We start from the raw sequence: 40,544 nt of genomic DNA, 5'->3' as shown, positions 1-40,544 counted from the left end.
ACCCGTTTATTGCGTTTCGCTACGGTCATCGTCGCTCCTGTTACTGGCAGTCTCCTGCCAAATGACCGTTTACACAAAACTATTTACACCCTCGCGCCGCAGGATAGGGGCCACATAGAAGTACGGGCCGCAATCGTCTCCGGTGATCTCGGTGCAACCATCGAACATCGTTCGCTCGTTGCACCGAACCTCAGTTGCTTACTCTTCTGACGGTTTGTCGGTCGGTGCCTCTGTAAAAGTCATGTATTGCTTTATGTCAGGCTGACCTAGTGCGATCAGACTGAGCACGCCAGCACCAAACCGACGCGCAAATTCATCGTCGAGTCTGAACTCGAATTCGTCCAGCAAAACGGGCATTTCAATTGCCCCTTTCAAAGCAGGGGCCATCCTCGCTTTCTCGACCGACTGCAGGATCAACTGCTGACGATCCTGGTCATAGGTTACTACCACGGAACATGGCGGAAATTGAATCATCAGTGCCCCCTGCAATCTTGATAGTCAGCAAATGCGTTCTGCTTGCAAAGCGCGAGGCCAGCCAACCCACCCATATATTTGGCAAGCGCGTTGCATTTGAACATATCGCGCTCATACTTCGCATGACACTCCGCCTCGAGCCACTCTTTATCACCGCTACCTGCACATTTAACCATTCCACCGTCACGGCCGCCAGCTCCGAACAGCGCGCTATAGAGCGTTGATCTCTTCGCAGAGCTGGTCAAATCCGGCACCAGAGCGGGATAAGGAATCTGCGCCTGATCGCTCAGCATCAGCTCTGTTGTCTCACCCCAATCCGGCAACGCCTCGCTCAATTCGTCGCCAAACAGCTTCCCCGGCAGTTTCGCTTTCCACGCCATATAGCATTCAACGCAGAGCCTTGGCACGCCATCGGGATGGGTTACCGAAGCAAGATTCCCCTTGCCGTCGTACGCGTACCGCGTCGCATTGCCCAACGGATCCACCGTGGCAACAATGCGATCGTTATCGTCATACTGAAAATCGATCTTTAGCTTGTCCGGCCCTATGTTATCGACCGCGAACTAGTTCACCAGCACCATCCGGCCTTTGTAATCAAACCCGAACTTGCGCAACGCCCCTGTACGGGTCGTCTCGGAGTAGATCAGGCCGATGTTGGCCGAGTAACGTTTTATAACTCGCCTTGCACACAAAAATGCGGACAGGTTCGGTCGTCCCGCTGCAATCACATTGAGCACCACAACTCCAAGCTGTCGCGCCAATTCATCGTCAAACTTGAATTCGTCACCGTCTAAAAAAGACGGTACTTCCATAACTCCACTCACTAGAGGAGCCAGCTTGGCTGAATCTACAGCCTGCATGATCAACTGCTTAGTATCTTCGGTGTAGGTCAGAACCAAGGAATACAGTGAGGGATGCGTGCAACGGGGGCAACGTCAGTCCGCACTCATCCTGCAAAATCGTATTTCAGACGCTTGCTCCGCTTCTTCGACCGTCCAAGATTCGCGCACCGTCCGCCCCTTGCCTCTGCCGCCGCCTGGATTCTGGCGAGAGGCAGGCGCCTACGCTTATAGACACAGATCACCGTGATACCTTCGCGGTTCCATGGTCGCATTTCCACTCAGCTTTTAAATATCGATCCCTGCTCAAAAATCACAGGGCGTGATTTTTCCTACGCCTCGTCGCTGTAAGCAACCAGGCTCCACGTCACATCGGTATGGTGCTGGCGCATCCCAAGCAACGCGTCGAGTCCCGGTATGGCACGCGGCTGGGTTATGGTGAGGCGCGGCATGATTTCTCCCTTGCCGATACGCTGTGTCGCGTCCGGACTGAAACCCGCCCATTGTTTCGCGCGCCAGACGCCATCCTGCGGGCAGAACTCGTTGGTGCGAGCCGTGGCGCCAAGCGGCAAACGGTTGTCCTTTTTAGCCGGCGTGAGAGGCAGGCCCGTCGCAGGGTCGAGGTTTTTCTCACGGGCCAGCTTTGTAACCAGCGACTCGGCAGGCTTCTGCGGTGGCTGGGCGGCGTCCTGCTCCTTCTGCCACTGGAACGTACCATCCCACTCCGGTAGCTTCGCGGGAGGCAGCGGCACGATCCGGTCGATGTCCGGGACCTTCGGATTCAGGCCATCGTGGTCGCTGAGAAACTTCCAGATCAGTCCGTACCGGCGTGAGCGTTCAGAATCTTTGGACTGTCCGACGTAATAGATTTCATCCGATGGATTCGTATCGAATCCATTTTGCAGAAATGACGACGATTGCGCATCACCAGCCTGCACCCCCTTCTGGAACGCCTCGACAGCTTCCTCATAAAGTTTGGCGTCCATCAGGTCAATGCCCAAATAGCTGCCAGCCTTGCCATATCCCTGATCGACGGCACATTCCATCATCTGCCGTGAAATGTCCGGCGCGCGATCCTTTGGGGAAAGCAGGTCACCGACATAATATTGCCCTTCGGCGCTACCAAGGTCAGCGGCCTTGCGGAAATAGATCCGCGCCTTCTTCTCGTCCTGCTTCACGCCGTAACCGAGTTCGAGGTAGTGACCCATGTCGTAGTAGCCGCCCGGGATGCCCTCAGCAATCAACTGTTCGGCCAGATCAACCGTTTCTGTGGCCGCGTGGGGCGACGATGCCTGCCCGGTGGAGACCAGCAGTTGGAGGTTGTGGTTAGCCTTGTAATGACCATATGCCGCGGCAATCCGATAATAGCGGGCGGCCGCATCGTAGTCTTTCGGGCCGGGTTTCTTTTCGAGGAACAGGGCATATTTGAACAGCGTATCAGCCTGCGGATCGAGCGGCGGCAGGTGGTCCGCCTCATGGACGCAGGTAAAGGCCAGCTTCGCGCGCACGGCGCTCCATTCGGCTTGCGTGGGCATCGGATTATCCTTGTTCGAACAGGCGCTGAGCGCAAGCGCCAGGCAGATTGCAATTGATGTGCTTCGTCTTTCCATCGTTCAGTCCAGCCGCAAACGGCTCGCGCCCGTCCACATGAATCCAATGAGTGATGCGATGGGAGCTAGTGCGATCTTTTGATTGCCGGCATTTCGAGCAATTGTCTGTTCCCAATACTTGCTCGCGATTTGAGGGTCATCCTGCACCCCCTGCCCGTTTGTATGGATATTCCACAGGTGCCTTCGCAGCGACTGCGTCACGTCCATGCGCTCGTGACAGATGTTCAGTTCGCTGTCCACTTCCATGCTGCGCCGGTCGACGTTGGCCGAACCGGGTGTCCTACGCCTCGTCGCTGTAGGCAACCAGGCTCCACGTCACATCGGTATGGTGCTGGCGCATCCCAAGCAACGCGTCGAGTCCCGGTATGGCACGCGGCTGGGTTATGGTGAGGCGCGGCATGATTTCTCCTTTGCCGATACGCTGTGTCGCGTCCGGACTGAAACCCGCCCATTGTTTCGCGCGCCAGACGCCATCCTGCGGGCAGAACTCGTTGGTGCGAGCCGTGGCGCCAAGCGGCAAACGGTTGTCCTTTTTAGCCGGCGTGAGAGGCAGGCCCGTCGCATGGTCGAGGTTTTTCTCACGGGCCAGCTTTGTAACCAGCGCGTCGGCAGGCTTCTGCGGTGGTTGGGCGGCGTCCTGTTCCTTCTGCCACTGGAACGTACCATCCCACTCCGGTAGCTTCGCGGGAGGCAGAGGCACGATCCGGTCGATGTCCGGTACCTTCGGATTGAGACCGTCGTGACGGTCCAAGAACTTCCAGATCAACTCATAACGGCGCGAGCGTTCCGCGTCCTTGGACTCCCCAATGTAAGAAGCGATATTCGACGGATTGCTGGTATCGAAGCCATCTTGCAGAGCAAATGCGGATTGGACATCGCCCGCCTGTGCCCCCTTCTGGAACACTTTGATTGCTTCTGCATAGAGTTTGCTGTCCATCAGGTCGATACCCAGATAGCTGCCAGCCTTGCCATATCCCTGATCGACTGCACATTCCATCATCTGCCGCGAAATGTCCGGCGCGCGATCCTTTGGGGAAAGCAGGTCGCCGACATAATATTGCCCTTCGGGGCTACCGAGGTCAGCGGCCTTGCGGAAATAAATCCGTGCCTTCTTCTCGTCCTGCTTCACGCCGTAACCGAGTTCCAGGTAGTGACCCATATCGTAGTAGCCGCCCGGGATACCTGCAGCAATCAACTGTTCGGCCAGGTCAATCGTTTCCGCGGCCGCGTGGGGCGACGATGCCTGTCCGGTGGACACTAGCAGTTGCAGGTTGTGGTTGGCCTTGTAATGACCATGCGCGGCGGCAATCCGGTAATAGCGGGCGGCCGCATCGTAGTCTTTCGGGCCAGGTTTCTTTTCGAGGAACAGGGCATATTTGAACAGCGCGTCGGCCTGCGGATCGAGAGGCGGAAGGTGGTCCGCCTCGTGGGCACAGGTAAAGGCCAGTTTCGCGCGCACGGCGCTCCATTCGGCTTGGGTGGGCATCGGATTATCCTTGTTCGAACAGGCGCTGAGCGCAAGCGCCAGGCAGATCGCAATTGATGTGCTTCGTCTTTCCATCGTTCAGTCCAGCCGCAAACGGCTCGCGCCCGTCCACATGAAACCGACAAGTGACGCAAGCGGTGCATCACCGTTTTTCTCTCGCCTTGCATTCTGACTAATGATGTACTCCCAACCCTGAGCAGCCGTTTCAATTGAGTCCGATGTCGCACGGTGAAGCCCCTTCGTATGAACGGTCCACAGGTGCCTTCGCAGCGGTTGCGTCACATCCATCCGTTCGTGGCAGATATTCAGTTCGCTATCCACCTCCATGCTGCGCCGGTTGATGTTGGCCGAACCATGCGTGAGAAACACGTCGTCAACGATCATGATCTTGCTGTGAACGTAAACTGGCGTCCACGCACTACCAGGCGGCGAGTCGGGCGCAACCAGCGAACAGACGTGAACCTTGAGACCCGGAATCGGCTGCGGCAGAACCTCCTTACCTGCGTTGAGGTTGTCGTCATACTCGTGTTGCAGCCTCGCCTGCCTGGCCTGCGCTGCGTCAACGGCGCGTTGTGCGTCGGCCCGTTCCCGCGGGCTGCTCGCGTTTCGCATCTGCGTGTTCGCCGCCGTAACCTCTTTCCGGACATCCTGCAATGCGGAGCCGAGCGCGTCACTGCGCTCCTCCCGTGCGATGACCGGAATGGTGTCCGCGCGGCCAAGACTATTGAGCATGTCATAGGTCGTTCCAGGCCCCTGCCCGATACCGTCCCTGTTCGCGTTGGTCACAACAAAAAGATGAACCGGCTTTGCCGGATCACGTCCGGCACAGATCTGCGCCTGTACCACGCTCTTGATCTTTTCCGCAAGAGCCGGCCAGCGGAAGTACTGGTTCTCGATGTAGATGAATTTCGTTGCGTTATTGACCGCCTGAAGGTAAAGCGCCCTGATGTTACGCACGCCCTCCTGCGACTGCGTGCGGCTGATCTGCGCCATGACGCGTGTACCGATCCTGTCGCGCGGTTCTAACTGCGCTGCAAATCCACTACGCTTTGCGAGCAGGTCTTCCTTCGCATCACGTTGCCACGCCCAGCAGAAATTGTCGTTCAGATGTTCGAGAATCGGCCCCGCGACGATGGCCGACATGTCCTGCCGTGGCGTATCACCATTGCGCCCCAGGCCCGGCGTTTTCTTCGCGTAGCTGTGACGGTCATCGTCCCAATAGGCATCCAGCGTGTTATGTCCCATCACGAAGCCCACAGCAACTTCCGGCGCTTCATAGTCGATCAGCACCATTTTCTGGTGATGGGAGGGTTCCGCACCGTATGCACCAATAGTCCCGGATGTTGGGCCATCGCCGCTTCCCCGCATGAGTTTTTCCCGATACATGATCTCCTCGCGGTCATGCAGCGAGAAGTCACGCGTCACCAGTTCGATGCCGATATCCCTGAAGGACTGCGAACCGAACATCTGGTACGGGTCCTGTCTGAGTGCGGTATACATCTGCGATCCGGCAGGCGCTGCACCCGAAGGTTTGCCGCCTGCCGGCAACCGGGCATTGTGATACCAGTTCCGGTCGTAGGCGATCTGATATGCATCCTCGTTCTGTGTCATGAACCGCGCACCCTCGATCCACCCCGGTACCTCCTGTTCGCCGATCTGCGCGATCCAGGCGGAATCGAGCCAGCACAGGATGCGAACCTTGACACCCGCTTTGGCCTTCCTGATGAGCAGATCGCCAATACGCAGCGATTTGCCACCGTCCCGTTTGAAATACATCGACGGCTGGAAGCCCCAGCAGATGTAATCAATGGTATGTGTCGCCTTGTCAATGGCGTCATAGAGTGCTCCGAACGCCTCGTGGCCGTTCACAAGCGGCGTGTAGTTGGCAGGCTTTGGACGATATTCCGTCTTCTGCACGAACCACGGCAGGGTTATCACCGCGCTCCGCGTGCACGACAGCGCGATGGGTACGGTAATCGGTGGTTGCTGGGTCATGGTCAGGCGTCCGTATCAAGCAGTTCGTCATAGTCGGTGCGGTGTTGCGCGCGATCAACCGCGCCAGCATTCGTACCGCTTTGCCCCTCGTAGAAGTGAAAACCCCCATTGGCGAGCGCACCGTTAGTCAGCCTGCGCAAGCTGCGACGGATGGGTCAGAACAATGCGCACCTCGGTAGGTGCGCCCATCTTTTCGGTCGCTTCGAACGAGACGACCGAGAGCGCCGCCGCGCTGTCCGTGCCGGCCACATCGAGGAAATATGCCTGCCGTCCTGTGAGCAGGTTTGCAACCCGATCGAATTCCGCCATACGCAAGTCCCTGTTTTCTGATTGTTGGTCCGCGCTGTGCGAGGCGCCGCACCCGGCGATCGGACACCTCCGGAAAGTGCCGATGCGAGTTTCAAAAGGTTTTGAAATTCGAACGCGTTGCTGTTCAACAAAAACAGAGCGTCGGAAAGGCACCCTTCCGGAGAAATGTGTGGTGAATGACGAACCACGCCCGACATAGTAGAGTGGTTTTTCATCCCAAAAAACCACTCTGCAATCCGGTTATCGAGTCACTTTCCCCTTCTGCAATGATAGGGACTACGAAAAATCACACTCTATGATTTTTCTGAAGCGGTAACGATAACGGAAGTGGACGCTGATGCCTTTCACCCCGGCATGCACCCGGCCAGACAGGCCGCTGCCGCCGTTCACGACGCGGCCATGGTCGGCGGCGGTGAGCTTCAGGAGCGGACCGTCACGACGATACGGAGAACCGAAGGCCGTTTGCCAACAACTACGTCGTTGAATTCAAACGGAATAGATGTTTGTGGACCTTGTGCGTCGCGGGGTAAACTTATCCACAGACTTCGTTCATAAGCTTGTGGATAATCTAAGAGCAAGCGAGCCAAGCCATTGATGTAGCGGGTTAACCGCGCGCTGCTTCGGGCGCGCCGCCAGCGCTAGCAGCGGCCTTCGCAGCGAGCCACCAACGATCGCGGCCCCACGCGCCGATAGTCGGCTGCACATTTTCTGCGACCGGGCGACGTGATGAATGATTCTGCGCGTTGCGCGCTATCGTCCGTTCTGGCACGGCGGCGGATGCTGTCTCCGGAGTGCTGCCTGAAACGGCAGCGGCGGCACGTACTCCAGACCAAGTTGCACGAACTGCGCGGTGACTTCATCGGTTAGCTTGGCAGCCAGTGTCAACGCAAGTCGATCCCCGCCGTCACACCGCGCGCTTGCCTTCTAGCAAAACCCGCCGCGCCTAGAACGAGTGAACCGTACATACCGACGTGACGTACCGCGCCCCAAGCACCAGATGCCGCATGTGATGTATGACGTCGGTGACGCCGCCTCCGCCTGGTACGCGACTGAATAGGCGCCTCTTACTTCCCCGTCACCACCAGCCTAAGCTTCGAGGCCCCAGCCGTCGTCGCGGTAATCTGCGTGCGCTTGCCGCGCGCTCCCAAATAGAAATGCTGTCGCGCCGGCGAGTTCTGATCGTGGGTCGCATCGGGCAAGCAAGAAGCAATATCCGCAGCCACCGACTGAAGCGCGTCTGCACTCGAACCCGCGTCATGATGCGGCGTCCACAGACACTGATAGCTGTCGTGACTCGCGTTGCATTGCGCATCGTCGCCGTAGGGTTGCGCGACGCCGTTCACCTCTGCCTGGCTAAGTCCGGTAAACCCATCCGGCGCAGCGGCGACGATGCGTTTCAACGCCGCGCAGGGAGAGGGAGCATCGTCGGCCAACGCGACCGCGGGCAACACCACAGCAAGCGCTGCTGCGCCCAACGTAAGGCGCAAAATGGGGCGGTTGAAGTGATTCATTAGCGTGATTCCTTATAGAGGATCTTTCAGGTTGTGTGCTGCCATCTGCGCACACACTTCCGCCTCTCTGCGCCAGCACGTTTCATGCCGCCCGCCACTCGCCGGACGAGCATCGTCAATCCCCGGTCCCCTCCAGATCCTCCGCCGGCGCCGCGCTTCGCGTACGCAGCCTCTTACGGATCTCCGAATCGAGAATCAGCCTTCCGCGCAACTTACCCTTCATCCGTTTGACGTAGCGCGGCGCCTCGGTCATGTGAATCACCATCAGTTCGCGCACCTTCTCGACATCGCGAGCGCGCGCCGCTTTCGTGATGGCCTTGTGAATCTTCACGTTAGCCTCACCGAAGCGTTCATGTTCGGACTGCGGAGTATCGTTACGAAACTCGATCAGTTGCCGGATCATTTCGTTGATCAACTCGCAGCTAAATCGCAAGAACGGATTCGGATTCGCCGCCGCAAGGATGTCGTGGAAATTCACGTCCTCCTGACGCTGCTTCAGGATATCGCTCACACCATGCGCCGCAGCCGGTTTATCGCAGCATGCGATGCTCGCATCGAGCGCGGCGAAATCCTGCTCGGTCAGATGCGGCACCGCACCCGCTGCGAGTTCCGGTTCGAGCAACTGCCGCACCGTATAGATATCGTCGATGGTGACGTCCTTGAAGAACAGATAGTTCTGCAGCAACTGCAGCGTGCGATCCAGCGGCACTTCCACCACCATGCCGCCGCCGTTCGGCCCGGTCGTCACCTTGATGAGTCCCTGCACCTCCAGCGATTTGAGTGCCTCGCGAATCGTGCTCTTGCTCACCGAAAACAGCGCCTGCAATTCGACCTCGCGCGGCAGACGGTCGCCCGGTTTCAGGTCTTTCTCGGTGATGAGCCGCTTGATCTCTTCGGCGACCAGATCGGGGCGCTTCTGCTGCTTGATTTCAATCGCGACGCCACCCTTGGCTCGATCCATGACCATCTTCGATGCTCCTCATGTGCGCCTGTCGGCGCCTGCCCACCCCTGCTACGGGCAAACCCGTAGTCGCCGCCGGCGGGTAGCCGGCCCGCTGCGGGACGGGAATTTTGCCTTATTGACACCCGAATTTATTGTACCTAGCATCGGGTTCATTCTATTTATCATGATAAATAGATCCAGTCAGCGCGGTCAAAAAAGACCGCGCGGCGGCCAGCCCGGTTTCGCAGTCGGTTGCATGCGTGTCTCTTTCCACCAAGGAGCGTCATTTTGAATCGCCGAAATATGTTGAAGCTGGCCGCTCTGTCGGCCGTCCCCGGAACGCTCGGCTCGCTGGTTACGCGTAGCGCGTTTGCCCAGGGCGCGCCGCTCCAGTTCGCCTGCCCCGTGCCGATGTCCGGCGCCTTTGCCGCCAATGGCAAATACGCGGATCTCGGCATGAAGCTCGCTATCGAACAGTACGGCAAGGTGCTCGGCGAACCGCTCTCGTACACAGTGCTCGACACGGAAGGCAAACCGGCCACCGCTGTGCGCCGCGTGCAAGAAATCGCTCAACAAAAGAACGTTCGCTATTTCGCGGGCGGTATTCTGTCCTCCGAAGCATTGGCCATGGCCAGCGAAGTCGAGAAGGACGGCGGCGTATTCATCACCACCGCCGGCGCCGATGAAATCACCGGTAAGGACTGCAATAGCGCGACCTTCCGCTGGTCGGTGCCGACCTTCGGCGCGATCGATCAGACCGTGCGCCCGCTCATCCAGATGCTGCCCAAGGCCAAGCGCTGGTATACCATCACACCGCAATACGTGTTCGGCGACGGTTTGCTGTCCGCGGCGAAAGCGGTGTTTCAGGAGAAGGGTATCGAGCACGTGGGCAACAGCTACCACTCGCTCACCGAGAAGGAATTCAGCGGCTATTTGACCAACGCCGTCGCCGCTAAACCCGACGTGCTGCTCATCCTCAACTTCGGCTCGCAATCGTCGGATACGCTGCGTCAGGCCATCAGCTTCGGCATGAAGAACAACTGCACGATCCTGATTGCATGGGCCTCCGGGCTCGAGCAGTTCCAGGCGCTCGGCGCCGACCTGTGCGACGGCGTCTACTTCGGCGCGCAGTACTGGCACGGCATCGACTCGCCGCTTAATCATGATCTCGTCGCACGCTCGAATGCGGCGTTCAAGGAGAATCCGAACTACAGCCTGGCGGGTTCGTACATCTGCACGAAGATCCTGCTCGACGGCATCGTCAAGGCGGGCTCGGCCGATCCGAAGAAGGTGGTCGCCGCGCTCGAGGGCATGAAGTACGCAGGCTTGACAGGTCCGGAGGAAGTACGCAAAGGCGACCATCAGGTCATCAAGAATTACTATTTGCTCAAGGGCAAGGCAAAGAACAAGATGAAGAACGCGGACGACTTCGCCGATATCGTCAGTTCCGGCCAGTCGTTCCTGCCGCTCGACAAAACCGGTTGCAAGCTGGCCTGATAGTCCTCGCGTCGGGCGGCCGCGCCCACCGCAACCTTCAGCGACGGACGTCATGAACGTTTATCTTCTGCAGATCGTCAACGGCATCGGCGTGGGAATGTTGTATTTCCTGCTGGCGGTGGGCTTGTCGATCGTCTTCGGCTTGCTGCGCTTCGTCAACTTTGCGCATGGGGCGTTCTATCTGCTCGGCGCGTACTTCTGCTATCAGGCGCTGCAGTGGTCGATGAGTTTCTGGACCGCGCTCGTTGTCGTGCCGATCGTTGTCGGCGCACTGGCGTGGGTGGTGGAGAAGCTGGTCCTGCGACACGTCTATGAACAGCAGCACGAGTTCCATATTCTGGTGACCGTGGGTCTCGCGCTGGTGTTGCAGGAGTGCGTGATCCTGATCTGGGGGCCGCTCGGCAATAACGTGCCCGTACCGGATTCACTGAACGGTGTGGTGATCTGGGGCAGCTTCGTGTATCCGAAGTACCGGCTGTTCGTGATCGGGTTTACTGCCGTGCTGGCTGGCCTGCTGTGGTGGCTGCTCGAAGGTACGCGCCTCGGCAGCGCGGTGCGGGCGGGTAGTGAATCGACGGAGATGGTCTCGCTGCTTGGCATCAACGTGTTGCGGGTGTTTAGCCTCGTGTTTGCGCTCGGTGCCGCTACGGCTGCGCTAGCGGGCGTGCTCGCCGCGCCGATTCGCGGTGTCGATCCGTTCATGGGCATCGAGGCATTGAGCGTCGCATTCGTGGTGGTGGTCGTGGGCGGCCTGGGCAATTTTCTGGGTGCGCTGGTGGGCGGTCTGCTGGTCGGCATCGTGCAGAGCGTGATGAGCACGTTGTGGCCCGAAGGCGCAAGCCTCATGATCTACGTTGCAATGGCTGCCGTGCTGCTGTTGCGCCCGAACGGACTGCTCGGGAGAGCGACATGATCGACACGTCGAAGACGCTCACTACTGAGGATGCGTCGGCAGCCGGCTCCAGGCGCACATTCAGACAGGCGTTGCATCACTATCGCTTCATTCTGCTGGCGCTACTTGTGGTCTGCGTGCTGCCGCTGACCTTGCGTTCAGGCTCGCTCGCTACCGAGGTGCTGGTGTACGCGCTCGCCGCTCTCGGCTGCAACCTGTTGCTGGGTTTTACCGGCTTGCTTTCGTTTGGACAGGGAATCTTCTTCGGGCTGGGCAGCTATACCGCGGGCATCATACTGACGAAGTTCGATGGCACGCCTGTCACGCTCGCATTGCTCGCGTCGATCATCGTCGGCGCAGCAGCATCTGCTCTGGTCGGCTGGTTCTCGATTCGTCAGCGCGGCACCTACTTCGTCATGCTAACGCTCGCGTTTGGGCAGATGTTCTACTTTCTGGCCTACACAACGCCCAATCTGACCGGCGGAGACGACGGCCTGCTGAGTATCCCCCGCCCTGCACTCTCCCTGTTCGGCAAGACGCTCGTCCCGCTCACGACACCGTGGCAGTACTACGGTTTCGTTGCGGTGCTGTTCCTCCTCGCGTTCTGGCTGCTCATGCGTGTGTCGCATTCGGTCTTCGGACGCACCCTGCTGGCGATCCGTGACAACGAAGCGCGCGCCGCCGCGGTCGGTTACGACGTCAAGCGCTTCAAACTGATGGCGTTTATGATCTCCGGTGCGGTTACGGGTCTTGCCGGCGCGTTGCATGCGCTGATGACCGGCATCGCACCGTTGTCGAATATCGACTACCACACGAGCGAGATGATCCTCGTGATGACGGTAATCGGGGGCACCGGCAATCTGTTTGCGTCGGTGCTCGGTGCGGCCTTTTATGTGCTGTTCGCCGACTGGCTCTCTACGTTGTGGCCGCGCTGGTTGCTGCTGCTCGGCCTGCTGTTGATCGCCGTGAGTCTGTTCATGCAACGCGGACTGTGGGGTCTCGGCGAACGTATCTGGCAAGCTGTGCGGCGCGATACACCCGCTGCGGACGCAGGCGAGGAGCACGCATGAGCGAAGCCATCCTGCAGGCTAGCGGCATCGTGAAGCGCTATGGAAAATTTACCGCGCTCTCCGAAGTCGATCTGCGCATTCTGCCGCGCACGGTGCATTCGGTGATTGGACCCAACGGTGCGGGCAAGACGACACTGTTTCACGTTCTCACCGGCACCTTGCCGATTACCGCCGGCAAGATTATGTTCGACGGCCACGATGTGACGCATGAACCCGACCACAAACGCGTGCGCCGCGGCGTCGCTCGCTCGTTTCAGGTGACGAGTCTGTTCGCCAATCTGAGTGTGCGCGAGAACCTACGCCTCGCAGCGCAAGGTGTCGAAGCCAGACACGCGTTGAATGCATGGAAGCCGCCATGCGGCCCGCTGGCGCATACTGATGTAGTCGACAGCGTGCTGGAACGGCTTGCCTTGCAGCGTTTTGCGGACACCGCTGCGGGTGCCCTGTCGCACGGTCAGCAGCGGCGTCTCGAAGTCGGCATGGCGCTCGCCGCGCGACCCAAGGCGATCTTTCTCGACGAGCCGACCTCGGGTATGGGTATCGACGATCTCGCCGATATGAAGCAACTGATCCGCAGCCTGCGCGACGAATACACAGTCGTGCTGATCGAACACAACATGGGCATCGTGATGGACATCTCCGACACCATCACCGTGATGCAACAGGGCCGCGTTCTGGTAGAAGGCCGCCCCGACGAAATTCGCGGCGACGAACGCGTCAGGAGTGCGTACCTTGGCAACATGATCACCGGAGGTCGCGCATGATCCTCGACGTCCAGCAGATTCATGGCTTCTACGGCAAAAGTCACATCCTGCAAGGGGTTACGCTATGTGTCGGCGAAGGTGAGACCGTTACGCTGCTGGGCCGCAATGGCGCCGGCAAGTCGACGACGCTCAAGAGTATCGCCGGCGTCGTGACGCCGGCGCGTGGCGCGGTGACCTTCAAAGGCGAACCGATCCACAAGCTCGCACCGCATAGGATCGCTTCGCGCGGCGTGTGCTTTGTGCCCGAGCATCGCGGTATCTTCCGGCTGCTTTCGGTTGAAGAAAATCTGCGGCTCGGTGCCCGCAAAGACTCGCCGTGGCAGCTTGACGATATCTACCGTATTTTTCCGCGCCTCAAAGAACGGCGCGCGAATGGCGGCGCTCAATTGTCCGGCGGTGAGCAGCAGATGCTCGCCATCGGTCGCGCGTTGCTGAACCATCCTCGTCTGTTGATGCTCGACGAGCCGGTGGAGGGACTCGCGCCGGTGATCGTCGAAGAAATCGTTGCGCAGTTAAAGCTGATCAAGCAAGCGGGTGTCGCGATCCTGCTGGTGGAACAGAACCTCGAGGTATGTTCGCAACTCGCTGACCGGCATTACATCATCGAGCAGGGTGTGATCGTGTACGAAGGCGACAATGCCGCGTTTATCGCCGACGAGTCGGTCAAGGACCGCTATCTCGGCGTGGGCGTCGTTTAACTGCAGCGTCATTTATCGCAAGAAATCGCAAAGGCAAGCGCATGAAACTCCTCATTGCCAGGATGAATCACGAAACCAATACGTTCTCTCCCGTCGCGACACCGCTCGAAGCATTCGGGCGCAGCGGCCCGAGTTGGGGAGAAGATGCATTGCGCGAAAACAAAGGCATGCAGACCGCGATGTCTGCGTTTATCGATGCAGCCGAGCGTGAGCACGCACAGTACGTGACACCGGTTTCGGCTTCGGCCAACCCAAGTGGCCCGGTTGCGGCGGCTGCCTACGATGCGATCTGCAATGCGATCGTCGAGGCCGCGCAAGGGTGCGACGCTGTGTTGCTGGATCTGCACGGCGCGATGGTCGCGGAGAACTCGGCCGATGGCGAAGGCGATCTGCTCGCCCGCGTACGCGCGGCATTGCCGGATGCGCCCATCGGCGTAGCGCTCGATCTGCACGGCAACGTCACGCAAAAGATGATCGACAACGCTGACGTCATCGTCAGCTTCAAGACTTATCCGCATGTCGACATGTATGAGACCGGCGCGCACGCGGCGCGTTTGCTGTTCGATCTGATTCATCAGCGGGCGCGGCCGGTGATCGCGTGGCGCCAGCCGCCGCTGCTTACGCATACGCTGCGCAGCGCGACGGCCGAAGGCGCGATGAAGCGTGCGGTCGATGCCGCGCGCGCAGCCGAGGCGGGCGGGATGCTGGCGGTATCGGTGCTGTCGGGTTTTTCGCTGGCGGATATCGCAGCGCCCTGTATTAGTGTCGTGGTGGTGGGCGATGGCGATCACGCCGCCGCGGATCGGGCCGCACAACGCATCGCACAACAGATCTGGGATGACAGGGAGGACTTCTTTTATCGCAGCGCTCCGCTCGCAGACTCGGTCGCTGAAGCGGCCGCTCTCGCCAAAGGTGCGGACAAGCCCGTGCTCTTGCTCGATCACGGCGATAACTGCATGTCGGGCGGCACCTGCGACACGATGGATCTGCTCGCAGAGGTGCTCAAACAGGGACTCGACGGTGTCGTGAGCGGACCGCTTTGCGATCCGGAAGCGGTGGCGGCGCTGCATAAGGCCGGAGTGGGAGCCACAGTAACGCTACCAGTAGGCAACAAACTCGCCAGCAAAGCTGTTAAGCCGCAGGCTCCCGTTACGTTGACCGGCGTGGTACGTGCACTCACCGATGGCGAGTACACCATTAGCGGTCCTACTTACACCGGACAGCGCGCTTACATGGGACGTGCCGCCGTACTCGACATCGGCGCTGCAACGCTCGTCCTGACCGAGCGCACGCATGAGCCCTGGGATCTGGGCGTGTTCGAAAGCGTCGGTATCGATCCACGGCGCGCGCGTTTTCTGCTGCTCAAATCGCGGATGTATTGCCGGCCGGTATTCGTACCGATAGCAGCAGCACTCGTGGAATGCGACAGCCGCGGCGTAACGAGTTCGGACTACGGCCTGTTCGATTTCGAGCGCGTGAAGCGGCCGGTCTATCCCCTGGATGCAGATGCAAGGTGGCAAAGCATTGCTTCGTGAGCGCCGGCTAAAGCAATCATCCGAGACTCGACAACCGCGCCTTCAAAAACTCGATAAACAACCTCACCCGCGCCGGCAATAATCGCGTCTCCGTGATGGCATGCACCTGCACAGGTGAAAGACGCCACTCGGGAAGCACGCGTATGAGCCGCCCCAGCGCCAGGTCGTCGCGCGCGAGTTCGTGGTCCATCGCCGCAATTCCAACACCCTGAATCGCCAGTTCGCGGCTCAGACCGACACTGTTCATCGCGAAGCGGGTTGCAGTGACGACTTCAACCTTTTCGTCACCGCGATAAAACGTTCTCGACATCTCACCCTGTCTCGGCACCCCCTGCGTCACGCATAACACGTGATAGCGAAGATCATCGGGGTGACCAAGCGGCGGCGCGGTTTTCAGATAGCCTGGCGCAGCGTACAGATAGCGCGGCAGCAACGCGATCTGCCGCGCTACCAGCATCGACGGAGCGGTGGGCGGCGGTCCGATGCGAATCGCGAGATCGAACGGCTCCGTCTGCAGATCGATCCGGCGCGGTGTCAAATCGAATTCGAAAGCGATCAGCGGGTACGCCTTGGCGAAATCGGCAAGGATCGGCGCCAGATGGCCGGTGGCCAGATCCGCGGGCATCGAGACCCGCAGTGTGCCGGTCGGGCGTTCAGCCATGTCCAGCAGCGATTCATGCGCAATGCGCGCTTCCTCGACGATGCTCTGACAGCGCCTGAAATAGACCTCGCCCGCCTCGGTCAATTCCACTTTCCGGGTGGACCGGTGCAGCAGGCGCAAACCAATCGTCTTCTCCAGTTCCGCAATATGCCGCGAGACCGTCGAATTCGGCATATCCAGCGCCTCCGCCGCGCGACGAAAACTCCGGGTCCGCGCCACTTCGACAAACAGGCGCATGTAGCTCAACAATTCCATGCCGATTGCTCCACTGGTGGATCACTGTATTCAATTTTATGCCTTTATCTCTCCCATGGATCAGTTCATTCTGTCCTTACTCCTTCACCAACACCAAGGAAACGACATGAACTCCCTCTACCACAGCATCCGTATCGGCCGCCACACCCTGCGCAACCGCTTCGTCATGGCGCCGATGACCCGCTCACGTGCCGACGATGTGTCCGGCGTGCCCTCCCCGCTCGCCGAGCAGTACTACGCCCAGCGCGCCAATGCCGGCCTGATCGTGACGGAAGGCACCTTTCCGTCGCCGATGGGCAAGGGTTATGTGCGTACACCGGGCATCCACTCGGCCGCGCAGATCGACGCGTGGAAACGCATTACCGCAGCAGTGCACGCGAAAGGCGGCCTGATCTTCCTGCAATTGATGCACACCGGACGCATCTCGCATCCGAGCCTGCTGCCGGACCACGCGACGCCCGTCGCGCCTTCGGCGATTGCGGCGGAAGGCAAGGTCTTCACCGCCACCGGCCCGCAGGATTTCGTCGTGCCGCGCGCGCTGGAAACTGAAGAAATCCCCGGTATCGTCGAGGACTATCGGCTCGCTACCCGTCACGCGCTGGAAGCCGGTTTCGACGGCGTCGAGTTGCATGCTGCTTCCGGGTATCTGCCGGAACAGTTTTTATCCTCGGGGACCAATCAACGGACCGATCAATACGGCGGCTCGCTGGAAAACCGCGCGCGCTTCGTGCTCGACGTGCTGACGGCCATGGTCGAAGAGGCTGGCGGCGATCGCGTCGGCATCAAGATCGCGCCGGAGATGGGCTTTAACAGCGTGAGCGACGCGACACCGCAGGAAACCTATCAGTACCTTGTTCAGCGGATCGGGCAACTCAATCTGGCCTATCTGCATGTAGCCAAAACGAAGAGCCCGTTCGATTACCGCGCCCTCCTGCAGCCGGTGTTCGACGGCGCGCTGCTGCACGGCGGCGGCCTCAACAAGACAAGCGCTCAAACGCTGATCGACGAGGGAGGTGCCGATGCAGTTGTATTCGGCGGCCTGTATCTCGCCAACCCGGACTTGCCGCAGCGCTTCCTCGCCGATGCGCCGCTCAACACGCCCGACCGCGACACGTTCTACTCAGCCGGCCCGCAAGGCTACATCGACTATGCTGTTCTGGAGAATGCACAATGAACCGAGCTCTTCTTATCCATGCTTATGGCGGCGCCGACGCCGTCTCTATCGACCGTATCGACTTGCCGACGGCGGCAGCCGGTGAGGTCTTGGTGCGGGTTCGCGCGGCCGGCGTCAACGGTCTCGACTGGAAGATCCGCGACGGCTCGTTGCAAAGCGTCTTTCCGCTCCCGCTGCCGGCGACGCTCGGCATCGAGCTTGCCGGCGAAGTGACGGAGATTGGCGCAGGCGTAACGCGCTTCACGGTAGGCGACCGTGTGCTGGGCGCGTTGGGCGCCATAGGCGCCTACGCTGATCACGTAGCAATCGCCGCCGACAAGCTTGCGCCCATTCCCGACGGCCTCGACGACACCATCGCCGCCGCCATTCCGGTTGCCGCGCTGACAGCATGGCAGGCGTTGTTCGAAGCGGGTGAACTGAAACGCGAGCAGACGGTGTTGATTCACGGAGCAGCGGGCGGCGTGGGCAGTTTTGCGGTGCAGTTGGCCCGGCGTGCTGGAGCGCGTGTCGTTGCGACTGCGCGAGGCATCCACGCGGCTTATCTTCGGGAACTGGGCGCGGATGAAGTGATCGATTATCGGACCACACCATTCTGGGAAGTCGCACGCAACGTGGATCTGGTGCTCGATCTCGTTGGCGGCCCCGCATTGACCGGATCCTGGCCGATCGTCGCGGAACAGGGTCGCATAGTGAGTACGGCCGCGCCCGAGATAGCGACGCAAACGCCAACAGGCAAACGGGGCGTCTGGTTCCAGATGCGCACTGACGCCGCAAAGCTCTCGGAAATCGCGCGCGAAGTCGCTCAAGGTAATCTGAGGGCGGAAGTCTCCGAGATCGTCGATCTGTCCCAGGCGACTGATGCAATCGAGCGCAACAAAACGGGGCATGGCCGCGGCAAAACTGTCGTCAAGTTCCAGTAGTTGAAGCTGTCAGGAGCCCGGCTGCACGACGTCCATACATCAGCTTCAATTCGTTATCCGAAGTAAGTGTGTGGACTTTTTGTGCACCGGTTCGCAACGCTCGAAACGTGTCGTAAAAATTTAATGTTGCGTCGCAGCATTTATACGCCTATGCTGAGTTGAGCGGAGCTTGGGGGCTTACAGATGCCCATCGGGCCCCCTAACTGCGGAGGCATAAATGACATATCCGCACTCACCTGATTTGACGCTTCATGTGTTTGAACAGGATGGTGGCTGGCATTGGGCACTTACGACCGAAAGGCAGCACGGGACGGGGAAAAAGGTAGTCGCTTATAGCGAGGACCTGTTTTCCTCGGAAGCACAGGCACGTGCGGACGGCGAACGGGTAGCGAACAGCTGGCAGCACGACGGAGAGCAGCGCCGGTCCGAACTGGCATAAACATGCGCCTCGGGGACAGCACGAGGCGTCGGCCCGCTACGCCATCGTATGCAATATCTTGTGGACGTGATGCATGTGATGCGCGGTCTCGCTTTGCAGATGCGCAATGGCCTGTTTGACCCGCCCGGCGTCACCTAACTGAAAGGCATACTCGCGAAGCAGCGCTTCGCTCATCACCTGGTCGTTCAACGTTCCCAGTTCGTCTTGCACTACTGTAAGACGGTCAATCACGGCCTGATGGCCGCTCTCCAGAACCGGCGCGAAAAACTGCAGCAAATAGCGAAGTTTTTTCCCTGCAATCCGCACCTCGTGCAGCGCCGCGTAGTCTGATCCGTCTGCCGATATCGCCCGTTTGACGCGCTTCTTCAAGGCTTCTTCGGCTACTTGCACGCGTTCTTCCGCAAAGCTTGCAACAGGACGAGAGGCGCATTGCGCATCGAGGTGCAAACGCGCATCTGCAAAAGTCTGCTCCAGGATTCTCTCCACGCCTGCATTGCCGAGCGCGCGCAAGCTGAACGACAACGCCTGAGCCCGATGCTCATCGATCGCGGCAATCAGCAAGGCAAACGAATGTTTCTCCGCTGCGTCCACTGCGGCGATCAGTTCGCGCAAGACATCCCAGTCCCGCGTGCGGCCGGCGGCATCGGCGAGTGACTTGAACTCGCGGCGTTGCAGCTTCGCCTCTTTTCCGTCGAGCAAGGAGTCGTATGCCCACCACAGTGTCCGCAAACGGCGCAGCGCGACTCGAAGCTTGTGGAGGTCCTCAGGACCCGCGCTGGAATTGAGCTTGCGAACCCGGCACACTGCCTCGCCGGAAATCGATGTAGCAAGCAGCACGAAAGCATCGGCAGCCGTCATCGCAGCGGAAACCGACCCGGTGCTGACGGGGCCGACCGCTGCAGACGACGCGTACATGTGTGCAGTTTCAGCAATCACGGTACGGGAACTCATGATTCGATACGCCTTTTGTAACGGCGAGCAGGACAAGAACAGCGCAACACGGCTCACGTATTCCGCATAGGCAGACCGATGCGCGTGTGGCGCGTGGCCCGCATTTCCTCTTCAATCCTACAACGCGGGAACACGCGCGCCAATGAGAACAAAAGTGTCACCTTCGCGCGGCACGCTTGCTGCGTCTCCGCGAGCACTATATCTGCACTGAATTCGCACCATATTTTTTGCCGTGTGACATCAAAAGGTAATGAACTGATGAGGCGTTTTTGCCTCGCAAAACATCAGGGATATTTCTTCGAACCTGCTTCGGGCATCCATGTCGAAGCCTCGGAACGCATGCATGCTGAAACACGCATTGCATTGCGAGCACCGCAAACGACATTACCGAAGGAGTGTCCATGGCTAACCAGCTTGCCGCGATTCAGCACATTGTCGTTCTGATGCTGGAGAACCGTTCTTTCGATCACATGCTTGGCTTCCTCTACACGGACCAGCAGAACAAATCGCCGTCCGGTCAGGCGTTCGACGGCCTGACCGGCAACGAATCGAACCCGACCTCGAAAAAAGGCGAGTCCGTGAAGGTGTACAAGATCCAGTCGAGCGACAGCAACGCATACTTTCAACCCGGCGCCGATCCAGGCGAAGGCTATAGCGCAACGAACTCGCAGTTGTTTGGCACGGTCACCGCGCCGTCGCCGGCCAACGCGACTAACCAGGGCTTCGTGACGGACTACGACTACACGCTTGGCTGGGAATCGAAGGAGCCGAGCTGGGGCGTGCTAAAGGGCACGGTCGCCTCGGACATTATGGGCATGTACACACCGGAGACGCTGCCAGTATTGTCGGGACTCGCACGCGGTTACGCCGTATGCGACCAGTGGTTCAGCTCGGTGCCCACCGAGACCTTGCCGAATCGCGCCTTCGTGTGCGCGGGGACAAGCCAGGGACACATGGACGACAAGACCAAGACGTTTACGTCGCCGAGTATTTTCGGCGCGCTGTCACAGCACAATCAAAGCTGGGTCATCTATGGATACACCCAGCAGCCGCTCACACGCCTGAACTTCCCTGACACCACGAATGCGTCCGACGATCACTTCGGACTCTTCACGGACTTCCAGAGCGCAGCGAAAAACGGCACGCTGCCCGCATACAGCTTTCTCGAACCGAGCTGGGACGCAGCCGGCAACAGCCAGCATCCCAACTACGACGTCGCCTTGGGCGAGCAATTTATCCACGACGTGTACTACGCTTTGCGCAGCAACGAAGCGCAGTGGAATCAGACGCTCCTGATCATTACCTACGACGAGCACGGCGGATGCTATGACCACGTTCCGCCGCCGCTGGGCGCCGTGCCGCCCGATAACACGGCTGGCGAATATGGTTTCGACTTCACGCGCTTCGGCTTGCGCGTGCCAACGGTGCTGGTTTCGCCACTGATCGCACCAGGGACCGTGTTCCGCGTTCCAGCAGGCACGACGCCGCTCGACCACACTTCGATCCTGAAGACGGTCGAAACGCGCTGGGGTGTGCCTGCTCTCACGGCCCGCGATGCCGCCGCTCCTGACGTGGGCGACGCGCTAACGCTCGAGACGCCGCGGACCGACGATCCACCTTCCGGCGTGGTGGTGCCCACGTCGAAGGGCACGAATCCCTCGGCAGACAAGCCGTCGCACCTGCAGGAAGTGCACGCGGAACTGGTATCGCGACTGCCGGTACCGGATGCGAAGGGAGGCATGCATCATCAGATGCCCGTTTTGCGGACCAACGCGGAGTACGCGCATTACATCGAGTCACGCACCCAGGCATGGCTGGCGCATCGGGCAGGTTCGCAGAGCTAGTCCGGGAGACAAGCGGGTTCTTCGATCTCGGCGCTTGGGGGCGCCCGGCAGATGCCGGCGCCTACCCGGCCGTTTTCGAATACTTGAATGTGCCTTGCGCACTCGCAATCAGAATGCGCTCGTCCACCCAGGCCGCGGCGCGCGAAAAGAAGATCGAACGTCCCTGACGCTCGAGAAACCCTTTTGCGGTCACCCGTTCGCCGAGTCCTTTGTCGAGATAGTTGGTGGTCAACGAAAGCGTGAACGCATGCCGCGCGGTTTGGCCGGGCGGCGCAAAGATACCTGCATATCCCGCTGCTGCGTCAAGCAGGGTGGCAATCGCGCCACCTTGCAGGACGCCCTGCCGGTTGAGCTTGCTGGCGTCGATCAGCATGGTCAGTTCGGCGTAGCCCTCACGCCATTGCGTTAACCGCACGCCTAGCGATTCGAGAAACGGGTTGTCGATGGGATGGTCCGACATGCTTTGGCCTCTTGTGAACGTTATGCCGTGAATGCGTTTGAGAATTCGCTCGATCTCGCCAGCATACCCGGACGCTCAAAAAACCGTCGTGCCGCTACCGCCCGCTGATGCGCTATTGCACGCTATCACCGTCACCGTCCTGCGTCATCACGAGCGCGAGCGACGAAGAAAGAACCGATTTGGCCAGTTCATCGTCGTCCACTGCGCGCGCCAGCGTGATCGCGCCTACGATGGTCGCCACGATGCCAAGCGCCGACTTCTCGCCGCCGCGAAGCGCCGCCTTGGCAACACGTGCGGTCAATTCATTCAGATACCGCGTCAACAGTGCGCGCACATCTGCGTTTGCATGCCGCGCTTCACCCGCAAGCGCGCACAGCGCACATCCGGTGCCGGGATCGTTCACGTGACGCTCATCAAGGAAGGCCTCGGCGATGGACTGCAGCGGCGTCTCGCTACGCTTGCCCGCATCGTTATCGCGCGCGGCGATGCGCGCCCGGCTTTGCGTGAGCGCATATTCCAGCGCTTCCACGATCAGCGCATCGCGCGACGCGAAGTGCCCATAGAACGCGCCGTGCGTCAGCCCGGCGCTGCGCATGCAATCGGCCACGCCGAGCGCCTCGATACCGTTCTCGCGAATCTGCCGCGACGCGTTCTCCAGAACACGCTGCCTGCTCTCAGCCTTCTGTGCCTGTGAATAACCCATTTTTCTGCTCCGTCATGCTTGACAATCTGCATGACGATCATCATACTGAATTTGTGCATGATGATCAACATGCAGATTTCAGCTGTTGACGATGCTCGTGATGTCCAGATGCGGCCGCTGTCCCGCGCCGCTCAACAGGGTCTTTTCGCAATGCGAGCAGACGCGGCGATGCCGGCGATCTCGCGGCGCACTACACAGGAGAAGGAACATGCGATTTACCGGAAAAACAGCGCTCGTGACGGGCGGCAATAGCGGCATCGGCTTTGCCGCGGCACGACTTCTGATCGCGGATGGCGGCCGCGTGGCGATCACGGGGCGCGATCGCGCAAAGCTGGATGCCGCTGTGGCGGAGTTGGGCGAAAACGCGCTCGGCATTCAAGCGGATCTGGACGATCCCGCAGCGATCGACTCGCTGTTCAAGCAGATTCAGGAAGCCTACGGGAAGCTGGACATCGTGTTCGCCAATGCGGGCATTCCGGGCTCCACGCCGCTCGGCAGCACAACGGCCGCCGCGTTCGAGGCGATTCTGCGCACCAACCTGACCGGGGTTTTCCTCACGGTGCAGGGCGCGCTGCCGTTGATGAGCGCAGGTGGCTCGATCGTGCTGAACGGCTCGGTCATGCGCGAACTCGGCTCGCCGGGATCGGCGGCCTATTCCGCCACCAAGGCAGGCGTGACGGGAATGGCAAAGGTGTTTGCGGCGGAACTCATCCCGCGCGGCATCCGCGTCAACACTGTGATCCCAGGCGGCACGCGCACGCCGATCTGGACACGCGGCTCACGCGCCGGGGCAACTGTCGATCAGACCGAACAGGCAATCTCCCCGCTCATTCCGATGGGCCGCTTCGCCACGCCTGAGGAAGTCGCCTCAGCGGCGCTGTTCCTGGCTTCGGACGATGCGTCGGGAATCACGGCGGCGGAAATCGTCGTCGACGGCGGCTCGACAGGTGCACCGTGGGGCGCACCGGCGTTCCGCAAAGGCTAAGGAAGAAGCGCGAGAGTAGTCGGCGATGCCAACCGGAACGCAAGCGCAATTTATACTTGCACCCGCGCGTTGGCTCGCCGCCGCATCGCGAATCTTCTTTGTCTGAGAACCCGGATTATCAATGCTTCGATTCGAGAACCTGTGCAAACATTACGGTGAACGCACCATTTTTCAGGGACTGCATTGCAGCGTCGATGCAGGCTGCGTCGCGCTGAACGATGAGAGTGGGAGCGGGAAATCGATTCTGCTGAGTATCCTTGCCGGCGAGATCGAAGCGGACGCGGGCGAGGTCTGGCTCGGCGGTCATTCGCTGCGGAGCGCTCCTGTCGCGGCAAGAGCAGCGCTTGCCTACGTGCCCGACGACTGTCTCCCGGGTTCGATGGAAATCGGGCGCGACTTTCTCGAACGGATAGCGACGGAACGACAGACCGCGCTCGACAGCCGCGTGCTCGAACTCGCCGACCGGTTCGGCCTTACCGCGCATCTCGAGAAGCGCTTCGAGCAAATGTCGTTCGGCACGCGCAAGAAGATTTTCCTGACGGCAGCGTCGATCGGACAACCCGCCGTCGTCATCGCGGATGAACCGGGCGGCGGCCTCGACGCTCCTGCGCGTGGCGTCCTCGTCGAACTGTTCAAGCTGCTGGGGCAAGACCGTGTGGTGTTTTTCACGAGCTACGACGCGGCACTCACGAGCGCTTGCGAAGCGAAGGTAGTCAGTTTCGCGGATCTCGCTGCGAAAGCTTGAGCCGCGGAGGTGACGCTGACGGTGGAAGCGGCGGCCGCCTGCACCGCGCACGAAGGCGCCACTAGCCACTCACTGCCCTTAAGCGGCTCAACACAGCGGCACACACGTCACGGATGCAGCGATAACCCCTTCACGGCCTTATCGACCATCTTCCTCGGGCCACGCAGCGCGATCCCCACAAGGTCGGGTTGGTCCACGGACTCAGCGCGAAACGCCGCCCGATTGTCGTCATCATTGCCAGTGGAAAACATCGCCTTCACGTAGACCGCGATGGTCAGTTCTCTTTGCTGGGCCTGTTGAAACGCCCGCAACACTCCCGCTGCATCGCCGCCATAGATCATCACGGGCTGCCCGAGCAAGGCGGCATAGTGCCTGCCGTTCGCGTCCTCGTAGGATTTGCCGATCGCTTCGGGCGCCGCCGCGGCAATCCCCGTTGCCAGAAACGCCGTGACGTTGAGCTTTTGCCACGACGCCAGGTCCTCACGAACCACCAGCACAACTTTTGTATCGAACTCCATCCGTTCCATTCCTTTGCGATTTCACCTTGACTCATCCTCGTGCAGGCAACGCCCGCCGGGCCCTTCTGGGCAAGGTTAATCGTGGTTTGGCGCTCAGTCTGGAACGTTTGTGCAGCGCTTGCCGTAGTGAGCAGGCGTCAGTCCGTAAGCGCGCCGGAACCAGCGGCCCAGGTGGCTCTGGTCGGCAAAACACAGCGCATGCGCGACCTCGGCCGGCGCGACGCCACGGGCGAGCCACTGACGCGCTGTCGCCAACCGCAACTGGATCAGATACGCATGCGGAGCAAGCCCAAAGCTGGTCTTGAAAGCGCGCGTGAGACGAAACCGGTCGACGTCGCAGGCCATCGCCAGTTCATCAAGGCCAATATCGTCGTGCAAATGTGCGTGCAGATAATCTCGCGCGCGTTGTGCGACCCCGGGCAAGCGCGGATCACGCTCGCCATGCAAGCGCCAGTCGAGGTGGCGGCCAAGACTTTCGAGCAAGCCGTCGATAGCCGTTTGCCTCGCAAGACGCGGCCCTTCTGCGCTACGCAACACGCGGAACAGTGTTGCAATCGCCCTTGCAAACGCAATGTCGTCGATCAAGGTGGCGGGAAACTGCGGTTGTCCGGTAACGGGCACCTCATCGGACCACGCCCGCAGTTCGCGCGTTAGCCAGTCCGGCTTCAGGTAAAGCATCGAGTAAGTGAAGCCGCCCTGCGCCGGAGCATGGCCGTCATGGATATCGCCTGGCTCCAGCATGAACACGTGACCCGGCGTGCTTTGCAGACGCGCGCGACGGCAATCGAACTGCTGAACGCCCTGTTCGGTAAAGCCAAGCAGATACGCGTCATGCCAGTGCGGATCGTAGGCATGACCTTCGAAATGCGCGCGCAGCGTTTCGATTCCGGTGCTGGCGTGCTGGCGCAGATCGACCCAGTTAGGCCCGGCCATCAGTCTCTCCGGCGACCCGGCCACCTGTCCTGAACGTAGCGGAACATAAGCCGCCACGGCGGATCGGCGAACAGGATGAATGCCCCTAGCGACAGGCAGCCACAGAACAGGAACGTACCCCGGTACCCTACTCCGGCCACCAGCAACCCTGATAGCACACCCGAGAGGATCGAGCCGACACGGGCCGAATTGAAGAACAGCGCCGTAGCCTGGCCAGGCGAGCGCGGCATCAGATCCTGCACATAGGTCATGCCGAGGCAGGACGTCACGGCCACCACGAAAGCGTTGAGTGCCTGCATCGGAATCAGGAACGAGATGGAACCGGCCGCCGCCACGCAGAGGAAGTACAGCATATGCACGCCGGCACACGCGGCCAGCCAGCGCAGCTTGTTTAGACTCGAGCCACGTGCGCCGAGCGCCAGCATCATCGGAATTTCGAGGAACGCTCCAAGGCCGAGCATGATCGACACGTCGATGCGCGTGCCGTGCAGTCCGTGGGTGACGTAGAGCGGCAACACGATCATCGTCGCGTTGGCGGCCAGACCGATGAGCGTCAGTGCCAGCACCGAGCGCCAGATCATGCGCGGCGGCGCCGCAGGATGAACGAGATCGGGCTTGACCGGCGTCTCCGGCTCGACCGTGGTGACCTCGAGCGACGAAGCCGGGTCGCCGGGGACGTGATCCTCCACGCTGTGCAACTCGCCATCCGGCGCCTCATGCATGCGCCAGATGATCGCGCCGCAGCCGGCAAAACACGCCGCCGCGAACAGGAAAAGCCCGTAAAAACCGATGGCAGCCAACACCAGCGCCCCCACCGAAGGCCCGAACACCCACGCGACCGACAACACCGTGCGCAGCGTGGCAGTCGCAAAGGTCCGCTCGGATTCGTTCGTCACCGGTAACGCAGCGCGGCCAAACGAGAACACCAGTGACAACGCCGAGCCGCCTGCGCCGAGGAACGCTATCCCAATTATCAGGAGCGCCCGGTAGTCGCGCACGAAGCACAGCAGCAGAAAGCCAAGCGCCGCCGCGCCCAGCGCCGCGAGCAGCAACGTGCGGTGATGACCATGGCGGTCGGACCATTTACCGGCCCAACCGCTCGCCGCCACCCCGCTCGCCGCGATCAGCGTCATGAACAGCCCGAGCTTGAGCGGCGTCATGCCAGCCCGCTCGACGCCGAATAGCGACAGATACGGAGCGGTAAACGACATGGCGACCCCGAGCATCAAGGTCGCGCCCGCCAGTGACATGAAGGACGGGATGCGCGTGAGGCTGAGGAGCCGGGAGTAGTTCATCGATGACGCGAAACACGGGTGAACCGGCAGTATGCCAAAGCTTGCTGGAACGTGTTAGCACATCGGCAGCCGACGTCAGTGCGTTTCGATCCACGCCGCTACGTCACATGAGCCGGTTTCGCGGCCGCCCAGCACAAAGTGCGCGTCCTCTGGAGCGGGCACCTGCCAGGTCTTTTCACCGTAGTTGAAGGCAAAGCGCACGTTGCCGAGACGACGCAAACGGCCGCCCTCCGGCAAATCGACGACCTCGATGCCGGCGTCGCGCACGCTGCTTTCAAGCAACGCCCGCTGCAACGCCGGGTCGAAACAGGCCGTCGTCATGCGGACCCGTCCGGACTGCACGAGCGCCGGCCAGCCATCATCGAACGAGGCAAGCACGTCTACGCCAGGACCGGCTTCTACGTGATCGCGCCAGCTTCTGCCTTGTCCTTGCACGTCGTTAAAGCTTGCTGCTGGCCGCAGAGTCGGACGCAGCGATTCGCTTTGCGCCACCCGCACGTCCAGAACGGCCTGTAACGGGCCAGGAGGCAACGTTGCAGGGATTGTGTAGTCCGCGGTCTTCGAACCCGTGCGCGGGCCGAATAGCCAGTGGCTGTGGCCGGCCTGGATCTGCGCGACCAGCACATCCGGCACCACCGGTAGCGAGGGAGCGACGATCAGCCGGTATCCGCTTAGATCGGCGGTGGCGGGCAACATGTCCACGTCGACGCCCATCTCGCGCAGACACGAGTACCACTCGAACACCAGTCGCTGGTAATCGAAATCGGCCCCGTGACGCTGGATCTGCACGATCCAGTCTGCCGGGTAGTCGAACAGCAAAGCCACAGGGGCTTGCTTCGCTTCGGCAGTCGCCGCTGCGCCTGAAGCCACGGCTGCCCGGTCGAACGCCGCCAGCTCACGTCCCACACGGGCAATTTCGTGGCCACCGGTAGTCAGCTTGTCGTCCGGTGCGTTGATGCCCGAATGCATCTGCTCCTGCGCAAAGGGCGCCTGGCGCCAGCGGAAGTACGACACCAGTTCGGCGCCGTGCGCAAACGCCTCCCAGGTCCAGAGACGCGCCATGCCCGCTTTCGGCACAGGGTTATACGGCGCCCAGTTGACTGGACCGACCTGCTGCTCCATCACCCACATGCGCCCGTTGCCCACGCCACGGTACAGATCGTGGTTGAAAGCGGGTATGTCGGGATGACCGGTGCGAGCCCAGCGGTGCTTCTCGGCGTCGTCGAACCACAGTACTTCCGTGCGCGGCAGCGGATAACTGTCCCACGCGGCGACATCGAGACCGCTTTCGGCAAACTCGTAGTGATCGAAGCTCGTGAAAAAGCCCATGAAGTTATGCAGCAGATCGCGTCCCGGCGCATGCTCGCGAATCAGTTCGCCTTGCAGGCTATGGAAGCTCGCCACCTCGCTCGACATGAAACGCCTGAAGTCGAGCCAGTGGCTCGGATTCGCATCGGTGGGCGTGAGGTTCGGCAAACCGATTTCATCGAAGCTGCGGTACTCCATGCTCCAGAACACATTGCCCCATGCCGTGTTCAACCGCGCCACTTCGCCGTAGCGCGCCGCGAGCCATTTGCCGAAGCGCACGCGGGCCGCTTCCGTATAAGTCGGCGAGGTGTCGTGGCAAGCGAGTTCGTTATCCGTCTGCCAGGCGATCACCGCGGGATGCTTGCCGTAACGCCGCACCATCTGCTCGACGATGCGCGCGCAATGCTCGCGATAAACCTCGCTCGAAATATCGTAGTGACGTCGCGAGCCGAACTTCAGGGTGACGCCATCCTTGTTGACCGGCAGGATCTCCGGATGCAGCTCCACCAGCCACCTGGGCGGCGTCGCCGTGGGTGTGCCAAGAACGACTTTCAGGCCGTGTTTTGCCAGTGTTTCGATCGCGGTATCCAGCCACGCCCATTCATAGCGGCCCGGTTCGGGCTCCATCGTGCTCCATGCAAATTCGGCGATCCGGACACGGCTGATGCCCAGTTCCGCCATCCGGCGCGCATCGCTTTCCCATTGATGCTGCGGCCATTGCTCGGGGTAATAGCAGACTCCTAAATGCATGGTGCTCTCGCTAGACGTAGTGAGGTTTGTGTTCTAAGTGATGACGAGTCGCAAGGAGGTGGCAAGCGATCGAGGCTCGCTCGCAAAGCTATCCCTTGGTGGCGCCGAACGTGAGGCCGGTCACGAAATGCTTCTGCATGGCAAAGAACATCACGACCGATGGCAATGCGGCCAGCACAGAACCCGCGGAAACCAGATTCCATGACGTCGTCCACTGGCCCCTTAGCGCGGCGACGCCGACGGTGATCGGCGCCGCGTCATCGCCTTGCGTCAGGCACAGCGCCCAGAAATAGTCGTTCCACACAAACGTGAAGACGAGAATGCCGAGCGCCGCGAGTGCGGGCCGTATCAGCGGCAGCACGATGCGCAAGTAGATCGACCACTCGCTCGCGCCTTCGACGCGTGCTGCTTCGATGAGCTCGTACGGTAGCGCGCGAATGAAGTTGCGCAGGAACAGCGTGCAGAATCCCGTCTGAAATGCGGTGTGAAACAGCACCAGTCCCAACACCGTGTTGTAGAGGCCGAAATCCAGCGTCAACTGCCGCACGGGGATCATCAGGATCTGCACCGGCACGAAATTGCCCGCCACAAAAATCGCCAGCACAACCAGGTTTCCGCGAAAGCGGTAATTCGCGAGCGCGTGCCCTGCCATCGATGCCAGGAAGATCGACACCAGCACCGAGGGCACGGTGATCAGCACGCTGTTCAGGAAGTAATGCAGCATCGGCGTTTGCGTGAGCGCCGTGCCGTAGTTTTCGACCAATGCGAAATGCTCGGGCCAACCCCAGTAATTGCCCGCGGAGAGTTCGTCACTGGAGCGCACCGACGTCACCAGCACAGCGAGCAAGGGCAATAGCCACAGCAGCAACGCAACAGGCAAAGAGATTTTGTAGAGCAGACGGCTACCGGGCCGCCAGCGGGAAACGGGCATCGGATACATGTCGATTCCTCAGGTTTCGCTGCGCACGAGCCGCCGCAACTGCCAAACGATAAAGATCAGCATGATCACGAACAGCACCACTGCAATCGCAGCGGAATACCCTTCGCGGTAATACTTGATCGCCTGGTCGTACATGAAATAGGCCAGCACAGTCGAGCTGTCGAACGGACCGCCTCCGCTCATCACCGAAATCAGGTCGAAGCTGCGTAGCGCGCCGATCACGGTCAGCACGAACGCCATGAAAGTGGCGGGCCGAAGTTGCGGCAAGATCACATGCCAGAGCAGCGCGAAGCCCTGCGCACCTTCCATGCGGGCCGCTTCGATGATTTCGCTGTTGATGCCGGTGAGCCCGGTCAGATAGAGAATCATGCAGAACGGAATCTGCGGCCAGAGCGCAGCAAAAATGATCCCGTAGGTCACATAACGCGGATCGCCAAGCACCGGTATGCCATGCCCTACGATCAGCTTCAGCAAGCCGAAGGTGGGATCGTAGAACCATCCGAACACCAGCCCGACCACCACGCCCGGCAGCACGAACGGTGCAAAGAAAAGCGACTTGATGAGCCGGATGCCGCGCACGCTCTGATTCAGATACAGCGCGAACACGAGACCAAACGGCGGCGCAAGCAAAAACAGCACGAGCCAGATGACGTTGTTCTTCAGCGCTGTGTAGAACGTATCGGAGTGGAACAGCTCGCGGTAATTGTCGAGTCCGACGAACGCCCTTGCCGTCATGCCGTCCCAGTTATAGAAGCTCAGCAAGATGCTGCTGATCACCGGGTAAATCACATACAGCGCGAACAGCAGGCCGCCCGGCAGCAGAAACAGCAACGCGGTGCGATTGCGCCGGCGGCTGAGCGGCGCAGGTGCTCGTTGGCGCTGGCGTGCGCGGCCGATTGAGGCCGCTTTGTCTGACATAGTGGTCGACACGTTCAGGTTCCTCGTACGGATGCGGGTTTGTCTGAGCTGCGGCGCAATGCATTGGCCACCGCAACCCAGACACTCCACAGCTTACTTCTTATAGATCCGTTGGCGGAACTGTTCGAGGTGGTTCAGGACCGCGTCGATCTGGCTCGGGTCGCTGTAGAACTGCTGCATCCCCTTCATGCCTTCGTCGGCCATTTCCTTGGTCATGTCACGGTCGTAGAACTGCGCGACACCGCCTGGCGTGCTCGACAGAATCTGGAAACCGATCTTCGAGATCGGGTCCTGGGGTTCCGGCGCCTGGTTGTTAGACGGTAACTGGCCCCAGCCCTTCGCCAGTTCGCCGTTGATCTGCGGCTGCGCCATGAAGGCGAGCAGGCGGTGCGCGTCCTTCTTGTTGCTGGCTTTCGCCGGGATCATCAGGATGTTGACCGGACCGTCCTCAGCCATCGGCACGGATGCGTCGATCACAGGGAAGCGGAAGTAGCCCATCTTGTCGCGCGTCGCTTCGGGCAGGCCGGCAGAGAAGAACGTGCCCATCAACATCATGGCGGCCTGACCGTTGACGAGCAGCGGGCTGACCGAATCCACGTCGTACGAAAGCGCGTTGTCGACGAAGTACTTGTCGTCGATCAGCGTCTTCCATGTTGCGTAGACCTTGCGCACGCGGGCGTCGGTGTAGGGGATTTCACCCGCCATCAGTTGCTCGTGAAATGCGTAGCCGTTGATGCGCAGGTCAAGGTAGTCGAACCATGCTGCAAGTGTCCACGAGTCTTTGGCCGGCACGGCGATCGGTGCAATGCCCGCGTCCTTCAGCTTCTTGCAGTCGGCGAGGAACTCATCCCATGTCTTCGGTTCGCCGGCAATGCCAGCCTTCTGGAACAGGTCCTTGCGATAGAAGAAACCATACGAGTCGTAGCCGAGCGGCGCGGCATACTGCTTGCCCGCGTACGTCGAAGGCGGCTTGACCGCGGCGTAGGTCTGATTCCAGCCGTCTTTCTGCCAGTCGGCGGTCAGGTCGTCGAGCAGACCGCGCTTGGCGAAATAGGCCATGCGCTCGCCGTTGTGCCAGCTCAGCACATCGGGCGGATCGGTTGCGAGCCAGCCGGACATCTGCACCTTGTAGGCCTCCTCGCCTACGTAGGTCACTTTCAGGTCGACATCGGGATTGGCCTTCTTGAACTGATCGAAAGCGTCTTGCCACACCGCACGCTGATTGCCGCGCGCCGATACCGTCACCCGCAACGTCGCGGCTTCCACGTAGGTCGCGGTCGCCATCGCAAGACACGCGATGCCGGCCAGTAAAACCTTCCCAGCTCTGAATTTCATGCTCGTCTCCAATATTCAATTTATGGTGGCAGCTGCCTCGCGTCAGCCGCCGGGTCACAGCAAACCGGCTAGTGAAGCGAAAGGTGACGTGCTACAGCTACTGCATCGCCGCTTTCGTCATTTTCTTCGTTGACGTTCTTGAAATGGTTCGTGAAACACTCACAAAATTTAAGCGCTTAAATTTTCCGATGGAAAAACTGCCGCTTGAATTAACATGTGTTCCTTCTGTGGCTAATCGTGAAAGTAGCCGAGCTATTCCCGACACGCAACCCTTACCAAAACGTCTCAATATATGGGTGAAACACTAGAAACGGAGCCAATTGCCGCCGTCCAACACTCGTTAACCCTGGACGCGGTGCACCCGACATGGTGACGCTCGCCGAAGTCGCGCAACGCGCGCAGGTCACCGCGGCCACGGTATCGAACGTGTTACGCAATCCTCAGAAAGTGAAGCCGACCACCGTCGAACGTGTCATGGCGGCCGTGCGCGAACTCGGTTACCGCCCCAACCTCACGGCGCGCGCTTTGGCCGAGGGACGCACGTCCACGCTGGCGTTGATGTTGTCGAATATCTCGAACCCGTTTTATCCGGAGTTCGTGCTGGAAGCTGAAACCGCGGCGCGCCGGCGTGGCTATTTTTTGCTGGTGTGCAACACGGATGACAACCCTGCCATCGCACGCGCGTACCTCGACAAGATCGCCGGCACGCTCGCTGCCGGCGTCATAGTGATGAACACCGATGTCAGCGCTGGCGAACTCGCTGAGATCGCCCAGCGTGGCTCGCCGCTCGTGCTGTGCATGTGGGAAAACGTTCAGGCAAGTCGTACGCTGCCTTGCGTCACTGTCGATCACATCCATGCCGGCGGCCTCGCTGCTGCACATCTTTACGAACTTGGTCATCGCAAGATCGGTGCGCTGCTGGGGGAAGGTTCCGGCGGCCCGCAATCGACGCGGCTTCATGGGTTTGTCGACGCATTGGCTGCGCGAGGCGTTGCCGCCGATGCGGTGCAGGTTCGTTCGTGCAAGGACTCGATCGAGGCCGGCTACGAAGCTGCCCGTGCGCTGCTAGGTGAGCAGCCCAAACTAACTGCGTTGTTTGCGACCAACGACCTGATGGCGATCGGTGCGATCCAGGCGGCGACGGACATCGGCAAACGCGTGCCTCAAGATCTGTCTGTGATCGGACTGACCAACATCCACCTCGCGCATCAGTTCCGGCCTGCGCTCACCACGGTGGGATTTCCGACCGCTGCGATTGCATCGATTGCCGTCGCGTTGACGATCGATCGTATCGAAGGTGTCAAAGCCAAACGCGATGCATACAAGGTGCCGCTCTCGGAACTGGTGATTCGCGAGACGACCGCGCCGGCGCCTAAGGCTTCGCGTCGGAAGTGACCGAATGCAAAACGGCCGCTATTGCAGGGGCCGTTCTATCTGTACAACGCGCGGTGGATACTTAGCGCGACATCATGTTCATGCTGACGTTATGCATGATCCACAACGAGCCGACGATCAAAATGACGGCGGTCAGCACCGTGAAACCAAACGCCATCACATTCCAGCGCTGTGACGACGATGTGTTCATATGCAGGAAGAACACCAGGTGCACGATGATCTGCACGAACGCCAGTCCGGCGATTGCCAGCACTGCGTTATGGCCGGTCAACGAACCGGTCATGATGATGCCGAATGCCGCAGCAGTCAGCAGGACGGACAGGATGAAGCCGGCCGTATAGCTGCCGAAACTGCCGTGGCTTTCACCCGAGTGAGCGGTATGGGCGTGGTCCATTTAAATCACACTCGTAAGGTAGACAAAGGTAAAGACACCGATCCAGACGATGTCCAGAAAGTGCCAGAAGAGGCTCAGGCACGTCAGGCGCGTCAGTTCGCGCTCGGTCAGTTCAGGACTGCGGATCACCTGCACGCTCAGCACGATCATCCACAGCAGGCCACAGGTCACGTGCAAACCGTGCGTGCCGACCAGCGTGAAGAACGACGACCAGAACGCGCTACGGTCCGGACCTGCGCCCATCGCGATCAGGTGCGAGAACTCGCGCAGTTCAAGTACGAGGAACGATGCACCGAGCAGGAACGTCACCGCGAGCCAGCCGAGCAGCACACCCTTCTTGCCCTGGTGTGCGCCGATCATCGCGAAGCCGTAGGTAATCGAGCTCAGCAGCAGCGCGGCCGTTTCCAGTGCAACGCCGGGAATTTCGAACAGATCCTTGCCACTCGGGCCACCCGCGAACTGGTGGCTCATCACCGCAAACACGGCGAACAGCGAGGCAAAGATGATGCAGTCGGTCATCAGATACAGCCAGAAACCGAACACCGATTGCGATGGCACGTGGTCCGCGTCGTGGACTTCGTGCGCCAGATGAGTCTTCGTCAACATTAATCCACCTCCGCCAGTTCAAGCGCTTCACCAGCGCCACTACGACGTTCTTCGATCGCCTGAACCGTGCTGGCAGGGATGTAGTAGCCGTTGTCATTACTGAAGCTGCGCCCGATCACCGTGCCGATCGCGCCCACCAGGCCAATGATCGCCAGCCACCAGATGTGCCAGATTGCGGCGAAGCCGAGCACCAGGCTGAACGCGGCAATGAAGAAACCTGCGCTCGTGTTCGACGGCATGTGAATGTCGCGGTACACCGGCTTGGTCTTCTCGGTCTTCGCGCGTTGCTTCATGTCGGTGAACGCATCCAGCTCATGCACCGTCGGCACGATAGCGAAGTTGTAGACCGGCGGCGGCGATGTGGTCGACCATTCCAGCGTACGGCCATCCCACGGATCGCCGGAAACGTCGCGGTTCTGCGGCAGGTTGCGGTCGCGAATGCTGACGAAGATCTGCAGCAGTTGCAGGCCGATACCGATTGCGATCAGCACAGCACCCACTTCAGCCAGCAGCAGCCACGGGTGCCATTGCGGGTTGTCGTAGTGGTTCAGACGGCGCGTCATGCCCATGAAGCCCAGCACGTACAGCGGCAGGAAAGCGATCCAGAAGCCGATTTGCCAGAACCAGAACGAGGCCTTGCCGAGCTTCTGGTTCAGCTTGAAGCCGAATGCCTTCGGGAACCAGTAGTTAAAGCCAGCCAGATAGCCGAACAGCACGCCACCGATGATCACGTTGTGGAAGTGAGCGATCAGGAACAGGCTGTTGTGCAGCACGAAGTCTGCGCCCGGGATCGCCATCATCACGCCGGTCATACCGCCGATCGTGAAGGTGACCATGAAGCCGAGCGTCCACAATACTGGCGTCGAAAACTCGAGGCGGCCTTTGTAGATCGTGAACAGCCAGTTGAAAACCTTCACGCCGGTCGGAATCGCAATGATCATGGTCGCGATGCCGAAGAAGGCATTCACGTCCGCGCCCGAACCCATCGTAAAGAAGTGATGCAGCCACACGAGGAACGACAGCACCATGATCGCGCAGGTCGCGTAGACCATGGTCTTGTAGCCGAACAGCGGCTTCTTCGCGTACGTCGCAATGACTTCGGAGAAGATACCGAACGCGGGCAGGATCAGGATGTAGACCTCCGGATGGCCCCACGCCCAGATCAGGTTCAGATACAGCATGGCATTGCCGCCGCCTTCATTCGTGAAGAAGTGCATGCCCAGGTAACGGTCGAGGCCGAGCAGCGCCAGGGTGACCGTCAGAATCGGGAACGCAGCCATGATCAGCACGTTCGTGCACAGCGCGGTCCACGTGAATACCGGCATCTTCATGAACGTCATGCCAGGCGCGCGCATCTTGACGATCGTGACGAAGAAGTTGATACCCGTGAGCAACGTGCCGATACCCGATAGCTGCAAGCTCCAGATGTAATAGTCGACGCCGACGCCCGGGCTGAATTGCAGTTCTGAAAGCGGCGGATACGCCAGCCAGCCCGTCTGTGCAAATTCACCGATCACGAGCGAGATGTTGATCAGGATCGCGCTGACTGCGGTCATCCAGAACGACAGCGAGTTCAGGAACGGGTACGCCACGTCACGCGCGCCGATCTGCAGCGGAACGATCAGGTTCATCAGACCCACCATGAACACCATCGCCATGAAGAAAATCATGATGACGCCGTGCGCGGAGAAGATCTGGTCGTAGTGATGCGGCGGCAGATAGCCAGGGTTGTGATACGCGATCGCCAGTTGCGTGCGCATCATGATTGCGTCGGCGAAGCCGCGCAGCAGCATGATCATCGCCACGACGATGTACATCACGCCGAGTTTCTTGTGGTCGACCGACGTGAGCCACTCGGTCCACAGGTAGCGCCACTTGCCGAAATATGTCACGGCGCCGAGCACCGTAACCGCGCCGATGCCCATCAGGGCCGCGGCGAACATGATGATCGGCTCGTGGTACGGAATCGAGTCGAGGGTTAATTTACCGAACATGCGTTACCCCTTGGCCTTGCAGTTGCTATCGTCTTTCATATCCATGACGTTGCCGTTGTTATAGCGGGCAATGATGTTGTGAAAGAGCTTTGGATCGACCGACGAGAAGTAGGTGACCGGCGCTTTCTCGCCCGGCTGCGACACGACGTTGTAGCGGTTCATGTCGAGGCGGTCCGACGATGCGCGCACCTTGGCAACCCATGCGTTGAATTCTTCCGGGGACGAGGCGATCGCGCGGAACTTCATGTCCGAGAAGCCCTTGCCGCTGAAGTTCGCCGACTCGCCGGCGTAGTCGCCTGGCTCATCCGCGATCAGATGCAGCTTCGTCTGCATGCCTGCCATTGCGTAGATCTGGCCGCCGAGTTGCGGGATGAAGAACGAGTTCATCACCGAGTCCGACGTGATATTGAAGTTGACCGGCGTGCCCACGGGAAGCGCGAGCTGGTTGACCGACGCGATGCCGAGGTCCGGGTAGATGAACAGCCACTTCCAGTCAAGTGCGACCACTTCGACGTTGATCGGCTTCACGCTCGATTCAAGCGGACGGTACGGATCGAGCTCGTGCGTGCTCTTCCACGTCAGTACGCCGAGGAACAGGATGATCAGCGTCGGAATCGTCCAGATCGCGATCTCGATGCCCGTGGAATGCGACCAGGTGGGTCGATATTCGGCGCTCTTGTTCGACGCGCGATAGCGCCAGGCGAACAGCAGCGTCATGGCAATGACCGGAATCACGACGATGAGCATGGCCCATGTCGACGTCGCGATGAGGTTACGCTCCGCGATTCCCACACTGCCCTTGGAATTCAGCAGATCGAGATTGCTACAGCCCGAGAGCAGCGCAACCAGGCCAATGGCGACTGTGCTCATCGCCCCCCGTAGAGTTTTTTCTTTCATATCGATTGCCTGCTCTTTACGACTGTGACGAACAACATCCGACCGCTCTCCATTAGTAAGCGGTCGCATAGTAAAGCCGTGCTATCTCGTTATAAACAGCGATTTTTGCAACGATCTGTTGCGAGCGTGAAGTGTGTGACACGTTGCCGCACAATCCTGCGCACATGATCGGTGCTTGCCGTACATCAAGAGATAAAACAACTGCTTCAGCTATGGACCGCGAGCAAGTAACGACCGCACATCTGCGCGATCGCACGCGCTTCAGGTAGCGCGTCGTATCGTGTTAGCGGCACGACGCAGCTACACAATCAATGCACTCAACCCGGCGCGTGTGTTGCGTTTACCGCAGCGCGTGCTTGCAAATGCTCTGCGTTCTCGACAGCAGCGGACTCGACCGGTTGTGCCGGACGATTGGTCTGCGCGAGCAGGCTGGTCGACGTCGGGTTGATTGCATCCGTGAACGGCTTCGGATAGATGCCGATCGCGAGTACCAGTACCGCCATTGCGCCGAGCAGGACGAACTCGCGCTTGCCGAGGTCGGTCAGCTTCGCGACGCGTGCATTGGCGATCGCGCCGAAGATCACGCGCTTGTACATCCACAGCGTGTAGGCGGCGCTCAGGATCACCGTCAGCGCAGCAATTGCGCCGATCCAGAAGTTGAAGCCGATCGCGCCCATCAACACCATGAACTCGCCGACGAAACCTGCCGTGCCCGGCAAGCCGACGTTGGCCATCGAGAACAGCATCACGAAGACAGCGAACTTCGGCATGGTGTTGGCGACGCCACCGTAGGCGTCGATCGAGCCGCTTTGCGTGCGGTCGTACAACATGCCCGTGCACAGCAGCATGGCGCCGGACACGACGCCGTACGAGATCATTTGCATGATCGCGCCTTCCTGGCCGAGCGGATTGAATATGAACAGACCCAGCGTGACGAGACCCATGTGGGCGATCGACGAGTAGGCGAGCAGTTTGCGGATATCGGTTTGCACGAGCGCGAGCAGGCTCGAGTAGATCACGGCGACCAGCGACAGCGTGATCATTGCCGGCGCGAAGAAGTGGCTGGCTTGCGGGGTGATCGGCAACGCGAAGCGCAGCAGACCGTAGCCGCCGATCTTCAGCATGCCGAGCATCACGGCGGCGCCGGTTGGGCCGTCGAGGTGGACGTCAGGCAGCCAGGTGTGCACCGGCCACATGGGCACCTTCACCGAAAACGCTGCGAGGAAGCCGAGGAAAATCAGCGCTTGCGGTACGAAGTCCAGATGCGCGTTGCGCCAGACTTCGAGGTCGAAGCTGTGGGTCTGCGCGAACAGATAGAGCATCGAGATCAGCATCATCAGCGAGCCGATCAGCGAGAAGAAGAAGAACTTGACCGCGGCGTACGAGCGGTTCTTGTTGCCCCACGTACCGATCAGCAGGTACAGCGGAATCAGCGTCGCTTCAAAGAAGATGAAGAACAGCATGCCGTCCAGCGAACTGAACACGCCCTGCATGAAGCCCGACAACATGAGGAACGAGCCGAAGTATTGCGCGCTGCGCACCGTGATGGATTGCCAGCCCGCTACCACGATCACCACCGTCGTCAGGGCGGTCAATACGATCAGCCACAACGAGATCCCGTCTACGCCCAGGTGCCACGCAATGTCGAACGACGGCAGCCACTTCACGTTCTCCACGAACTGCATTGACGGCAACCCGTTCGTGAAGCCTGCGACCAGCGGGATAGCAGGCACGAGGCCGGCAAGTGCACCGATGAGCGCGAGCCAACGAGCCCGGCCAGGCGAACCCGAACCCACTCGCAGAACGATGATGCCCGCCACAATGGGGACCCAGATCAGAAGGCTTAGAAGCGGTGCGGATTGCATTTATTCTTTAAAGACTGAAGCAGGAAAACGTCCGAATCAAAACCGTCAGACTGAAAGAATTGAAATTTATATTACATTTCGACTTCATTTGACGGGTACAACGCTTGATTCGGGGGCCAGGTCAACGTGTCCAAATGACGCACGGGCATCAAGGGTTAACGAGCATAACCTGAAATTAAGATTTTTGCAGCGCCGCAAACAAGTGTTAAGTAATTAGTGCAGTAGTCGGTAGACTCTATTGTGGACTTCGGTGTTGCGTGCATAACCCTAAATGTGCGTTTGCACAAATTTTGGACGTGTTCCGTGGAAGAGCGTCCTGTTTTGGTGCACGGCGGAAGCGGTTTGAATGGTTTGGTAAGGCTGGAAGCTGGCGTGGCGGAAGGCTAGTTATTCATTACAAACAGAAAGAAAACTGTTTTCGATATTCAGAAAGCTTACAGAAGCGTTTATCAGCTTATTCGTCAATCCTGGTTCTTTGTTGATGCGTTTGCACGGACGCTTTCGGAACCCAGATGATGGACGTTGCTGTTGATGGCGTTTCCGTAAACGCAGAAACCCCACCTTTGCGGGGTGGGGTTTCTGATGCTGCTAGGGAGCCTGACGATTACCTACTTTCACACGGGTAATCCGCACTAT

40 protein-coding genes and 1 pseudogene are annotated in these 40,544 nt (G+C 60.0%); 15 read left to right on the top strand and 26 right to left on the bottom strand.

Annotated features, from left to right (window positions below):
• A partial coding sequence (locus P3T24_RS38145) for a hypothetical protein (protein ID WP_429441836.1) occupies positions 1 to 210 on the top strand: 210 nt, incomplete at its 5' end.
• Here P3T24_RS38145 and P3T24_RS38140 read toward each other — a convergent pair.
• The 10 genes and pseudogenes from P3T24_RS38140 to P3T24_RS38095 form a co-directional block, all read right to left on the bottom strand.
• Positions 199 to 474, bottom strand: a complete 276-nt coding sequence (locus tag P3T24_RS38140) for a hypothetical protein (RefSeq protein ID WP_074266390.1) — start codon at positions 472 to 474, stop codon at positions 199 to 201. The two genes, P3T24_RS38145 and P3T24_RS38140, sit on opposite strands and share 12 nt — an antisense overlap.
• Complete coding sequence (locus P3T24_RS38135; RefSeq protein WP_429286152.1) at positions 474 to 950, bottom strand: RHS repeat domain-containing protein; 477 nt, start codon at positions 948 to 950, stop codon at positions 474 to 476. The genes P3T24_RS38140 and P3T24_RS38135 overlap by 1 nt, the downstream gene beginning before the upstream one ends.
• A gap of 87 nt (positions 951 to 1,037) precedes the next feature.
• The gene (locus P3T24_RS38130; RefSeq protein WP_429441834.1) at positions 1,038 to 1,334 is read right to left on the bottom strand and encodes a hypothetical protein; all 297 of its coding nucleotides are present in this window, start codon (positions 1,332 to 1,334) and stop codon (positions 1,038 to 1,040) included.
• 311 nt (positions 1,335 to 1,645) lie between these two features.
• Complete coding sequence (locus P3T24_RS38125) at positions 1,646 to 2,848, bottom strand: SEL1-like repeat protein (RefSeq protein WP_074269221.1); 1,203 nt, start codon at positions 2,846 to 2,848, stop codon at positions 1,646 to 1,648.
• A 78-nt stretch (positions 2,849 to 2,926) separates the two neighbouring features.
• On the bottom strand, positions 2,927 to 3,169 hold the full coding sequence (locus tag P3T24_RS38120) for a hypothetical protein (protein WP_174567541.1): 243 nt from the start codon (positions 3,167 to 3,169) through the stop codon (positions 2,927 to 2,929).
• A 34-nt stretch (positions 3,170 to 3,203) separates the two neighbouring features.
• The gene (locus P3T24_RS38115; RefSeq protein ID WP_429441832.1) at positions 3,204 to 4,409 is read right to left on the bottom strand and encodes an SEL1-like repeat protein; all 1,206 of its coding nucleotides are present in this window, start codon (positions 4,407 to 4,409) and stop codon (positions 3,204 to 3,206) included.
• 78 nt (positions 4,410 to 4,487) lie between these two features.
• Positions 4,488 to 6,404 (bottom strand): phospholipase D-like domain-containing protein, encoded by a 1,917-nt coding sequence (locus tag P3T24_RS38110; RefSeq protein ID WP_429441830.1) that lies wholly within the window; start codon positions 6,402 to 6,404, stop codon positions 4,488 to 4,490.
• A 126-nt stretch (positions 6,405 to 6,530) separates the two neighbouring features.
• Positions 6,531 to 6,713, bottom strand: a pseudogene (locus tag P3T24_RS38105) (hypothetical protein); the annotation flags it as partial.
• A gap of 1,064 nt (positions 6,714 to 7,777) precedes the next feature.
• Positions 7,778 to 8,224, bottom strand: coding sequence for a hypothetical protein (locus P3T24_RS38100; RefSeq protein ID WP_429441828.1), 447 nt, complete (start codon positions 8,222 to 8,224; stop codon positions 7,778 to 7,780).
• Positions 8,225 to 8,339: 115 nt separating this feature from the next.
• Positions 8,340 to 9,191: a FadR/GntR family transcriptional regulator gene (locus P3T24_RS38095; RefSeq protein ID WP_429441826.1), complete on the bottom strand. Its 852-nt coding sequence runs from the start codon at positions 9,189 to 9,191 to the stop codon at positions 8,340 to 8,342.
• 264 nt (positions 9,192 to 9,455) lie between these two features.
• On the opposite strand from P3T24_RS38095, the gene P3T24_RS38090 reads away from it, so the two are divergent.
• The 6 genes from P3T24_RS38090 to P3T24_RS38065 are packed head-to-tail and all read left to right on the top strand — an operon-like array spanning position 9,456 to position 15,623.
• Positions 9,456 to 10,664: an ABC transporter substrate-binding protein gene (locus P3T24_RS38090; protein ID WP_429286158.1), complete on the top strand. Its 1,209-nt coding sequence runs from the start codon at positions 9,456 to 9,458 to the stop codon at positions 10,662 to 10,664.
• 52 nt (positions 10,665 to 10,716) lie between these two features.
• Positions 10,717 to 11,577 (top strand): branched-chain amino acid ABC transporter permease, encoded by an 861-nt coding sequence (locus P3T24_RS38085; RefSeq protein ID WP_074266398.1) that lies wholly within the window; start codon positions 10,717 to 10,719, stop codon positions 11,575 to 11,577.
• Complete coding sequence (locus P3T24_RS38080; protein WP_074266399.1) at positions 11,574 to 12,626, top strand: branched-chain amino acid ABC transporter permease; 1,053 nt, start codon at positions 11,574 to 11,576, stop codon at positions 12,624 to 12,626. Before P3T24_RS38085 ends, P3T24_RS38080 begins: the two co-directional genes overlap by 4 nt.
• Positions 12,623 to 13,390: an ABC transporter ATP-binding protein gene (locus P3T24_RS38075; RefSeq protein WP_429441824.1), complete on the top strand. Its 768-nt coding sequence runs from the start codon at positions 12,623 to 12,625 to the stop codon at positions 13,388 to 13,390. The genes P3T24_RS38080 and P3T24_RS38075 overlap by 4 nt, the downstream gene beginning before the upstream one ends.
• Positions 13,387 to 14,088, top strand: a complete 702-nt coding sequence (locus P3T24_RS38070) for an ABC transporter ATP-binding protein (RefSeq protein ID WP_429441823.1) — start codon at positions 13,387 to 13,389, stop codon at positions 14,086 to 14,088. The genes P3T24_RS38075 and P3T24_RS38070 overlap by 4 nt, the downstream gene beginning before the upstream one ends.
• Before the next feature lie 41 nt (positions 14,089 to 14,129).
• The gene (locus P3T24_RS38065) at positions 14,130 to 15,623 is read left to right on the top strand and encodes a M81 family metallopeptidase (RefSeq protein WP_429441821.1); all 1,494 of its coding nucleotides are present in this window, start codon (positions 14,130 to 14,132) and stop codon (positions 15,621 to 15,623) included.
• A 16-nt stretch (positions 15,624 to 15,639) separates the two neighbouring features.
• Here P3T24_RS38065 and P3T24_RS38060 read toward each other — a convergent pair whose 3' ends face one another.
• Positions 15,640 to 16,539, bottom strand: a complete 900-nt coding sequence (locus P3T24_RS38060) for a LysR family transcriptional regulator (protein WP_429286163.1) — start codon at positions 16,537 to 16,539, stop codon at positions 15,640 to 15,642.
• A 106-nt stretch (positions 16,540 to 16,645) separates the two neighbouring features.
• Here P3T24_RS38060 and P3T24_RS38055 point away from each other — a divergent pair, with 106 nt between their 5' ends.
• From P3T24_RS38055 to P3T24_RS38045, 3 genes are all read left to right on the top strand, one after another.
• The gene (locus P3T24_RS38055; RefSeq protein ID WP_429441819.1) at positions 16,646 to 17,713 is read left to right on the top strand and encodes an alkene reductase; all 1,068 of its coding nucleotides are present in this window, start codon (positions 16,646 to 16,648) and stop codon (positions 17,711 to 17,713) included.
• On the top strand, positions 17,710 to 18,633 hold the full coding sequence (locus tag P3T24_RS38050; protein WP_429441818.1) for an NADP-dependent oxidoreductase: 924 nt from the start codon (positions 17,710 to 17,712) through the stop codon (positions 18,631 to 18,633). Before P3T24_RS38055 ends, P3T24_RS38050 begins: the two co-directional genes overlap by 4 nt.
• 217 nt (positions 18,634 to 18,850) lie before the next feature.
• Positions 18,851 to 19,072: a hypothetical protein gene (locus P3T24_RS38045; RefSeq protein WP_074266406.1), complete on the top strand. Its 222-nt coding sequence runs from the start codon at positions 18,851 to 18,853 to the stop codon at positions 19,070 to 19,072.
• Between the two features lie 36 nt (positions 19,073 to 19,108).
• On the opposite strand, the gene P3T24_RS38040 is transcribed toward P3T24_RS38045, so the two are convergent.
• Complete coding sequence (locus P3T24_RS38040) at positions 19,109 to 20,023, bottom strand: CHAD domain-containing protein (RefSeq protein ID WP_429411923.1); 915 nt, start codon at positions 20,021 to 20,023, stop codon at positions 19,109 to 19,111.
• A gap of 401 nt (positions 20,024 to 20,424) precedes the next feature.
• Between P3T24_RS38040 and P3T24_RS38035 the strand changes: the two genes are divergently transcribed.
• A complete protein-coding gene (locus P3T24_RS38035) occupies positions 20,425 to 21,867 on the top strand; it encodes an alkaline phosphatase family protein (RefSeq protein ID WP_429441816.1) in 1,443 nt (480 codons plus the stop codon).
• Positions 21,868 to 21,928: 61 nt separating this feature from the next.
• Here P3T24_RS38035 and P3T24_RS38030 read toward each other — a convergent pair whose 3' ends face one another.
• Both P3T24_RS38030 and P3T24_RS38025 read right to left on the bottom strand, forming a co-directional pair.
• Entirely contained in the window at positions 21,929 to 22,327 is a 399-nt protein-coding gene (locus P3T24_RS38030; RefSeq protein ID WP_429441814.1) for a PaaI family thioesterase, read from the bottom strand.
• Positions 22,328 to 22,439: 112 nt separating this feature from the next.
• The gene (locus P3T24_RS38025; protein ID WP_074266410.1) at positions 22,440 to 23,030 is read right to left on the bottom strand and encodes a TetR/AcrR family transcriptional regulator; all 591 of its coding nucleotides are present in this window, start codon (positions 23,028 to 23,030) and stop codon (positions 22,440 to 22,442) included.
• A 30-nt stretch (positions 23,031 to 23,060) separates the two neighbouring features.
• On the opposite strand from P3T24_RS38025, the gene P3T24_RS38020 reads away from it, so the two are divergent.
• The 3 genes from P3T24_RS38020 to P3T24_RS38010 all read left to right on the top strand — a co-directional run bounded on the left by P3T24_RS38020 (position 23,061) and on the right by P3T24_RS38010 (position 24,760).
• A complete protein-coding gene (locus tag P3T24_RS38020) occupies positions 23,061 to 23,282 on the top strand; it encodes a hypothetical protein (protein ID WP_429441812.1) in 222 nt (73 codons plus the stop codon).
• Positions 23,239 to 24,015 carry an SDR family NAD(P)-dependent oxidoreductase gene (locus tag P3T24_RS38015; RefSeq protein ID WP_074266411.1) on the top strand — a complete coding sequence of 259 codons (777 nt, stop codon included), beginning with the start codon at positions 23,239 to 23,241 and terminating at the stop codon, positions 24,013 to 24,015. The genes P3T24_RS38020 and P3T24_RS38015 overlap by 44 nt, the downstream gene beginning before the upstream one ends.
• A 121-nt stretch (positions 24,016 to 24,136) precedes the next feature.
• Positions 24,137 to 24,760 (top strand): ABC transporter ATP-binding protein, encoded by a 624-nt coding sequence (locus tag P3T24_RS38010; RefSeq protein WP_074266412.1) that lies wholly within the window; start codon positions 24,137 to 24,139, stop codon positions 24,758 to 24,760.
• A gap of 107 nt (positions 24,761 to 24,867) precedes the next feature.
• On the opposite strand, the gene P3T24_RS38005 is transcribed toward P3T24_RS38010, so the two are convergent.
• The 7 genes from P3T24_RS38005 to P3T24_RS37975 all read right to left on the bottom strand — a co-directional run bounded on the left by P3T24_RS38005 (position 24,868) and on the right by P3T24_RS37975 (position 32,757).
• Positions 24,868 to 25,278 (bottom strand): DUF2000 domain-containing protein, encoded by a 411-nt coding sequence (locus P3T24_RS38005; RefSeq protein ID WP_074266413.1) that lies wholly within the window; start codon positions 25,276 to 25,278, stop codon positions 24,868 to 24,870.
• Between the two features lie 93 nt (positions 25,279 to 25,371).
• Positions 25,372 to 26,211 carry an AraC family ligand binding domain-containing protein gene (locus P3T24_RS38000; protein ID WP_429441811.1) on the bottom strand — a complete coding sequence of 280 codons (840 nt, stop codon included), beginning with the start codon at positions 26,209 to 26,211 and terminating at the stop codon, positions 25,372 to 25,374.
• The gene (locus P3T24_RS37995) at positions 26,211 to 27,506 is read right to left on the bottom strand and encodes a sugar efflux transporter (protein ID WP_429441809.1); all 1,296 of its coding nucleotides are present in this window, start codon (positions 27,504 to 27,506) and stop codon (positions 26,211 to 26,213) included. Before P3T24_RS37995 ends, P3T24_RS38000 begins: the two co-directional genes overlap by 1 nt.
• Before the next feature lie 75 nt (positions 27,507 to 27,581).
• Positions 27,582 to 29,564, bottom strand: coding sequence for a beta-galactosidase (locus P3T24_RS37990; protein ID WP_429441807.1), 1,983 nt, complete (start codon positions 29,562 to 29,564; stop codon positions 27,582 to 27,584).
• An 88-nt stretch (positions 29,565 to 29,652) separates the two neighbouring features.
• Positions 29,653 to 30,504 (bottom strand): carbohydrate ABC transporter permease, encoded by an 852-nt coding sequence (locus P3T24_RS37985; RefSeq protein ID WP_074266417.1) that lies wholly within the window; start codon positions 30,502 to 30,504, stop codon positions 29,653 to 29,655.
• A 9-nt stretch (positions 30,505 to 30,513) separates the two neighbouring features.
• Complete coding sequence (locus tag P3T24_RS37980) at positions 30,514 to 31,422, bottom strand: carbohydrate ABC transporter permease (protein WP_074266418.1); 909 nt, start codon at positions 31,420 to 31,422, stop codon at positions 30,514 to 30,516.
• 93 nt (positions 31,423 to 31,515) lie between these two features.
• Positions 31,516 to 32,757: an ABC transporter substrate-binding protein gene (locus P3T24_RS37975; RefSeq protein WP_074266419.1), complete on the bottom strand. Its 1,242-nt coding sequence runs from the start codon at positions 32,755 to 32,757 to the stop codon at positions 31,516 to 31,518.
• Between the two features lie 366 nt (positions 32,758 to 33,123).
• Between P3T24_RS37975 and P3T24_RS37970 the strand changes: the two genes are divergently transcribed.
• On the top strand, positions 33,124 to 34,152 hold the full coding sequence (locus P3T24_RS37970) for a LacI family DNA-binding transcriptional regulator (protein WP_429441805.1): 1,029 nt from the start codon (positions 33,124 to 33,126) through the stop codon (positions 34,150 to 34,152).
• Between the two features lie 61 nt (positions 34,153 to 34,213).
• On the opposite strand, the gene cyoD is transcribed toward P3T24_RS37970, so the two are convergent.
• The 5 genes from cyoD to P3T24_RS37945 all read right to left on the bottom strand — a co-directional run bounded on the left by cyoD (position 34,214) and on the right by P3T24_RS37945 (position 39,908).
• Positions 34,214 to 34,546 carry a cytochrome o ubiquinol oxidase subunit IV gene (gene cyoD, locus P3T24_RS37965; RefSeq protein ID WP_429441803.1) on the bottom strand — a complete coding sequence of 111 codons (333 nt, stop codon included), beginning with the start codon at positions 34,544 to 34,546 and terminating at the stop codon, positions 34,214 to 34,216.
• The gene (gene cyoC / locus P3T24_RS37960) at positions 34,547 to 35,152 is read right to left on the bottom strand and encodes a cytochrome o ubiquinol oxidase subunit III (protein WP_074266422.1); all 606 of its coding nucleotides are present in this window, start codon (positions 35,150 to 35,152) and stop codon (positions 34,547 to 34,549) included.
• A complete protein-coding gene (cyoB, locus tag P3T24_RS37955) occupies positions 35,152 to 37,146 on the bottom strand; it encodes a cytochrome o ubiquinol oxidase subunit I (protein WP_429441801.1) in 1,995 nt (664 codons plus the stop codon). The genes cyoC and cyoB overlap by 1 nt, the downstream gene beginning before the upstream one ends.
• A gap of 3 nt (positions 37,147 to 37,149) precedes the next feature.
• On the bottom strand, positions 37,150 to 38,043 hold the full coding sequence (cyoA, locus tag P3T24_RS37950) for a ubiquinol oxidase subunit II (protein ID WP_074266424.1): 894 nt from the start codon (positions 38,041 to 38,043) through the stop codon (positions 37,150 to 37,152).
• A gap of 317 nt (positions 38,044 to 38,360) precedes the next feature.
• Positions 38,361 to 39,908 (bottom strand): complex I subunit 4 family protein, encoded by a 1,548-nt coding sequence (locus tag P3T24_RS37945; protein WP_074266425.1) that lies wholly within the window; start codon positions 39,906 to 39,908, stop codon positions 38,361 to 38,363.
• Between the last annotated feature and the right edge of the window lie 636 nt (positions 39,909 to 40,544).

Source organism: Paraburkholderia sp. GAS33 (genome assembly GCF_050436645.1).
Classification (GTDB): domain Bacteria; phylum Pseudomonadota; class Gammaproteobacteria; order Burkholderiales; family Burkholderiaceae; genus Paraburkholderia; species Paraburkholderia phenazinium_B.
The sequence above is the reverse complement of the archived record's forward strand: the minus strand, read 5'-3'. Positions and strand labels throughout refer to the sequence as shown.

Coding starts and splice junctions, on each gene's coding strand:
- P3T24_RS38140 (WP_074266390.1), bottom strand. CDS start 474: ATGATTCAATTTCCGCCATGTTCCGTGGTAGTAACCTATGACCAGGAT.
- P3T24_RS38130 (WP_429441834.1), bottom strand. CDS start 1,334: ATGCAGGCTGTAGATTCAGCCAAGCTGGCTCCTCTAGTGAGTGGAGTT.
- P3T24_RS38125 (WP_074269221.1), bottom strand. CDS start 2,848: ATGCCCACGCAAGCCGAATGGAGCGCCGTGCGCGCGAAGCTGGCCTTT.
- P3T24_RS38120 (WP_174567541.1), bottom strand. CDS start 3,169: ATGGAAGTGGACAGCGAACTGAACATCTGTCACGAGCGCATGGACGTG.
- P3T24_RS38115 (WP_429441832.1), bottom strand. CDS start 4,409: ATGCCCACCCAAGCCGAATGGAGCGCCGTGCGCGCGAAACTGGCCTTT.
- P3T24_RS38110 (WP_429441830.1), bottom strand. CDS start 6,404: ATGACCCAGCAACCACCGATTACCGTACCCATCGCGCTGTCGTGCACG.
- P3T24_RS38100 (WP_429441828.1), bottom strand. CDS start 8,224: ATGAATCACTTCAACCGCCCCATTTTGCGCCTTACGTTGGGCGCAGCA.
- P3T24_RS38095 (WP_429441826.1), bottom strand. CDS start 9,191: ATGGTCATGGATCGAGCCAAGGGTGGCGTCGCGATTGAAATCAAGCAG.
- P3T24_RS38085 (WP_074266398.1), top strand. CDS start 10,717: ATGAACGTTTATCTTCTGCAGATCGTCAACGGCATCGGCGTGGGAATG.
- P3T24_RS38080 (WP_074266399.1), top strand. CDS start 11,574: ATGATCGACACGTCGAAGACGCTCACTACTGAGGATGCGTCGGCAGCC.
- P3T24_RS38075 (WP_429441824.1), top strand. CDS start 12,623: ATGAGCGAAGCCATCCTGCAGGCTAGCGGCATCGTGAAGCGCTATGGA.
- P3T24_RS38070 (WP_429441823.1), top strand. CDS start 13,387: ATGATCCTCGACGTCCAGCAGATTCATGGCTTCTACGGCAAAAGTCAC.
- P3T24_RS38065 (WP_429441821.1), top strand. CDS start 14,130: ATGAAACTCCTCATTGCCAGGATGAATCACGAAACCAATACGTTCTCT.
- P3T24_RS38060 (WP_429286163.1), bottom strand. CDS start 16,539: ATGGAATTGTTGAGCTACATGCGCCTGTTTGTCGAAGTGGCGCGGACC.
- P3T24_RS38055 (WP_429441819.1), top strand. CDS start 16,646: ATGAACTCCCTCTACCACAGCATCCGTATCGGCCGCCACACCCTGCGC.
- P3T24_RS38050 (WP_429441818.1), top strand. CDS start 17,710: ATGAACCGAGCTCTTCTTATCCATGCTTATGGCGGCGCCGACGCCGTC.
- P3T24_RS38045 (WP_074266406.1), top strand. CDS start 18,851: ATGACATATCCGCACTCACCTGATTTGACGCTTCATGTGTTTGAACAG.
- P3T24_RS38040 (WP_429411923.1), bottom strand. CDS start 20,023: ATGAGTTCCCGTACCGTGATTGCTGAAACTGCACACATGTACGCGTCG.
- P3T24_RS38035 (WP_429441816.1), top strand. CDS start 20,425: ATGGCTAACCAGCTTGCCGCGATTCAGCACATTGTCGTTCTGATGCTG.
- P3T24_RS38030 (WP_429441814.1), bottom strand. CDS start 22,327: ATGTCGGACCATCCCATCGACAACCCGTTTCTCGAATCGCTAGGCGTG.
- P3T24_RS38025 (WP_074266410.1), bottom strand. CDS start 23,030: ATGGGTTATTCACAGGCACAGAAGGCTGAGAGCAGGCAGCGTGTTCTG.
- P3T24_RS38020 (WP_429441812.1), top strand. CDS start 23,061: ATGACGATCATCATACTGAATTTGTGCATGATGATCAACATGCAGATT.
- P3T24_RS38015 (WP_074266411.1), top strand. CDS start 23,239: ATGCGATTTACCGGAAAAACAGCGCTCGTGACGGGCGGCAATAGCGGC.
- P3T24_RS38010 (WP_074266412.1), top strand. CDS start 24,137: ATGCTTCGATTCGAGAACCTGTGCAAACATTACGGTGAACGCACCATT.
- P3T24_RS38005 (WP_074266413.1), bottom strand. CDS start 25,278: ATGGAGTTCGATACAAAAGTTGTGCTGGTGGTTCGTGAGGACCTGGCG.
- P3T24_RS38000 (WP_429441811.1), bottom strand. CDS start 26,211: ATGGCCGGGCCTAACTGGGTCGATCTGCGCCAGCACGCCAGCACCGGA.
- P3T24_RS37995 (WP_429441809.1), bottom strand. CDS start 27,506: ATGAACTACTCCCGGCTCCTCAGCCTCACGCGCATCCCGTCCTTCATG.
- P3T24_RS37990 (WP_429441807.1), bottom strand. CDS start 29,564: ATGCATTTAGGAGTCTGCTATTACCCCGAGCAATGGCCGCAGCATCAA.
- P3T24_RS37985 (WP_074266417.1), bottom strand. CDS start 30,504: ATGTATCCGATGCCCGTTTCCCGCTGGCGGCCCGGTAGCCGTCTGCTC.
- P3T24_RS37980 (WP_074266418.1), bottom strand. CDS start 31,422: ATGTCAGACAAAGCGGCCTCAATCGGCCGCGCACGCCAGCGCCAACGA.
- P3T24_RS37975 (WP_074266419.1), bottom strand. CDS start 32,757: ATGAAATTCAGAGCTGGGAAGGTTTTACTGGCCGGCATCGCGTGTCTT.
- P3T24_RS37970 (WP_429441805.1), top strand. CDS start 33,124: ATGGTGACGCTCGCCGAAGTCGCGCAACGCGCGCAGGTCACCGCGGCC.
- cyoD (WP_429441803.1), bottom strand. CDS start 34,546: ATGGACCACGCCCATACCGCTCACTCGGGTGAAAGCCACGGCAGTTTC.
- cyoC (WP_074266422.1), bottom strand. CDS start 35,152: ATGTTGACGAAGACTCATCTGGCGCACGAAGTCCACGACGCGGACCAC.
- cyoB (WP_429441801.1), bottom strand. CDS start 37,146: ATGTTCGGTAAATTAACCCTCGACTCGATTCCGTACCACGAGCCGATC.
- cyoA (WP_074266424.1), bottom strand. CDS start 38,043: ATGAAAGAAAAAACTCTACGGGGGGCGATGAGCACAGTCGCCATTGGC.
- P3T24_RS37945 (WP_074266425.1), bottom strand. CDS start 39,908: ATGCAATCCGCACCGCTTCTAAGCCTTCTGATCTGGGTCCCCATTGTG.